Annotated in this window: 45 protein-coding genes and 1 other RNA gene (1 of these 46 running past the window's edge); 21 read left to right on the plus strand and 25 right to left on the minus strand. The window is 48.9% G+C overall.

Annotated features, from left to right (window positions below; all coding sequences use genetic code 11):
* Positions 1–459: 459 nt before the first annotated feature.
* The gene (gene nadC, locus AS151_RS10485; protein WP_071517007.1) at positions 460–1,368 is read left to right on the plus strand and encodes a carboxylating nicotinate-nucleotide diphosphorylase; all 909 of its coding nucleotides are present in this window, start codon (positions 460–462) and stop codon (positions 1,366–1,368) included.
* A 62-nt stretch (positions 1,369–1,430) separates the two neighbouring features.
* Here nadC and AS151_RS10490 read toward each other — a convergent pair whose 3' ends face one another.
* The 3 genes from AS151_RS10490 to AS151_RS10500 form a co-directional block, all read right to left on the minus strand.
* Positions 1,431–2,462: a C39 family peptidase gene (locus AS151_RS10490; protein WP_071517069.1), complete on the minus strand. Its 1,032-nt coding sequence runs from the start codon at positions 2,460–2,462 to the stop codon at positions 1,431–1,433.
* Between the two features lie 157 nt (positions 2,463–2,619).
* Positions 2,620–4,794, minus strand: a complete 2,175-nt coding sequence (locus tag AS151_RS10495; RefSeq protein WP_071517008.1) for an alkaline phosphatase PhoX — start codon at positions 4,792–4,794, stop codon at positions 2,620–2,622.
* A 314-nt stretch (positions 4,795–5,108) separates the two neighbouring features.
* Positions 5,109–5,894, minus strand: a complete 786-nt coding sequence (locus AS151_RS10500) for a nuclear transport factor 2 family protein (RefSeq protein ID WP_139240610.1) — start codon at positions 5,892–5,894, stop codon at positions 5,109–5,111.
* A gap of 267 nt (positions 5,895–6,161) precedes the next feature.
* On the opposite strand from AS151_RS10500, the gene murG reads away from it, so the two are divergent.
* The gene (murG, locus tag AS151_RS10505) at positions 6,162–7,226 is read left to right on the plus strand and encodes an undecaprenyldiphospho-muramoylpentapeptide beta-N-acetylglucosaminyltransferase (RefSeq protein ID WP_084639509.1); all 1,065 of its coding nucleotides are present in this window, start codon (positions 6,162–6,164) and stop codon (positions 7,224–7,226) included.
* Positions 7,227–7,232: 6 nt separating this feature from the next.
* On the opposite strand, the gene AS151_RS10510 is transcribed toward murG, so the two are convergent.
* From AS151_RS10510 to AS151_RS10535, 6 genes are all read right to left on the minus strand, one after another.
* Positions 7,233–7,856 carry a glyoxalase-like domain protein gene (locus AS151_RS10510; protein WP_071517011.1) on the minus strand — a complete coding sequence of 208 codons (624 nt, stop codon included), beginning with the start codon at positions 7,854–7,856 and terminating at the stop codon, positions 7,233–7,235.
* A gap of 422 nt (positions 7,857–8,278) precedes the next feature.
* The gene (locus tag AS151_RS10515) at positions 8,279–10,282 is read right to left on the minus strand and encodes a 4-amino-4-deoxy-L-arabinose transferase (protein WP_139240611.1); all 2,004 of its coding nucleotides are present in this window, start codon (positions 10,280–10,282) and stop codon (positions 8,279–8,281) included.
* Positions 10,283–10,425: 143 nt separating this feature from the next.
* Positions 10,426–12,630 carry a glycosyl hydrolase gene (locus AS151_RS10520; protein ID WP_170861369.1) on the minus strand — a complete coding sequence of 735 codons (2,205 nt, stop codon included), beginning with the start codon at positions 12,628–12,630 and terminating at the stop codon, positions 10,426–10,428.
* A gap of 613 nt (positions 12,631–13,243) precedes the next feature.
* Positions 13,244–14,449 carry a response regulator gene (locus AS151_RS10525; RefSeq protein ID WP_084639510.1) on the minus strand — a complete coding sequence of 402 codons (1,206 nt, stop codon included), beginning with the start codon at positions 14,447–14,449 and terminating at the stop codon, positions 13,244–13,246.
* 342 nt (positions 14,450–14,791) lie between these two features.
* The gene (locus AS151_RS10530) at positions 14,792–15,676 is read right to left on the minus strand and encodes an EAL domain-containing protein (protein WP_170861370.1); all 885 of its coding nucleotides are present in this window, start codon (positions 15,674–15,676) and stop codon (positions 14,792–14,794) included.
* Between the two features lie 850 nt (positions 15,677–16,526).
* Entirely contained in the window at positions 16,527–17,453 is a 927-nt protein-coding gene (locus tag AS151_RS10535; RefSeq protein ID WP_071517015.1) for a pentapeptide repeat-containing protein, read from the minus strand.
* Positions 17,454–17,700: 247 nt separating this feature from the next.
* Here AS151_RS10535 and AS151_RS10545 point away from each other — a divergent pair, with 247 nt between their 5' ends.
* Together AS151_RS10545 and AS151_RS10550 are read left to right on the plus strand one after the other, a co-directional pair.
* Positions 17,701–18,381, plus strand: coding sequence for a RibD family protein (locus tag AS151_RS10545; RefSeq protein WP_071517017.1), 681 nt, complete (start codon positions 17,701–17,703; stop codon positions 18,379–18,381).
* A gap of 80 nt (positions 18,382–18,461) precedes the next feature.
* Positions 18,462–19,655, plus strand: a complete 1,194-nt coding sequence (locus tag AS151_RS10550) for a GNAT family N-acetyltransferase (protein ID WP_071517018.1) — start codon at positions 18,462–18,464, stop codon at positions 19,653–19,655.
* 43 nt (positions 19,656–19,698) lie between these two features.
* Here AS151_RS10550 and clpB read toward each other — a convergent pair whose 3' ends face one another.
* The 7 genes from clpB to AS151_RS10590 all read right to left on the minus strand — a co-directional run bounded on the left by clpB (position 19,699) and on the right by AS151_RS10590 (position 26,623).
* On the minus strand, positions 19,699–22,320 hold the full coding sequence (clpB, locus tag AS151_RS10555) for an ATP-dependent chaperone ClpB (RefSeq protein WP_071517019.1): 2,622 nt from the start codon (positions 22,318–22,320) through the stop codon (positions 19,699–19,701).
* Between the two features lie 281 nt (positions 22,321–22,601).
* Positions 22,602–23,066, minus strand: a complete 465-nt coding sequence (locus AS151_RS10560; protein WP_071517020.1) for a hypothetical protein — start codon at positions 23,064–23,066, stop codon at positions 22,602–22,604.
* Between the two features lie 22 nt (positions 23,067–23,088).
* A complete protein-coding gene (locus tag AS151_RS10565) occupies positions 23,089–23,481 on the minus strand; it encodes a hypothetical protein (RefSeq protein WP_071517021.1) in 393 nt (130 codons plus the stop codon).
* Between the two features lie 148 nt (positions 23,482–23,629).
* Positions 23,630–23,726: signal recognition particle sRNA small type (gene ffs, locus AS151_RS10570), an RNA gene on the minus strand.
* Positions 23,727–23,807: 81 nt separating this feature from the next.
* Positions 23,808–24,074 carry a YciI family protein gene (locus AS151_RS10575; RefSeq protein WP_071517022.1) on the minus strand — a complete coding sequence of 89 codons (267 nt, stop codon included), beginning with the start codon at positions 24,072–24,074 and terminating at the stop codon, positions 23,808–23,810.
* Between the two features lie 113 nt (positions 24,075–24,187).
* The gene (locus AS151_RS10580) at positions 24,188–25,684 is read right to left on the minus strand and encodes a HAMP domain-containing sensor histidine kinase (protein WP_071517023.1); all 1,497 of its coding nucleotides are present in this window, start codon (positions 25,682–25,684) and stop codon (positions 24,188–24,190) included.
* A 522-nt stretch (positions 25,685–26,206) separates the two neighbouring features.
* The gene (locus AS151_RS10590) at positions 26,207–26,623 is read right to left on the minus strand and encodes an AbrB family transcriptional regulator (protein WP_071517025.1); all 417 of its coding nucleotides are present in this window, start codon (positions 26,621–26,623) and stop codon (positions 26,207–26,209) included.
* Between the two features lie 338 nt (positions 26,624–26,961).
* On the opposite strand from AS151_RS10590, the gene AS151_RS10595 reads away from it, so the two are divergent.
* Together AS151_RS10595 and AS151_RS20760 are read left to right on the plus strand one after the other, a co-directional pair.
* On the plus strand, positions 26,962–27,405 hold the full coding sequence (locus AS151_RS10595) for an Rrf2 family transcriptional regulator (protein WP_071517071.1): 444 nt from the start codon (positions 26,962–26,964) through the stop codon (positions 27,403–27,405).
* Positions 27,406–28,034: 629 nt separating this feature from the next.
* Positions 28,035–31,307, plus strand: coding sequence for an EAL domain-containing protein (locus AS151_RS20760; protein ID WP_084639512.1), 3,273 nt, complete (start codon positions 28,035–28,037; stop codon positions 31,305–31,307).
* Positions 31,308–31,344: 37 nt separating this feature from the next.
* On the opposite strand, the gene arsS is transcribed toward AS151_RS20760, so the two are convergent.
* The 4 genes from arsS to AS151_RS10625 all read right to left on the minus strand — a co-directional run bounded on the left by arsS (position 31,345) and on the right by AS151_RS10625 (position 35,796).
* Complete coding sequence (gene arsS / locus AS151_RS10610) at positions 31,345–32,340, minus strand: arsenosugar biosynthesis radical SAM (seleno)protein ArsS (protein ID WP_071517027.1); 996 nt, start codon at positions 32,338–32,340, stop codon at positions 31,345–31,347.
* Between the two features lie 213 nt (positions 32,341–32,553).
* On the minus strand, positions 32,554–33,522 hold the full coding sequence (gene arsM / locus AS151_RS10615) for an arsenosugar biosynthesis arsenite methyltransferase ArsM (RefSeq protein ID WP_071517028.1): 969 nt from the start codon (positions 33,520–33,522) through the stop codon (positions 32,554–32,556).
* Between the two features lie 142 nt (positions 33,523–33,664).
* Positions 33,665–34,339 (minus strand): response regulator transcription factor, encoded by a 675-nt coding sequence (locus AS151_RS10620; protein WP_071517029.1) that lies wholly within the window; start codon positions 34,337–34,339, stop codon positions 33,665–33,667.
* Positions 34,340–34,425: 86 nt separating this feature from the next.
* Positions 34,426–35,796, minus strand: coding sequence for a HAMP domain-containing sensor histidine kinase (locus AS151_RS10625; protein WP_071517030.1), 1,371 nt, complete (start codon positions 35,794–35,796; stop codon positions 34,426–34,428).
* 260 nt (positions 35,797–36,056) lie between these two features.
* Between AS151_RS10625 and rsmG the strand changes: the two genes are divergently transcribed.
* Entirely contained in the window at positions 36,057–36,800 is a 744-nt protein-coding gene (gene rsmG / locus AS151_RS10630; protein ID WP_071517031.1) for a 16S rRNA (guanine(527)-N(7))-methyltransferase RsmG, read from the plus strand.
* Between the two features lie 6 nt (positions 36,801–36,806).
* On the opposite strand, the gene AS151_RS10635 is transcribed toward rsmG, so the two are convergent.
* The gene (locus tag AS151_RS10635; protein WP_071517032.1) at positions 36,807–38,834 is read right to left on the minus strand and encodes a protein kinase; all 2,028 of its coding nucleotides are present in this window, start codon (positions 38,832–38,834) and stop codon (positions 36,807–36,809) included.
* A gap of 358 nt (positions 38,835–39,192) precedes the next feature.
* Between AS151_RS10635 and AS151_RS10640 the strand changes: the two genes are divergently transcribed.
* The 7 genes from AS151_RS10640 (at position 39,193) to AS151_RS10670 (ending at position 46,210) form a co-directional block, all read left to right on the plus strand.
* Positions 39,193–39,558: a hypothetical protein gene (locus tag AS151_RS10640; protein WP_071517033.1), complete on the plus strand. Its 366-nt coding sequence runs from the start codon at positions 39,193–39,195 to the stop codon at positions 39,556–39,558.
* A gap of 97 nt (positions 39,559–39,655) precedes the next feature.
* Positions 39,656–41,170 carry an AAA family ATPase gene (locus AS151_RS10645; protein WP_071517034.1) on the plus strand — a complete coding sequence of 505 codons (1,515 nt, stop codon included), beginning with the start codon at positions 39,656–39,658 and terminating at the stop codon, positions 41,168–41,170.
* Between the two features lie 159 nt (positions 41,171–41,329).
* Entirely contained in the window at positions 41,330–41,686 is a 357-nt protein-coding gene (locus tag AS151_RS10650) for a DUF1257 domain-containing protein (RefSeq protein WP_071517035.1), read from the plus strand.
* A gap of 604 nt (positions 41,687–42,290) precedes the next feature.
* Positions 42,291–44,006 carry a GTPase HflX gene (gene hflX / locus AS151_RS10655; protein WP_084639513.1) on the plus strand — a complete coding sequence of 572 codons (1,716 nt, stop codon included), beginning with the start codon at positions 42,291–42,293 and terminating at the stop codon, positions 44,004–44,006.
* Between the two features lie 87 nt (positions 44,007–44,093).
* Positions 44,094–44,360, plus strand: a complete 267-nt coding sequence (grxC, locus tag AS151_RS10660; protein WP_071517037.1) for a glutaredoxin 3 — start codon at positions 44,094–44,096, stop codon at positions 44,358–44,360.
* Positions 44,361–44,456: 96 nt separating this feature from the next.
* Entirely contained in the window at positions 44,457–45,476 is a 1,020-nt protein-coding gene (gene gshB / locus AS151_RS10665; RefSeq protein ID WP_071517038.1) for a glutathione synthase, read from the plus strand.
* Entirely contained in the window at positions 45,476–46,210 is a 735-nt protein-coding gene (locus AS151_RS10670) for a GUN4 domain-containing protein (protein WP_071517039.1), read from the plus strand. Before gshB ends, AS151_RS10670 begins: the two co-directional genes overlap by 1 nt.
* Positions 46,211–46,470: 260 nt before the next feature.
* Here AS151_RS10670 and AS151_RS21520 read toward each other — a convergent pair whose 3' ends face one another.
* Positions 46,471–47,013: a hypothetical protein gene (locus AS151_RS21520; RefSeq protein WP_139240613.1), complete on the minus strand. Its 543-nt coding sequence runs from the start codon at positions 47,011–47,013 to the stop codon at positions 46,471–46,473.
* A gap of 382 nt (positions 47,014–47,395) precedes the next feature.
* Here AS151_RS21520 and AS151_RS10675 point away from each other — a divergent pair, with 382 nt between their 5' ends.
* A complete protein-coding gene (locus tag AS151_RS10675) occupies positions 47,396–48,253 on the plus strand; it encodes a dienelactone hydrolase family protein (RefSeq protein WP_071517040.1) in 858 nt (285 codons plus the stop codon).
* Positions 48,254–48,643: 390 nt separating this feature from the next.
* Here the strand turns inward: AS151_RS10675 and AS151_RS10680 are convergent, their stop codons facing one another.
* Positions 48,644–49,627 carry an NAD(P)H-dependent glycerol-3-phosphate dehydrogenase gene (locus AS151_RS10680; protein WP_071517041.1) on the minus strand — a complete coding sequence of 328 codons (984 nt, stop codon included), beginning with the start codon at positions 49,625–49,627 and terminating at the stop codon, positions 48,644–48,646.
* Positions 49,628–49,793: 166 nt separating this feature from the next.
* The gene (locus tag AS151_RS10685; RefSeq protein WP_071517042.1) at positions 49,794–50,660 is read right to left on the minus strand and encodes a hypothetical protein; all 867 of its coding nucleotides are present in this window, start codon (positions 50,658–50,660) and stop codon (positions 49,794–49,796) included.
* Positions 50,661–51,126: 466 nt separating this feature from the next.
* Here AS151_RS10685 and AS151_RS10690 point away from each other — a divergent pair, with 466 nt between their 5' ends.
* The 5 genes from AS151_RS10690 to AS151_RS10710 all read left to right on the plus strand — a co-directional run bounded on the left by AS151_RS10690 (position 51,127) and on the right by AS151_RS10710 (position 57,066).
* Positions 51,127–52,416, plus strand: a complete 1,290-nt coding sequence (locus tag AS151_RS10690; protein ID WP_071517043.1) for a S41 family peptidase — start codon at positions 51,127–51,129, stop codon at positions 52,414–52,416.
* Between the two features lie 109 nt (positions 52,417–52,525).
* Complete coding sequence (gene deoC, locus AS151_RS10695; RefSeq protein WP_071517044.1) at positions 52,526–53,236, plus strand: deoxyribose-phosphate aldolase; 711 nt, start codon at positions 52,526–52,528, stop codon at positions 53,234–53,236.
* On the plus strand, positions 53,233–54,171 hold the full coding sequence (gene recO / locus AS151_RS10700; protein WP_071517045.1) for a DNA repair protein RecO: 939 nt from the start codon (positions 53,233–53,235) through the stop codon (positions 54,169–54,171). The genes deoC and recO overlap by 4 nt, the downstream gene beginning before the upstream one ends.
* Before the next feature lie 137 nt (positions 54,172–54,308).
* Positions 54,309–55,775 carry an MFS transporter gene (locus tag AS151_RS10705; protein ID WP_084639515.1) on the plus strand — a complete coding sequence of 489 codons (1,467 nt, stop codon included), beginning with the start codon at positions 54,309–54,311 and terminating at the stop codon, positions 55,773–55,775.
* 70 nt (positions 55,776–55,845) lie between these two features.
* Positions 55,846–57,066 (plus strand): glycosyltransferase family 4 protein, encoded by a 1,221-nt coding sequence (locus AS151_RS10710; protein ID WP_071517073.1) that lies wholly within the window; start codon positions 55,846–55,848, stop codon positions 57,064–57,066.
* Between the two features lie 53 nt (positions 57,067–57,119).
* On the opposite strand, the gene dndE is transcribed toward AS151_RS10710, so the two are convergent.
* The gene (gene dndE / locus AS151_RS10715; protein WP_071517046.1) at positions 57,120–57,521 is read right to left on the minus strand and encodes a DNA sulfur modification protein DndE; all 402 of its coding nucleotides are present in this window, start codon (positions 57,519–57,521) and stop codon (positions 57,120–57,122) included.
* Positions 57,522–57,665: 144 nt separating this feature from the next.
* Here dndE and AS151_RS22525 point away from each other — a divergent pair, with 144 nt between their 5' ends.
* Positions 57,666–57,671, plus strand: partial view of a ParB N-terminal domain-containing protein gene (locus AS151_RS22525; RefSeq protein WP_071517047.1) — the start only. Its footprint extends 291 nt past the window's final position; 6 of the gene's 297 nt are visible here — the first part of the coding sequence; the start codon lies at positions 57,666–57,668; its stop codon lies beyond the right edge, outside the window.

Consider the following 57,671-nt stretch of genomic DNA (forward strand, 5'->3'; position numbering starts at 1 on the left):
AAAATTCTATCATTGTCACGGATAAATGGGTATAGTAGGGTGGGCATTGCCCACCCTACTTGATGGTGGCTGCCAGATTGCCCTCTGTACAATGAAATGGTATGACCACTGCCACTCACCGAAACATTCTGTAGCTTGTTGTTTTGGTTTTGGGAATGAGAAGGAGAGGACTCAGCCATGGAACCCACATCACCGTCGCTTCGATTCTATAAAATTCTATCATTGTCACGGATTAATGGGTAGCAGTTCGCTGGTTTGACATTAGAAAAGAGCGATCGCTCTCTCCAGACAACAACTTGCAAAACATCTAATTTTGACCTTTAAACCTATATATTCTTATTAAAATTAGTGCGAAATGAACAAGCACGGACGCTTTCCCCTATGCTTTGACAAGCTCAGCACAAGTATTTTCTGAATTGCCCGATTGTCTTCTATACTGGAACCGGAGAAAAGAACAAAATGGGACATTCAACCGTGGCAAAATTTGTAGGTATCTTACCGCCCTGGGTGGTTCTCGACCCTTGGTTAAAACAGTGGTTGGCAGAAGATATTGGTCGCGGCGATCGCACCACGCAAGGTCTATTTGCCCACACCGCCATCCCCACCGGCAAAGCCACCTTGATAGCCAAACAAGCCGGTGTCATCGCCGGATTGCCCCTGGTGGAACGGTTGTTTTTCCTGCTCGACCCACCAACCCAAGTGCAATTTTTGGTAGAAGAGGGCAGTTGGTGCAAATCGGGAACCGCGATCGCGCAAATACAAGGAAACTTAGATACCTTACTCACCGGCGAACGAGCAGCCCTCAACACCGCCATGTATCTCAGCGGCATTGCCACCGAAACCCGTCAATATGTCGATGCCATCCAAGATTTTTCCACGCAACTGGTAGACACGCGCAAAACCACCCCTGGCTTGCGTATCTTGGATAAATATGCCACCCAAGTAGGCGGTGCCCAAAATCATCGTATGGGTCTCGACGATGCCGTCATGGTCAAAGACAATCATATAGCCGCTGCTGGCAGCATTTCCGAAGCGATCGCGCGTTTGCGAGCCACCATTCCCTATCCTCTGACCATTGAAGTGGAAACCGAAACCATCTCCCAAGTACAAGAAGCCATCCAGCACCATGCCGATATTATCATGTTAGATAATATGAGCCTCCCCGACATGCAAAAAGCGATCGCGATAATTCGTCAAACACAACCTACGGTTAGCGAAGTCAAAGCACGCCCCATCAAAATCGAAGCTTCCGGCAACATCACCCTCGACAATATCCGCGACGTAGCAGCCACCGGCGTTGACTACATTTCCACCAGTGCCTTGGTGACCAAAGCCAGTTGGTTGGATTTGAGTATGGCGATCGAATAATTGCAGGGACAGAAGAGAGGGAAAATATTAATGCTGTCCGTAGCTTACCCCATTGAGTATGCTTACTTGGAAATAAAATGTGTCCAGAGATCGCCATCTGGCATACAAGTTCGACGGATTAAATTGTAAGAATAATGCACGTATTTGCCACTTAAATCGGTGCGGTAACCACCTGGAAACCACTCCCCATACGGATCGTGAACGAAAAATCCCTTATCGTCATACCCCGCCAACACTACAATGTGACCGAATTGCGTAAAATAACCGTGAACCACCGCCGGTTTTTCATCGGCTACCCAGTCTTTTGCATCTTCAATGGTACCGCTAATGACAAAATTATCCCGCGCACCGTAGTCTCGGACAATTTGTGCCAAATCTTCGGGTTGGTGACGGCTGTAGCCGCGGTTAATCGCATATTCGTAGAGTTCGTCTTCGTACTGGCCGTAGTTGCTTTTTCGGGGGATTTGCAAGTATTCCAAGCACATGGCTAAGGAAGTGACATTACAAGCTCCCGTGGGATTGTAATAATTATCTAATTGAGATTTATAAGGAATAGATAGCTTGACACTGGCGGATTTGGGTTTGGGATGGATGCGATCGCTTCCCGCATATAACTCAACATGCCCGCCAAAAGCATACCAAACTTTACTATCTAAAAACGATTCGTTTCTGAAAGTGACGCGAAAATGCTTGCTGCGGGATTGTTCGTAAGCCACTAACTCGAACTCGTTCCCAGCAGCGACGCTTTGTTTTTCCGAATCTTCCAAAGCCGAAGAATCGATGGGTTTGGCTTTAAAAACCGTATCTTTCACCACCTTCAAAGTGAGATTGCTCGCCGAGAGTTCTTCTTTGCTGGCGTTGAGCAATTTTTTCGCCGTTTCCGACCCGAGAAAACCAGGTTCGCCGCAATCCAAAAGTCGCTGAAACCGTTCCAAAGCCGAGGTGGATACCGGACCAAAAATCCCGTCAATTGGTGGGTCCAACAATCCCAACTCGTTGAGTCTTTGTTGGATTTGACGGGTTAGTTCTTCATCCGCTGCAATCTGGTTGGTATCGTAACGGCGATCGCTATCTACAAAATCTTGCAGTTCCATGACCAACAGCCTCATTAATTGTTGGAATATAGTCCTAATTGTAGCAAATCCAGCCAAACAAAAATAAATCTTGCTATCCACCTGCAAAAAAGGCGAAGATAGCAAGATTTCGGCAACCAAACCCCGACAAAATCTTAGAAATTCAACTTCAGCATCGCTACAGAATTGGCTGGGAATTCACCCGTCGAACTGCCACCACAGAAGGCTTTGGCGGCTGGTTAACTTGCTTATCCGGCCAGTTAGAACCTATTGGTACGGTACGTTGTTGGGAAAATTCTTCGCCGGTGGTAGTACGAAGCGTAAATTGACGGGTTTCGGTGGCCCCATCTCGGCGGATGCCATTGTCGGCCCCGGGATGCTGAATTGCTAAAAATAGAGTTTGCTGGTCTGGCGAGAACATGGGACCGCAAGTTTCGCATTCCATAGGTGCGATCGCAAATAAGTAAGCATTGCCCGCTTGCGGACCGGAAGCTGCTACCATCCAAATGGAGTTGTTGCCAAAGACACCGCGGCGGTGTTCGGCATTGGGGGTATTTTGTTTGCTGGTGGAAATGTCCGTCACCATCCAAACGTTACCGGCTTTATCCAACTCTAAGTTATCGGGATTGGAAAAACCAGCACCGCCATCTGCCGGTTCGCCACCCATGGCAAGCATTTCCCACGTAAAGGTCATGGAAGCCGGATCGTTGTTGTCTTCTTTGAGTTTCATAATCCAGCCATGTTCCCAAGCTTGCTGGTCTTTGGCGGAGAAGACTTGCTTGTCAGGGCCGCCGTCACCACCGGGGGAACCGGAGGTAAAGGCAATGTACAGGGTACCGTCTTCGCTGATATCCGTATCTTCCGGACGTGCGGTACAGCTGGCACCGGCAGCATTGGCGGCAAAGTGAGCATCAATTAAGATGGCTCCTTGTTTTTCCATATCGCTACCAGCATACAAATCTCCCAAAGTCCGAAAACGACGTTGGAATGCTTTGGCTTCGGCATCGCTGGTGGCTTTAAAAATGCCGCCTTCCGGGCGTTTCGGAAAAGTAACCATACCGCCGTGGACGCTACTGGGCATTACGGGATTCACCGGTGTATCGGCTTTTAGGGGAATCCAGCGACCGCGTCCATTGGATTCAAATAAGGCAGCATACAGCATGCCATCTTCCATGAGGCGGGAATTGGCTTTGTCTTTGGGATTTTGAACTTTACCTTTGCTGACAAATTTGTAAACGTGACCGCCGCGGCGATCGCATCCGGAATAGACGGCTAAGGGTTGGCCGGACATGGCATTCACTGCCACTGCTTCGTGGCGAAAACGCCCCAGCCAGGTGTGCTTGGTTCCGTAATCTTGCGGATTGGCGGGATCTACTTCTACCATGTAGCCATATTTGTTGCCTGCCAAACCTAAGGGATTGCCGCGACCATCCACAGCTCCTTCGTTGATAATAAATGGGGAAGCACTGGGGTCGAAGGAGGAACCATCTGGCATGACGGGTTCGTGGACTTGGTCTTGGAAGTTTTCTTCCGCACTCATCACAGTTCCCCAGGGAGTGGTCCCGCCAGCACAGTTTTGGATGGTGCCGATGATGCGTTCGTTGAGACCATCGTCGTACCCCATTTTGTTGGATTTGCGGAAAACGGCTGTGGCAGCACCGGTGGCACGTAGGTATCTGCCGTCTTCCAAACCGGAGATGCCAGTAATGCGGCGATCGCTTTTTGAATAAGTACGTTCCCACTTGCCGTTGGCGTTGCGACGGATAGAAATCACGCCAATGCCTTGGTCGATGAGGGCTTCTTTACTAATTTCTAAAATTTCGGCTTTGAGAGGATCGCCAGCGGCGAGTACCCACGCATCGATGGTGCCCCCATTTTTTGCAGCAGCAGCTTTCACCGCATCAAAGGGCAGCGATTTGCCAATGACCGGGGCATAGGTTTGCATCCAGGTTTTGCCACTGATGTATTCAAAGTTAATGGTGAGAAAGCCTTCGTTAGGGCTGGTTTCGATAAAAGATAAATAATCGTTGTTATATCCAAAGCGAGAATCGGCCAGGCGATCGCCCCAGGAACCAATAATATCGTAAGTAAATCCTTCCGGTAAAACGATATCGTCGATGACTTCAAAGGTAGCAAATTGCTGGGGTTGCTCGCTGGGGGGAACGTTTTCGTATTCTAAAGGAATGGGACTGCGAACGGGGGAAAAACTCAAGCGATCGCTTGTGGCAGCGTTGGCATCGGCAAAGGGCATGGCTAGTTTGCTACCATTGCTGCCAGTCGGTAGCGAACCAATGCTCATGGTGACGGCACTCGCACCGAGAAATTGGAGAAAATGTCTGCGCTTAATTCTCATAAAAGATGGTTTGGAACCCAGAAAAGCTTTATCTTTTCTTTACACTAGAAGAGAATTTTTATAAGAAGGTTAAGTAATTATTAAAATTTTTTTATTGAGTTTTATTAAGTTAAGTCGGGCATGGGAGCTTGGGAAAAAACAATTCATACAGAATCCGATATAGATCAACCGCGAAAGCGTAGCAATTTCCTGTAGGGGTAATCCCCCATGGTTGCCCCCTACAGGAAATTGTGATTTTTGTATATCAGATTGGAATTGTTGCATTTTTCGATTTCCCACGCTCAGCAATTTTCCATGCTCCCAATCTCGGTACGCTACTGTTTGCGAAAATGAATTCGGTGGTTCACCATGGTTATACCGCCACCGCGTACGATCGCCCCAGAAACCCAGTATGTATTCTCGACTACTGTAGCGCGTCCAACTTTGTACAATCCGCCCGCTGGTAGCAATTCCAAATCGAAGCTAGTCGGCTGTAGGTATTTGTCAGAAAGCACGGATTCGTCGAAAGCAGTGCCGGCAAGCTTATCCTCTCTCAAAGGTTCTTCCACGATGACATCAAAATTGTAGGAACGCCCTACAGTAACCGTTTCGGGAACATTCACCGTTACCTGGGGAGGATTTTCTCCAGAGTACAAGTGGGTTTTTTCCGATAGAGTTTCCTGATAAGTAATTTGACCGTCTTGGTAAACTTGCCTGGAAACCACTGTTGCATCCAAACGAATGGTGCGCTCTTCCCGTTGCTGGCTGCCGGTGAGGTGGGTTCTGGTGGTGGCGACCAATCCTTCGTCGCTTTCTTCCCACGAAGTGAGTTCGGTTTCGTAGTTTAAATCGGAATATTGCTGCCACAGTTGGTTCAGCTTCTGTTGAAATTGAGCGCGGTCAAAACCGTCTTCGTGGCTAAAGTCGCTGCTGTAATATTGTATAACCGTTTCTAAATCGCCTTTGTTGGCAGCAGTTTCGATATTTTCAATTGCTTCTTTTAAGCGGTTGGGGGCTTCTTCTGGTGGTGCGGCATTCAGCGGCAAAGGCGCGATCGCACTAGCAGCCAAAGCGCCTGCTGTCAACCCCAATCGAGAGGAGCGACGGAAACGTTGGTACATTTGGAAAACGGAATTTTTTTGAAGAATCGCTGGCAAAAGGTGCATCATGGATACGTTCGTTCGATAGATTTCTTTGAAAGCGGGTTTGGCAAAGATACCATCCCGGTGCGTCATTTGGCTGCCATCTGGGAAGATTGGGGTCGCGAAAGGTTCCCAATTCCTATAAAATACCTATTATTAGGTATGTAACTATACCACCCGCGAACTATTGCCCCAAACGAACAACGGACAACCAATGACCAAGTAGGCATGGCGAGGGGACCTTCGATGAAACAAACGACTCGCTTATTAATTGCGGCTAGCGGCACGGGGGGGCATTTATTTCCCGCCCTGGCGGTAGCCAAGCAACTTCACAACTATCATATCGAATGGCTGGGCGTTCGCGATCGCTTGGAAACGAAACTGGTCGGTCCCCACTATCCGTTGCATACCATCAACGTGAGTGGATTGCAGCGTGGCTCGAAACTGGCAGCCGTGGGTACCCTGGCGCGATTGATTGCTGCCATTGCCACCTGCCGGCAACTGCTGCAAAAAGGGAATTTCCAAGGGGTTTTCACCACCGGTGGCTACATTGCCGCTCCCAGCATCCTAGCCGCCCGCTCTTTAGGATTACCCGCTATTTTACACGAATCCAACGCTTTACCCGGAAAAGTAACCCGTTGGCTCAGTCCCTGGTGCAGCGTGGTGGGATTGGGATTTGGTACGGCAGCTCAGTATTTACCCCGCGCCAAAACTGTCTTGGTGGGAACTCCCGTGCGTCCGGAATTTACCGTTTCCCAACCGTTACAATTGGATCTTCCCGCCGGTGTCCCCCTGATTGTGGTTATGGGAGGTTCCCAAGGGGCCGTGGCAGTCAACGAACTGGTGCGTCAGTGCGCGCCGGCTTGGTTTCAAGCGGGTGCTTGGGTGGTTCATTTAACCGGCAGCAACGATACCAACGCCGATAGTTTGCAGCATCCTCAATATATATCCATGCCTTTTTACGATGACATGGCTGCCTTGCTCCAGCGTGCCGATTTAGCCATTAGCCGCGCCGGTGCCGGCACCTTGGCGGAATTAGCCCTTGCAGCTACCCCCTCTGTCTTAATTCCCTATCCCTATGCCGCCGAAGACCATCAAGCCTACAATGCTGCGGTCTTTGCCGGTGTGGGGGCCGCCATTGTGCTGCGTCAGGGAGAACTAACCACCGAAACCCTACAAGACAAGGTTTTGCAACTATTGCAGGTGCCGGAGCAGTTGCAAACCATGGCAGACAACGTCACCAAACTATCGGTTGCCGATGGTGGCGAACAGATGGCCGGTTTGATTCGGGAAACCTTAGAAAAACCGTAGCAGCATCTATTTGGCTACTTCGCTAAGTTCGATAATCCGTTCGCTGGCATCTTTGACCAAGAAGTTCAAGGGGTCGTCGGTGCGAATTTTATATTTAACCCCGTTCAGCTGCACTTCCATTAAAATTTTTTCCAAACAATCCCGGTCGAAGCAAACGTGGCGGTGGCGATTCTTTTTGCCAAAGTTCGCACCGGAGATAACGTGCAGTTGAGTGTTTTTCTTCAATTGATACCAAAGACCGTCGGGGGTATCCAGATTGCGGGTACTGGCACCGCCAAAGTCCGTTGCCGACAGATACAGCGGATCGACACCAGCGGCTCCCACGGTTTGCTCGTAATTGTAATAATAGTGCAGGGGAACGTCTGCCGGCGGCAGTTGGAGCATGCCTTCGTAAAACTGGCGGGCGGTTTCCAAATCCGATACCATGACTGTATGCACTTTCGGGGCACTGGTCAAAAACATCCACATGGCACCGCCATAAGCTACCAGCAACATGACCATGATGCCCTGGGTGGAAAACAGACTATCCAGGGGCAAACCAGAGAAAAATCCCGCCAGTAGCGGTTCTATTTCCCCTACTGGCAAAGAAAAACCATCGAGCGCCGAAAATGCGTGCAATCCTAAAACCATGTACGTTATCCCAAACCGAACTTACGGCTAAAAAAAATTATAAAGAGAACGACCAGCAACCACAAGGCGATCCTACAAGCCGCTACGAATGTTATCTGGTTTTTTGCCGCGATCGCCCTGTTTGAGAAAATCAGCCAGCGATCGAAATCCCGCAATTCCAGAAAAAACCGTTCTTTGCCTTGTAGGTCAACATCAGGTTGCTTTTCTCCTATTCTATCCTTTTTAACAGTTTTTCCCAGCTTCTAGCACACCCCGCGCCAACTGTTCGGTTCGTGGCTTTTTACCAGCTGCTTGCCATTGGGGAAATTTCACCTGCGAGACCCCCAATTCCATGTCAATACGGAGAACAAATTACGACCCCCCTACCAAGGCAATTGGGAAATTCCTAACAATCGCTGTTTTTTAAAATAGCATGAGTTCGCTTATTCTGTTATGTCAGATTTTCTCACAAAGATTTGTACGGATTCTCGCTTGTTTTTTTGGACTTTTGACTGATACCAATCTTGCTTGTAACGCCTTCCGCCCCTGGTTTTTGTTGTTTCTAAAGGGGTATCGGTGCTTTGAGAAGCAAAATATACAATTGCGCAAGGTTGAAAATTTTGAAACGGAGACTTTTGTAATAAAGGAGATGATTGGTTTTGCACGTTCACATGCCTGAAAATCTGAGAACTTTGGTTGCCATTAACTAACGCCCAAAAAGGATACTCAAACGATGTATTTTTAAAATCCAAACCAACCTGTTGACAGGAAGAGGAGCGAACGATCGCGGCAGATTCCATATATAATTCTGTACGATCCGGTTGGGTACGAAAATATTGTTCGGCTCTGGATACTGCCAAAATACTATTTTCTCCCCATAGGGGTCTGACAGAATTGTGAACGATCCAAGGAGAGGAAAAAACCAGTAACAAAATAGCGGCAATATCGACAATTCTACGATTCAAGGAATGCGATAAAACCACACCCACAAACCCAGCATAGAGGATAAATATCGGCAAATGGAGCCGACATCGCGGTAAAGACCAGGTCAAAAGTGCGCAAAACAGTAAAAAACACCCAGTAACGACCAGTGCATAAGCAAACAGTAGGGGACGTTTTGGCAATCGAAAATTAATCGCCATCAATCCCAAGGCTAAAAATATTATCAGTAAATGAACGGGATTGCCAGCGGCATCTTCGTTAAAAGAAATACTGGGAACGAAGAATTTAGGATATTTAGAACTCATTAAAGCAGGGTCGTTAATATCTACCCCCAAAACATTATGAAAAATCCGAATCACTTTTTCCGCTATACCTGTCATGGGGGTAATCCACCCATCGAGGCGCAGATACCGAATGAAATCCGCATGTAAAGCCAGTTGTTTGAGAACGTTAGAAATCAAAATTCTCGGACCAAAGGCATTTATCGTTTCTTCTCCAGGAACACCTAGAGGAGAACCAAAAACCAAAACATTGCGAACATAATGTCCCAAATTTAACAGAATTGCGATCGCCGATACAGAAACAATGGGTTGCCAAACTTTCCATCGGTAGTGTTGAATTCCCCACACTGCCAACCAAAGACAAACAGGAAACGCATAAATATAGGCTGTTCCTTTGCTTAAAATAGCCAGCCCCAAACTAGTTCCCAATCTCACTATATTGAGAGTATGAACTCCCTGACGAAACGTGAGTAGTGCAAAATAAGCCAAACAGACCATCCAAAAAGCAACAACCAGGTCGTTATTTGTGCTTGACCCCTGCAAAATGCCCATGGGAATGGTGGCACAAAAAATCGCTGAGAGAATTTGCCCTTGCCGGTGGGCACCAAGTTCTTGAGCAATTAAAGAAACTCCTACAAGGGAGCCTAGCATAGCAAACCATTGGATCGAGGCAGCCAAGCGATCGCTTTGGGTTAATATCTGCAAATGCGCGATCGCAAACTCCGACCATGGATTTTGATATAGTTGAAAGATATTCTGAGTAGGATAGTGAGCTATGCTATGATTCTGAATCCAGTGAACCACCCGAGGTAAATGATACTCCATGGAATCAGAATGGTTGGGCGCAGCAACAAACGCCACCATCCCAATGCCGAGAACGGTTAAAAAAATCCCCAAAATTTCCAGGTTGCCGGTAATCGAAAGCTGGCGAATGGAATAGGAAACTTTCTGGGGAAGCTGGAAAGGATTGTATTTTCCCTGGGAACGTCCTTGCAGGTAAATGGCAATTAAGAAAGCATCTACTAGGAACCATAAAAGTGCTACCCCAGCAAACCCAAACAGGTGAAAAATACTGAGACTTTCCGTAATAATGGTTAAGAGAACTCCCCAAACCCAGCTAGCATCTAGCAAAGATTTCCGCCAACCCATCTGCACTTGTTTGATAACCAGAAAGATGAGCGCCAACGCCGCAATAGGAAGCAAACTAAATAAAAGAAATAACATGGCCATCAAAAAGGTTAAAATCGATTGACTTCAAACAGAAGCAATAGGAAAAACGCCCTATCAATCCCCCTATAAAGAGAAACGGCATCGTGCATTTCGTAGTCGATCCATTTCGGTTTTGGTATCTATTGGATGCTCAAAAATCAACCAAATATTTTTTGACGGCGCATCCAGCGGAAAATAAAGTAGGCAACTCCCATAGCTACCAACAAACCAAAGAGTTTCTTAATTTTGCCACTGTGAATATCTAGCAGCAGGCTGGTTTTCGCCACAAGACCGGGTTCGCCAATGGTTTCTAGGGTTTTTCTTTCGATAGGTAATACTTCCCAAGTTGCACCGCCATCGGTAGAGCGGTAAATGTCCGTGCGGGCAGACCCAAAACCAAAAATTGTATTATCTTCGGCGTAGTTAGGAGAAAATTGCAAAGCTTTGCCAGCCGAAGGTACGTTGTCCAAACGCGCAAAAGCGAGCTTTCCCCGATAAACGTTGGTAAAGTTGCTGCCGCCATCGGTACTTTTGAACAAACCTTTTCCGCGTATACTGATTATGAGGGTTTGGTCTTGACTGTAATTGGGAGAAATCGCGATCGCTTCTACATAAGGATTGTCTCCATAAGCAGAACGAACCACTTTTGCCCAAGTCTTGCCACCATCGGTGGTGCGATAGAGACCAGTGCGCGTACCTACCCAGAGGGTAGCATCTTGGGGAAATCCAGGAGAAATGGCCAACTGCAAGCTAGCCGCTGTTTCGAGAGGCGTCCCTGCCGTTAACAGTTCCCATGTTGCCCCTGCATCCATACTTTTGTAAACCCCTTGTTTCCCTGAAGTAAAGAGCGTCTGGTCTTCAGCAAAGGTAGGAGAAACAACGGTAGAGGGAGAATCGTTGCCTGGTTGCGGTGGACCGGATTCGGCAATCATCTCAAAGGATTTCCCGCCGTTGGTAGAACGAAAAACCACGCCTTTTTGATTCATGCTGAAAACGGTGCGATCTTGCTCGAATGCGGGGGAATACGTAAGACTAACCCCTCGTACCCCTGGTTCTAGCTGTTGGATGGACCAGCGATCGCCACCATTGCTCGATCGTAAAATTTTATTGTATAAAATCGAGAGCAGGATGTTTTCATCCCGGGCATAGGTAGAAGATAGTTCGATATCAAAAAAGCGACGGGGGTCTTGCTCGATACCATCTTGACGCTGGGCCAGGACCTTACGTGTAAAAAGGGGTAACCAAAGATTCTGGTTAATGGCTTGCCAGCGATCGCCCCCATCATGACTTATATAAGCCTCCCCCACATAGGTAGCTACGACAACGGTTTTATCTTCTGCATAGGCGGGAGACACTGCCATATCGATAACCGTTCCCAACGATAGGGTTTCCAACTGCTGCCATTGCTGACCGCCGTTCGTACTGCGAAACAATCCGGCAAAGGCACCCAGAAACACCGTTCCATCTTCGGAAAAAGTATTGGAAACTTCCAAATCTTCAAACTGCGGCACTTCCCATTCATCTGCCTGGGGTTCTGGTTCCAATCCTTCTGATAGATTGACCCAGGTTTGCTCGTCCGTTTGCCACTGCCAGTATCCTTGCTCCCAACTAGAGGCTAACAGAGTTCCATTTGCCAGCAACTGCACATCCTGCACTCGCCGATCCGACAGTCCTTCATTCATGGGAGAAAAGGATTGTCCGCCATCGGTGGTGCGATAGACGCCGGCTTCCCCGGTAGCGATGAAGAAGGTTTGGCTGTTGGCAAAGTCATTTGCGATCGCGATTTGATTGACCGAACCCACATCCGATGGGGAATTGACCTGATTCCAGCTTGTTCCGCGATCTTCAGAACGCCAGATTTGACCGTTTTCGTCTCCTAACAAGATGGGATTGGAACCGTCAGATGCGATCGCTATTGCCGTGGCTGGCAAGTCCTGGCGAACCAGTTCCCAACCTTCGCCACCATTTTCGCTTCTATAGAGTTTGCCGGTTTTGGTGTGAGCAAATACCAAATTGGCATCGGCAGGGGAGGATACCACCCAGGTAATTTCGAGATCGTCGATTCCTGTATTCACCGAACCCCAGGTGTCTCCTGCGTCATCAGAGCGGTAAATCCCATCGCCAGGTGCTGCCGTGTAGAGAACGCGAGGATTGGCGGCGGAGTTGGTTAAGCTTTGCAAACCGTTGTGGTTGTCCAGACCGTTGGATAAGCGTTGCCAAGTTTCGCCGCCATCTTGAGAGCGGAAAAGGCTACTGCGAACCAAAATATAAACGGTTTGGTCTTGGTTGTATGTGGGAGAAACCACGACCTGGGAAACCACATCATGGGGACGGTGAGCGTAGGCAGCTTCTCCTCCTGCCACCAAACTACCTAGAAGTACCGTCAGGGAAAAACTCAGTGTAAGTACCCATGAAAATATGTTTGCTATAGACGGTCGCTGCATAAAACTAATGTAAATATATTTTGCTATAAAATGTTACGCCTCAATATCAACACAGCCAGATTGAACTGTCAAGATAATGAGTATTTTGGTGCTTGAAGATTTTTAACAGCGATCGCTTTTAAGCAAATACGTAGGTATTTGCCCGCAGAACTGGCAGCCGCAAACACAGAAAAAGGGGTCTTGCCGGGGCAGCTACAAGTGTACTGTCCCTAGGTTTTCCTGGTTTCGATCGCAGAAATTTTCGATCCATTTCTAAAAAACAATGATTTTCCAAAATTTTTTCATTGCCCTAGCAGGGTGGCAACACGCGAGTACCCATACAAAAATACGCCGATTATCTATTGCAAACTTTAAAAAATGGTATTCCGGTGCACGCTCTCGGAGACAATGGAACGTCGATCTGGATATATCCAATAAAACAAAAATCCCACAAATAGAATTCGTGGGATTTTCAACTTTTGCAATTCGCTAGCAAGCACTCATAGTTATCCGCACTGCCAAAACCCAATTGTGAAGGTTGGTATCTGAAACTCTAGCTACTTGCCTGGCTGGCTTTCAAATTTTCTTTCATAGAAGCAAAGACCTTCTCAAATTCTACCGGCTTGCTCATAAAATCATTGGCACCTACCATTCGAGCGCGAACCCGGTCAACCATGCCATCTCTGCCAGTCAGAATCACCACCGGAATATCTTTGAGAGCCTCTACCCGTCGAATTTGCGAACAAACTTCGTATCCGTTGGCAACTGGCATCACCAAATCCAAAAAAATCAAGTCGGGTTTGCTTTCCAACAGAGTCGGCAAAGCCTGCACGGAGTCTTGAATTCCCACAAACCGACAGCCGGCTTTGGTCACGATTTGCTCCATCTGTTTGAGAACTTCCGGAGTATCATCGATACAAGCGATCGACGGTTTGGGTTTGGCTGTTTTTTTGGCTTTGGGTTTGACTGGTGTGGTAGCACTGGGTAAATCGGCTACCTCCTTCAGTTTAATAATCCCTTTTTGAATCAAAGGCAGCAGAGATTTCCCCAAACGCCACAACTCTTTTTGAGTAGCTGCCGCCAAATCCCGCAAGGAACGCTGACCATCAATGACTTTAACCAATACCTGATAGGTAGTGGGGGCTGTAGCTTGTTGTAGTTTATCCTTATGGAGAATAACGGGGGCACAATCGGGGGAAATTTGACTCAATCCCGCAGCATGCCAAGCTTGTTGCGTTTCTTCGCTATGGGGCAATACTTGCCGCGGTAGCACCAACCCTGACATCAGGGTGGCTACTTTATCCAATCCCCCTTCTGGGGAAGCGTTGTAGATAACCGCTTGGGAAGCTTCTTGATATAAGATGTCAAAAAGCACCTCTTGACAATTGCGGGCTACTAATGATTTAATTTGTTCTTGACTGATTTTTCCTTGGCGGGAAGCGGCGCGCAAAATTTGATAGCAGGGTAGCTCGGAGCTTTCCGCTTCTAATTGAGCAAAATCGGACAAAGCTACCTGGGGGCAAGTCTGCTGCCAAATTCTACGGAAACGGCGATTGGGATGTTTGCCACCAACTGCCCAAACCAAGCGACCCAGGCAAAAGAGAAGGGTCCAGCTTTCCTGGTTGGAAACGACATCTAATTTCCCGGTAAATCCTTCGCTGGCGCGTTTTTCCAGCTGCCAAGGAAGTTTTTGGGTAGCTTGTTCGTGGGGATTCATGGTTTGTGGCATTTGGTTGCTTGCGAAGTCGGTAGTGTGCATGGCTTCAATCGGCTCGAAAGGCAGTGGACAAAAATGAGAGAAAGGAAAAAATTTGATAGCTGGGGGGTCTAAACTTAAGGCTTCCCTATTGTTGTGTGTTGCGCTGGCAACAAAAGGATCCCCTGGTGGGAAAAATCAATGTCCTAAGATTTTGCGGAACGGTTGTCTACCCTTTACGATCGTACGCAATATTGGGTCGATTTGTCTGTGCGCTGCGTCACTCGAAGGTCTCAATACTCCCAGATATGTTACCACAAGTTGGGCGTTTGATGATAAGAGTCAATTTTGAGCAATGGTTCTTTGATAGAATGGGAGCGAATTGAAGGCGGGATGGCCGTTTTGTCAAGCTACAAAGGGGGCCGCTTGGTATCTAAATGGTGTTGCTAATTGGCTCTTTAGCAGCATTGCTTCTAGGGAAAAATACGCTACGGGGGGAGAAAACCAGTATCCCTGCCAAGATTCGCATTCGTGCTGGCAAATAAATTTTTCTTGTTCGCTTGTTTCTACCCCTTCCGCCACCACCTCTAAGTTTAAGTCATGTGCCAGTTGGATGATGGCTGCCACAATGGTGGCTGTTTTGGAACGTTCCCGGAGCTGATTGAGAAAGCCACGGTCAATTTTTAGGCGATCGAAGGGGAACTTTTGCAAGTACAGTAAGGAAGAATAACCAGTGCCAAAGTCGTCCAAGCAAAGCTGTACGCCTGCCCGTTTGAGCTTTTTCATGGCAGCGATCGCGGCACTCATATTTTTAATTACAGCGCTTTCTGTTAGTTCTATTTCCAGCTTGTGCGCAGGTAAGTCAGTTTCGGATAAAATTTGCAGCACCTTATCGCTAATTCCTTTATCGGTAAAATGAACGCCAGAAAGATTAACGGCAACCGAAATATCATATCCTTGTTTTTGCCAGGATGCTGCTTGCTCGCAAGCTGCACGCAGAACCCACTCATCGATATGTACGATCGAACCATTTGCTTCTGCAAAGGGAATAAATACGCCTGGGGAAATCAAGCCTATTTCTGGATGTTCCCAACGCACCAAGGCTTCTACGCGCTTAATTTGGTTGCTGTTGGTTTCGATTTGCGGTTGGTAGTGGAGTTGTAGTTCGTTATGGACGATCGCTTGGCGCAAATCGTTTTCCAATTCAATCGAACTAAGCTTATCGATGGAACTGGAAGAGGTGCGGCGGTCGAAATCGCTTTCCCTGCGATCGGTGCTGTTAGACATCATCTGACGGACTCCTGAAAACCTACTGGCGTATTTCATGCTATTGACTTACGGTTTTTGCCAAGTCCAATTTATCAGTTGAATTAGAAAAAAGGCAGCGATCGTAATCACTTTGATAGACGATTTGGAAACGAAACATAACTTACAAACTCCTCAAAGCGGCTAATACGCTTTTTCCGATCGCTGTCATATCTGGCAGTAGCGATCGCATTCCCCAAAAATGACGCTTGGTGCTATCCACCCCTAACAAGCATGCTCCCAAGTGCCAATTCCCCCGATAGATATAGATATAGATGTAGAGGAACGAACTGCGATTCTCATACCAGACTTTCTTAATTTTTGCATAAGTTTTGGTACCGGCAATTTCCAACCAACTGGAAGAACGAGCAAAAACTCAGCTGCACCACCAGAACCGTTCGGGAAAATGCAAGCTCTACAGGAAGCAGGAATACCTATTGGATCTGGCAAATGAAAATCCTGCAATACAGGATGCGTTCGAGAAGCTCGAACGGGAAACCTCGACGGCTTCTTAACCTATCTTAACAATTCGATCGGTTCTTGACAAGTACCTAGCAACATCATTTCCTAACTGTTCCTCGCCTCCATACTTTGAACGTAGCAAGTTTTTTGAAAAAATGCTATTGGTATATTTCCGGGTCAATCAATGACTAGGTATTTTTTTCATTAGAACCACAGAGACATTGTTTGTGAAATGCTCGCTTCCATATAGCAGGCAATCAACCATACAAATCCTAACCAAATCCGATGTGTCTAGACCACAAAAACTTCGTAGGAACAATTTGCGACTCACTGTTTAAAGACCCTACCGGTTCCATTTGTAGTGGATTTGGCATCAATCGTGGCGAGTACCATCTGGCATAATCGCACCTTGCAACCGCGCTCCTTCCCAAGACGTACTCCATAAATTCGCCTTATGGAGATTGGCTCCCTCCAAAAAAGCACCATCCAGATTGGCTTCCCGCAAATTGGCCATACTCAAATCCGCATGCTGCAAATTGGCTCGTTCAAAATTTGCCTTGCTGAGCGCTGCTTCGCGTAAATCGGCTTCCCGAATATCGGCTTGGGAGAGATTGGCCGTATAAAAATTAGCACCAATCAGATTGGCACCAATCAACTTAGCTTCCCGCAAATCGGCTCCCATGACGTTGGCCATGCACAAATTGGCCAAACTCAAATTGGCTTGGGTCAGCTTGGAAGCCGTCAGGGTAGCGCCAACCAAATTGGTCAGGGAAAAAATCGCACAGCTGAGGTTACCATTGCGCAAATCCGCGCCTTTGAGATTGGCCATGCTAAAGTCCACCTCCCGCAAATCCGTACGAATTAACTCAGCATCCACCAGGATGGCTTCCCGCAAATTGGCCGTATACAAAATTGCTTCGGTTAAATCGGCGCGGGAGAGGTTGGCGTGGCTGAGGTTGGCAAGGGAGAGATCGACCGCTTCCAGGCTGGCTTCGCTTAAATCGGCCCCCTTGAGGATAGCTTCTCGGAGGTTGGCGCGACGTAGGTCGGTGGTATACAGCAGTGCCTCGGTGAGGTCGGCTCCCATTAAATTGGCTGCTTCCAAACTAGCCAAACACAGATCTGCCTGGCGCAAATCCACCTGAGAAAGGTTGCTTTGACTCAAGTTGCATTCGCGCAGATTCCGCCTGCGTAGGGATGCACCGCTCAGGTCTGGACGGTTTTGGGGATGGTCTTCCCGCCATCGATTCCAGGCTTTGAGCTCACGCTGCAGCAGCGTAAGATGTTTCTGGTTGGCCATGGAGTTTGTATGTATCCATTATACAAGCAGGCTCGGCATCAAAAAATCCAAAAATTTCAGAACCAATTGCATTTGCAGCCAGATTGGGTAGTGTCTTGATTGCAGGCAATGGGAGAAATTCCCGGATTTGGCTACGTTGGTTGGGTAGCATGCCACTTTTCTCAAGGCACTCGTAACGAGCATACCAGTTGTTCGAGATGCTAAACATAGATACGTTGAGGATACCCAAGGAGACCATGGTGGCAAAATGACCAAAAGACCTTATACCACAGTGGTGCTTGCTATGAGTGCCGATGGCAAAATTGCTGACTACCAGCGATCGCATCCCGGTTTCGGTTCGGCTGCCGATTTGCAACATTTAGAAACCCAGGTAGCGGCGGCGGATGGGGTGTTGATGGGTGCGAGTACCCTACGCGCCGGCGGTACGGCCATGCGAGTGATGGATGCCAATTTAATCCAACAGCGACAAGCCAACGGCCAACCCGAACAACCGGTACAAATTTTGGCTTCGGCGTCGGCTGCCATTGATGCGGCGCTGCCATTTTTTCGCCAACCCATTCCCCGTTGGTTGCTAACCACAGCGGAGGGCGCTACCTTATGGGAAGGTCGCAGCGAATTTGAGCGGATTTTGATTGGTAGTACGGACGATCGCCAGGGGAATTGGCACCAGTCTCTGCGTACGATAGCGGATGCTGGCATCCAACACCTTGCGGTTTTGGGAGGGGGAGAACTGGTGGCGTCGCTGTTTGCTATCGATGGGATTGACGAACTCTGGTTGACGGTCTGTCCGGTGATTTTGGGGGGTACGCGCGCGCCAACGCCGGTGGATGGTATGGGATTTGCTGCGGATGTGGCACCGCGCCTGCAGTTGTTGGAAGCCAAACCCTACCAGCAAGAGGTATTTTTACACTATCGGGTGGTGCGTTAATCGCCGCTATTCCTATAAAGCTTTTACATTGTTAAAGAGGAAACCTCGAACCGGCCATCTGGAAATTTTTTATAGAAGCCATGCTAAGACAGCGAACCTCGAACCAGTCGAACTACGCCGTTACCTGGACCAATCGCATCGACGACGTTTCCGAAGCTGAGTGGAACGAACTGGCTTTGCCATTGGAAACGCCGTTTTTGGAATGGGAATGGCTACACGATATTGAAGCTTCTGGTAGTACTACTGCCAATACGGGTTGGTTACCCAACCATTTGTTGGTCCGTCGCCAGGGAAGGTTGGTGGCTGCAGCGCCATTGTATTTAAAGGGTCACAGCTACGGCGAATTTGTCTTCGACCACCAGTTTGCCGATTTGGCTTATCGTCTGGGGATTGAATATTATCCCAAATTGTTGGGGATGAGTCCGTTTACGCCGGCGACGGGATATCGGTTTTTAATTTCCCCTGAAGAGGATGAGGAAGAACTCACGGCGTTGATGGTTCATGAAATTGATACGTTTTGCGATCGCAATGGGATTTCTGGCTGTCATTTTCTCTATGTAGACCCTAATTGGCGACCGATTTTGGAACGCCAGGGGTTTATCAGTTGGATGCATCACAGCTATGTTTGGCAGAATCGGGGATTTCAGACGTTTGATGACTATCTGAAGGCATTTAATGCCAACCAACGCCGCAATATCAAGCGGGAACGCAAGGCGGTGGCGAAGGCGGGAATTCGGGTGGAAACTTACAATGGCGATGAGATTCCCCATGCTATGTTTGGACGCATGTACCGCTTTTACAGCGACCACTGCGATCGCTTTGGCTTTTTTGGCAGCAAATATTTAACCCGTTCCTTTTTTGAAAATCTGTACCACAACTACCGCCATCGGGTTTTGTTTGTTGCTGGTTACGATGAAAACGACCCCCGCCAACCAATTGCCATGTCGTTTTGTGTAGCCAAAGGAAATAACTTATACGGACGTTACTGGGGAAGCGATCGCGATATTGACTCTTTGCACTTTGAAGCTTGCTACTACATGCCGATTCAATGGGGAATCGAACACAATATCCAAAATTTTGACCCCGGCGCTGGCGGTCGCCATAAAAAACGACGGGGATTCCCCGCGCAAGCAAATCACAGCCTACACCGTTTTTACCACCAGCGTTTGACCAAAATTCTCCATCCCTACATCCAAGAGTACAACGAAATGGAACGTCGGGAAATCGATCTCATCAACGAAGAACTCCCGTTTAAAAAGACGGAGGAAAGCTGATTTTTATGGGGGTGGGCACCGCCCACCCTACAGTTTTTCTTGGTTATGCGGTTACCATGTCAGCAGATAGGCGCTTCAAGGTGAGGCGTTCTTCTTCCACGTTCACCACGATGGTGTCTCCCTCGCTGAATTCGTTGCGCAGGAGTGCTTTGGCGATCGCGGTTTCTAGATAGCGACCGATGGCGCGGCGCAAAGGTCTGGCACCGTAAACCGGATCGTATCCCACTTCCGCCAAGAAATCCAGGGCCTCGTCGGACATTTTCAAAGACATCTTGCGTTCTTTGAGGCGTTCTTCCAACTCTTGCAGTTGGATTTTGACCACTTCCCGCAGTTGTTCGCTGCGGAGGCTGCGGAAGATAATGGTTTCGTCAATGCGGTTGAGAAATTCCGGACGGAAGTGCGATCGCATGGCTTCCATAACGCGATCGCGCATTTGTTCGTACTGGGTATCGTCAGCGGCCAAATCCAGAATATACTGAGACCCGATGTTGCTGGTCATGATAATAATGGTATTGCGAAAATCCACCGTATGACCGTGACCGTCGGTGAGGCGACCGTCGTCCAACAACTGCAACATCACATTAAACACATCGGGATGCGCTTTTTCCACCTCATCAAATAAGATTACCGAGTAAGGACGGCGGCGCACTACTTCCGTCAGCTGACCGCCTTCATCGTAACCAACATATCCCGGTGGCGCACCCACCAAGCGGGAGACGGAGTGTTTTTCCATATACTCGGACATGTCAATGCGGACCAAAGCAGACTCGGTGTCGAACAGATTGGCTGCCAGTGCTTTCGCCAGTTCGGTTTTGCCAACCCCTGTAGGTCCGAGGAAGAAGAAACTGGCAATGGGTCGGTTGGGGTCGGAAAGACCGGCGCGCGATCGCTGAATGGCCTCGGCCACCGCTTGGACGGCTTCTTCCTGACCAACAATGCGTTCGTGCAGTTGTTCTTCCAAGTGCAGCAGTTTTTCCCGTTCGGATTCTACCAACTTGCTGAGGGGAATTCCCGTCCATTTGGCGATAATTTCAGCAATATCGGTGTCGGTTACTTCTTCGCGCAACAAGTTGCTGCCGCTTTGCTGGCTTTCCGTAATTTGATTTTCTGCTTCTTGCAGTTGCTGTTGCAGTTCGGTGAGTTTGCCGTACCGCAATTCGGCGGCACGGTTGAGGTCGTAGTTGCGTTCGGCTTCTTGAATTTGAACGTTGACCCGGTCGATTTCTTCTTTCACCGACTGCAAGCGATCGATGATTTCTTTTTCTGACTGCCACTGCGCGTTAAGTTGCGATTGCGACTCTTTTAGGTTGGCTAATTCTTTTTCCAGACTTTCCAACCGTTCCTGAGAGGCACTATCGTCTTCTTTTTGCAAGGACAGCCGTTCCATTTCTAGCTGCAAAATCTTGCGGTCGATCTCGTCGATTTCCTCGGGTTTGGAGGTGATTTCCATTTTTAGCTTGGCAGCGGCTTCGTCTACCAAGTCAATGGCTTTGTCGGGGAGGTAGCGATCGCTGAGATAGCGGTTGGATAAAGAAGCAGCCGCCACCAAAGCACTATCGGCAATTTTTACCCCGTGATGCACTTCGTAGCGTTCCTTGAGACCCCGCAAAATGGAAATGGTATCCACCAAGGTCGGTTCGCCGACATATACCGGTTGGAAACGGCGTTCCAAAGCCGCGTCTTTCTCGATGTGTTTGCGATACTCGTCCAAAGTGGTGGCACCGATGCAGCGCAATTCTCCCCGTGCTAGCATGGGTTTGAGCAAGTTGCCGGCATCCATGGACCCTTGGGTGGCACCGGCACCCACCACGGTGTGGATCTCATCAATGAACATGACGATTTGACCTTCGGAGTCGGTGACTTCCTTGAGAACGGCTTTCAGGCGTTCTTCAAATTCACCGCGATACTTGGCACCCGCCACCAACGCACCCATATCTAGGGTAATCAAGCACCGGTCTTGCAGGGATTCCGGTACGTCGCGGCTGACAATGCGTTGCGCCAATCCTTCCACAATGGCGGTTTTGCCGACGCCGGGTTCGCCAATTAAGACGGGGTTGTTTTTGGTGCGTCGCGATAGAATTTGGACGGTACGCCGAATTTCGTCGTCGCGACCGATGACTGGGTCTAGTTTGCCTTCCCTGGCGAGTTGGGTTAAATCGCGACCGTATTTTTCTAGTGCTTCGTATTTGCCTTCGGGGTTTTGGTCGGTTACTTTTTGGTTGCCACGCACTTGTTTGATAATCTCCTTTAGTTTGGCTTCGCTAAGACCAAATTCTTGGTAGAGGTTTTTGCCAAATCGATCGTCGCTGGCAAAGGCTAGGATAATATGTTCGACGGAAATATAGTCGTCGTCGTAGCCTTGGCGATGTTCTTCGGCTTTGTCTAGGAGGGTCTCCAAACTGCGTCCTAGATAAATGGAGGAAGACGCATTCCCGGAAACTTTCGGTTGTTTGGCGATAAATTCTTCGGTGCGATCGCGAATCTTTTGTACGTTGACACCAGCGCGATTGAAAATGCTGCTAGCCAATCCCTCTTGTTCTAGCAGGGATTTGATTAAATGTTCGCTTTCGATGTGTTGTTGCTGGTTTTGCCGTGCAATATCTGGGGTGGTGGATAGAGCCTCCCAGGCTTTTTCGGTAAACTGATTGGGATTGGTGGGTTGCATAAATTCTCCCTCCTTTACCTGGCACGTATATTCAATTTTTTGGCAAAAATTAGAAGTTTTTTCTTATTTTTTTGCCGCTTCCGTGCCAATAGAGCTTAACTTTGTTTTGGCGAATCTCTGGTTATCTCTACTTTTTTATTGTAAATTTTTGAAGTAGCTGGTTTCTTATGGCAACCCTCACTTTTTAGGTCTGGTTTCCCGACTTTGGTGGTTTTGGCGGTTGCTTTTCCAGGCAAGCCACTCCTTTTCCCCAACGCGATCGCTGGCTGTTGGGGGTGTGCTTATTCAGCTTCCCAATCCGGACAGTCTTCCGTATCCCAACCGTAGGGATGCATGCCGCAGACCACCATTTGGCCTTGATAGACGTAGCCGTGGTAGTGGCGGCAACCAATGCAAGCTGGATGGTGGTTGGGGGTGGGAGGCAGGTAGCGGGGGAGGGAGTCGAGGGTGGTTAGGGAACGAACGTTGCCCACAGCTTCGTATCCCTCTGCAGGGGCCGATCCATTCCCATCGTCGAAACGGTCAAAACTGTCAAAGGGGTCTTCAAACGGTTCTAAAAATTCGCCAATGGTGCGGTCAATTTCGGTGGCGATCGCTTCTTGAATTTGCAAAGATACGTCATCGCTCATTTGCGCGATCGCTTTGACCACTTCTTCTATTTGTTGGGAAGTTTCCTGAAACCAGCGGTCGGTTTCCTTGGTGGTGGTTTCGATCGATTCCCAAAACTCTCTAACCCAATCGTGCATAATCTTCTTCTAGTTCCCGATTTTATTCCTGCCTCAGGTTGCGCAGTTCTGCTTGCAAGCGTTCGACTTCCTGACGTAGGTGGTCGATATCTTCCGGTTCTTCCTGAGCGTTGCCAGAGGAAGCACTGGGGGTTGGTTCTTCATCGTCGAGAATTTCAATGCGACGGGGTTCGGAACGGGGTTCTTTTTTGGCGTCTTCTTTGGCTTGTTCCTGCTGCGCGCGATTGACAATATCTTCGACAAACTGTCTGGCTTCTTCGGTAGTCATTTCTCCCCGTTCCACCAGTTCGTCGGCCAACTTTTGCGCATTTTGCCGCAATTCTGTCATGGTGGTCGTCGCTCTTTCGCCGGCGTAGGAAGCCAATCCTACCCCCATATAAAAAGCTTTTTGCACCAAATCTGCGAAGTTATTCATAGCAGTAAACTCCTTCAACCAACGTTGCTGTTGCCTTGATACCAGGATAAATTGTCGAGGAGCGAAATGCCTACTACTTCCTGGCGAATTTTGTTTAAGGGGTGGCAAAAAGGCAAGCAGGAACTGCCGTTGGCTGTCCCTAAAAAAAAGGGACCCGGAGTCCACGCCGATCGCAAGCATCCCGTATTGCTGCTACCTTCCGGTCCTGACAAGGTTTGGGCGTTGCGACCGCGTGGGTCCAGGTCACCTTCGATCTTATCACACATCTTGCCAAACTGTGAAACCAGTTTTTGGGAAAAAAATGGTTATTTTTGGCCGCGATCGCTTCATTCCACCACCACACACCACTCGTAGAGTTCGTAGGTAACGCAACCGTGTTTCACCAGGGGGTCAGCTTGCACGATGTTTTCGGCTTCTTCCCAAGATTCGGCAGCAAAAAGCAACATACCGCCGCCACGTCGCTTCCAATAGCCGCTTTTGGCTTCGTAGCCTTTGGCAATGAGGTCTTTTACGTAGGCGATGTGTGCGGGAACGTATTGGTCGAAAATTTCCTTATCGACAATTCCGCGTTCGATTTTAACAAACCAAGGCATTGACGTTTTCCTTTCCCAACAAACAAGTGGCAGCCAAAACCAACAATCGCTGCCGTACCAAAAAATCACAATAACACGAAGCGATCGCGCTGAATTTGGTTCCGTTGTTCTAGCTAGGGGGATGGAGATGGATTGGTAGAGGGATCGGCGGTCATTTTAGAAGGCAGGAAAATGGTCAACACTTGCCCCTCCCGGGAACGATGGCGTACGATCATCTTGCCGCCAATGTTCTGAATGAGATTTTTGGTGGCGGTGAGGTTGAGGCTGAGATTGCCGGTTTCTGGTTGAAACATTAACAATTGCCCCAAAGATTTGAGGTTGGATTCTCGATAGTTGCGCGCGGGGGGTTGGCAGCTGGTATTGAGTTGCAATTTCAATTGGCTGCCAGCGAGCATGACTTGCACTTGCACGTGGCTGCCGGCGGGAAGGGTACTGGTAAAGTTTTCAATAATGCCGGTAAGTACCCGTTCCAGCATTTGCGGGTCGCTGACCACTGGCGGTGTTTTCGGCGGCGAGAGTACGTCTAGTTTCAGGTTGCGCCGTTTGAGCTGTTTTTGCCAGCGGGGAATGCAGCTTGCCAAGACGCTTTGCAGGGAAGTGGCTTGAGACGGCGGTGGCGAGGTAGATTTGGCGGCGGAACGTTCCAATTCCACGGCATGAAAAATCAAATCCATGCGATCGATTTGTTCGGTACATTCGGAGTCGATGCTTTGCAAGCGTTTGAAAATTTCTGGTGCCAGGTCTTTGCGCCTCATGAGCAACCGGGTGAGGGTGCGGATGGTGGCGAGGGGGGTTTTGACTTCGTGGGCGATCGCTTGCAACAATTCTACATCGCTGGACGTATGGCTGTTATCGGAGGAACCCTGACCGTCGTTGGTTTCTAGATGGCGGTGGCTGGGAATATCGGCGCTGGGATGGTGGCTGTGGCGGCTGGTGGCGGCAGCGACGCCGCTGAGGTGTTGCAGCAGGTGGTGGGTAAAGGCGGAAACGATTTTGTAGTCCCCAGATGGGGGAGCAAAGCGATCGCGCCAACGGTCGAACTGCTGCAAGCGTTGGGAATATCCACCCACCAACAACCGCAGGCGTAGGGTTTGCCAGGCTTGTTCGATGGCGTCGGGGTCGAAGGAAAATTGAAAAGCCAGTTCCCCATTGGCGTTTTCTCCCAAAGCCATGACCACCGAAAAAGTGGTGGTGGAGACCAGGCAAAATTGTTCGCTGGTGAGGGGGTCTTCGGGAAACAGGGAAATGGTTTGGCTGTAGGTGTCTGCGGTATCCCGGTCTTGGGGAGATACAGGCAACAAAGCCGCCTGCCAGTTGCTGTGGGAGTCGGCATTGGTAAAGGTACAGCTAGCCAGAACCGCACCCAATCTGGAATCGCTGAGGACCGGCGTCGGACCCGACAAAACCACTCCCAAGGGAAAGGGAGCATCCATCGCCACTGGAGTATTAGAAGCTTCTGGAAGCTGCTGGCGCAACAGATCCTGCCACGCCGCGATCGCTGCTATCCATTGCTGCTGTGCTTGGTTGGCGTCGAGAACAGGTGCCGATGCATTGCGGTTGGTTCCGGCAGCTATAAGTTCGCTGATTGTTGGTAAAAACCGTTGTGCCACGATAGCTTCCCCCCTAGGTTGGTTCCTCTGCTTGCCACCTCCTGCACTTAAACGCACAAGATATTTTGTATGCAATCGAAGGAGATGTTAACGATTTTTTTATTATTGGCAAATTTGAGATAGCCGCATCTTTACTAACAACATACCGGTTAGCCGTCAAATTGAACATTCGCAGCAACCGAACTTAGGGGTAGCAATATCCGTTGGCTGGGAGGAGATTTGGCAGGATTGTTAGCAATAAGCAGCAAGTTCCTTTTGGCCGGACAATTCCCACCAGTGCCAATTGCAGATATTGCCATTTTTTCTCCCTTGGCAGGACAAAGGGCCAGCATGGTTCCAGGAGAAAGCAAAGGCCATCTTTAACAAGACTTATCAATTGTTTTCCCTCAAACCATGCCGGATATACCTTTTCCCACGGCACCTGCAGGGGGGATGCAGATGCAATGCAGGCCATTCCAAGCGGGCAAAATATGGACAAGCGCAACCATGGCCGGGTCAAGCTGGGATGGGAGAAGAAAATGCTTAGTCTTCCAACGCTTCTTCGTCTTCTTCGTCTACGTCTCCCGATTGGTCGATTTTATTTAGACGAATGTGCTTGCGTCCTAAGGTAATTTCAAATTCATCCCCAGGTTTGAGATTCATCTGTTTGGTGTAGGCAGCACCAATCAACAAATTGCCGTTAGATTGCACGGTAATTCGATAGCTGGCACTGCGGCCGCCGCGACCATTTCTTCCTTGCTTGCGGTCTAGTTGAATTCCTTCTGCTTCGATTAAAGCATTGAGGAATTTCATCATGTTTACCCGTTTGACGCCGTTTTTCGTATGGGTGTAGTATCCGCAAGCGATCGCTTTGTCTTCTCTACTCAGATTCCCTAACTCTTTGACCTTTTCCAGGAGAGCTTCACCAACGAGAGGTTGTTCCGTCTTTTTCTTGCTCATGAATGCCAATCTATCTCGATAAACGCTTACCTTGTCCTTTTCATTTTAGCGGACTTTTGCCAAATTTCGATCCCTAATTTTGCACGAAGTTGTGAAACTATATTAATCTAAAAGAGTTTATTTTTTGCCGCCTTTGCCAAAGCGGTGGCCGTTGGATTTTGACATGCTTCGAACGAACTCTGGCAAGTGGGGAAGCACAGCAGGAGAAAGCAAAAATTTCTCCCCTTGGTTGCTTTTGCTTCTTTAGGGAAGCTACCTATGGGTCTGGCATTCCTATTGAGTCGGTGGGGCGCATTTTTCTCAAACTGGAAACTATTGTTGGGGGTCTATCGATCGCTATGAAACTAACTACTCGCGGACACTATAGCGTCAAGGCTATGTTAGCTTTAGCCTTGCAACCCGATAACAAACCGGCTTCGGTAAAAGCGATCGCGCAATCGCAAAATTTACCAGCTCCCTATCTCGAGAAACTGTTGCTCGAACTGCGAAGAGCGGGATTGGTACGAGCGGTTCGCGGTCGGGTGGGTGGCTACCAACTTGCCAGAGCTGCTTCGCAAATTTCTTTGGGACAAATTTTAGAAGCGGTTGGCGAAACGGTTGAACCATTACCCCAACGGCAACGAAATGCCAAGCAAGCAGAAGATTGGGTAACATTTACCCTTTGGAACCACTTGCACCAAAAACTAAAAGAGGCCCTTTACAACATTTCTCTAGAAGATTTATATTACGACGCCCGTAGTTGGCAAGCCTCCCAAGGACAGCAAACCAATTTTATCGTTTAGGGGCGCTCCCCAAGCAACTCTGCAAAAGGAAAATTCCTCAATGGCGTCTTGGTTGAATGGCAAAAGGAAAGCGGTGGAAATCGGTAGCTTCTGGTGAATGGCTGCAGGTCAGAAAACATTAACAAATGCTGGATAAATTAATGGTGGCAGCGATCGCTGTGGCACTCCCCTGACCGGCACAACAAACCCAAGCTGTAACTACTGGAGTACCGAATCCTGAGAAACCATCGCCACGATGCCCATCTAACAGTCACATGCTAACAAACCTGGTCCGCGAGATGCGGAAAGGATGAAACACGACCTCGGGAGATTTTGTCAAGTTGGCCAGGGATTTTACTCTTGCTGTGGGTGAACCTGGTAGCCGGTTTCTATCAGGTTATCTCATAGAAATGGGAAATGCTTGGCAAAATTCATTATAATTTTCGTATATTTTTAATGACTATCTGCAATGGTTCCTGTCCAACGGCTACAAATATAGCTACAATATGATTACGTTTGTGCATGCTTGTCACCCACGGACAATTTGCCACTTTTGCAATTTTCAAGGCCAACTTTAATAAATTGTTCCCAGTCAACACCGCAGAGGCAGACTGACAGCCGCCCAAATAACTACCTGTGTCTATGTTGATATGAAATCGAACGCGCTCCATATTTTGCTGATTGGTGACAACGATGCAGTGTGTTCCTATCTTCTAAGATTGTTGCAGCAAATTCAACAACCACCCATCGAACTCCAGCAGCAAAATCAATCCTGTTTCCTAAATTTGCCACCCCTAGAAACCGCTGGTCGCTGGCAACCACCTGGGGGGAATCGATCGCAGTACGATCTTTATATCATCCGAATTTTACCAGGCGATCGCCATTTTCTGTCCCAGATATCCCAGCGCCAACAACAACATCCCCATATCCCAATTCTTACCATTGTAGATAGCGAAGCCAGCGGCATCAATACCCTCCAATTTGGCGCTTCCACGTACTGGCAAACGGAACAAATCGACCTACCAACGTTACAGCAATTTTGCCAATCCATCCTACAACAAAAACGCGATCGCTACCGTCGCTACGCAGCAACAGCAGAAACATTTTTTCAACTTTTCGACAGCATCCCCGTAGGCATTTACGAAGCCGACTGGCAAACCGGTCGCCTGTTGCAAAGCAATCGCAAATACCAGCAAATTCTGGGATATTCCCCAGCGCAAACCAGCCAACTCACCTGGCAATCCCTCGTACCAGCGGCCGATTTATCCCAAAAACGCGATTGCCTCCACCGCTTGGTAACCGGAGAAAGCAACAGTTTTTGCCAAACCCAACGCTACTTGCACAACCAAGGCACTTACCTCTCTTTCTGGGAAAGCGTTTCTTTGATTCGAGATACGCAAGGATTGCCCCAATCGTTGGTATTTGCCATTCACCCCATCCCATCCGAACTAGAATCTCACCTGCAACTTTCCCAACTAGCCGCAAACATCCCTGGGGTGATTCTGCAATACCAATCCTTTGGCGATCGCCTGGAGGGTCGGTTTACTTACGTCAGTACTGGCATTCGCAATCTATACGAGATAGAACCGCAAGCCTTGTTAGAAAATCCTAACTTACTCAATCGCTGTATTCATCCCCAAGACTTACCTGGATGGCGCGCCTCTCTTCATGCCGCGATTGCCAACCAAAGTAAATGGTCGCACCAGTGGCGAATCATCGTGCCTTCCGGGCAAATTAAGTGGGTAGAAGGCATAACCATTCCCCGACCCCAGGCGAATGGCAGTTGTTTGTGGGATGGGTTGCTGTTTGATATCAGCGATCGCAAAAAAGCCGAAGCCGCCCTTACCTTAAAAGAACACAAATTTAAAAACCTCACCGAGCGATCGCCCAATATTATCGCACGTTTTGACCGCCAACGCCGCTACATCTATGTCAACCCCGCCATCGAAGCCATGACCGGGAAACCGCAAAACGAACATTTCGGCAAAACCAACTTCCAAATCGGTCTACCGGTGCAACTGGCAACTACCCTAGACCGCACCATCGAAGAAGTTTTGACAGCAGGAGAAGAAAAGTTTATCGAATTTGACCTGCAAACACCATTAGGGGAAAAACAATACCAAGCTCACTGTTTCCCAGAAACCAATAGCTACGGCTCGGTGACCTTTGCTATGGTGGTTCTGTACGATATGACTACTTTGCGCGCCTCTTTTTCTGCCTTACAAGAAAGCGAAAGCCGATTTCGAGCTATTTTCGAGCAAGCCGCCGTCGGTATCTATCAAGTCAACGCCTCCGGTCAATACATTCAAGTCAACCAAGGATTTTGTGCCATTGTCGGCTACAGCAAAGACGAACTGCGGCAGATGACCTTTTACGATCTAATTCATTCCGAAGATGCAGAACGGACTTTGACGAACTTCCAACGTTTGTGGTCTGGGCAAATTAACTCCTATCAGATGGAAAAACGCTACAGGGTCAAAAATGGTAGCATACGGTGGGTGAACGTCACTGTTTCCCTGGTACGGGATGCTAAGGGCATTCCTCTGTATGATGTAGGAGTTGTAGAAGATATAAGCGATCGCAAGCAAGCCGAAACTCGCCTCAACTATAATGCCTTCTATGATTATTTAACTGGATTGCCCAACCGTTTTTTGTTTGGAGATCGCTTGCAAGCAGCTCTCGACTGGGTTCAACGGCAGCAGGAAACCATTTTTACCTTACTTTTACTAGATTTAGACCGTTTTAAAATCATTAACGACAGTTTGGGGCACCAAGCCGGAGACGAGTTTCTGCGTCAAATTTCCATGCGGTTGCAACAATGTATCCGCGGCGAAGACACCATTGCTCGTTTGGGAGGAGATGAATTCGCTATTTTACTGTGGGATATTGACAGCGTCACCAATGCCATCGAAACTGCCAACCGCCTACAAGCTTGTTTGCATCAAGATATATCCATCCGCGGTTACGAAGTTTCCAGCAGTGCCAGCATTGGCATCACCCTCAGCCGCCATCCCCTCACGCAAACCCCCTACGCCAGAACTGAAGATATGATGCGGGATGCCGACATTGCCATGTATCGTGCCAAATACAACCGCAAAGGCAGCTACGTCGTTTTTGATGGTAACATCCACGCTTCTGCCATCTCGCAGTTGCAACTAGAAAGTGAGTTACGCCAGGCTTTAGCAAGAGAACAACTGTATTTGCACTATCAGCCTATTATATCCCTGTGCGATCGCCAGCTAATCGGATTTGAAGCCCTAGTGCGATGGCACCACCCCCAATGGGGAATTATCTCTCCCGGAAAATTCATCCCCATTGCCGAAGAAAGCGGTTTCATATTGCCCCTGGGAGAGTGGGTGATGCGAACCGCCTGCCAGCAAATGCGACAGTGGCAAACTTGTGGTTTGGTAGATAGCAACATCACCATCAGCGTGAACGTTTCCGGTCGTCAGTTCGACCGCAGCAATTTTACCCACCAAATCAGCGAAATCCTGCAAGAAACCCAATTACCCGGTCGCAACTTATGCATAGAAATCACCGAAAACGTTTTGATCGCCAACAGCGACGAAGTAGTTCTCCGATTAAATCGACTACGCCAAAATGGCATTTCCATGTCAGTTGACGATTTTGGCACCGGTTATTCTTCTTTAGGTCGCCTGCATAGCTTTCCCATCAACCATTTAAAAATCGATCGCTCCTTTGTCAAAGAAGTAGAAAACCGCCTGGAAAATCAAGCCATTATTCGTACCATTATGGGATTGGCAGCAAGTTTGCGATTAAAAGTTGTCGTGGAAGGTGTAGAAACAGAAAATCAATACCAATACCTGCAAAACTTGGGCTGTCACTACGGTCAGGGATACTGGTTTGGGCATCCCTTAGCTGGGGAAGCCTTGGAATTATGGCTGCGCGATCGCAATTGTTAAGATTTATGTAGGGCGGGGCATCGCCCACCCCAATTTCTTATTCCAATAAAGCACCCCCACAACTAGAACCACAACCAGCCGTGCAGCCATAGCAGTAGGCAGCCGTTTGAATCTCATCAATCACATCCAAACGATTTGCCTCCAACAGCATCTGTAACGTCACCGGTTCTCCCGTTTTGCTTTTCGCAGGCAACCCTTCCATCTGATGGAAATCGCAATCGTAAACATTGCCCAAATAATCCACCGAAAGTTCGTTGCGACACATCAGATATTCTACCGTCGAAGCGTTAAAATTATCCTCTAAAAACGCCAAATAAGACTGATGAAGATCCTGTCTTTTCAAATACTCCTTGGTACGCCCCACAGGCAAATTAGCAATAGTATATAAATTATTAAAAACAATCCCAAACTTTTCCTGTAAAAACTGCTTGTAATCTTGGGTTAATTTCTCCTGGGAAGGCGGCAGCGAAAAATCATCGGCAGTCTTCGGCAACTGAGGATTGTAAACCAAATCCAAAATTAACTGCGGGTCTTTCCCGTATCCCAAACGATTCAACCATTGCAAAGCATCAATCGATGCATCGTAAACCCCAGCACCGCGCATTTTATCCACATTATCTTGTAAATAACAAGGCAGAGAAGCCACAATTTGCGTTTGATGCTGCTGGCAAAATTCCGGAATATCCTCATATCCCGGTTCAAAATAAATAGTTAAATTGGAGCGTACAATAACATTTTTACCATGTCGGCGCGCTTCCCGAACAATCGCTTTAAAGCCATACAGCATTTCCGGGGCACCACCCGTCAAATCCACCGTATCAATTTGGGGAAAACGGCGGATAATTTCCAACAACTGTTCGCAGGTTTGGGGAGAAAGTTCCTCCGTGCGTTTGGGGCTAGCTTCCACATGACAGTGCGTGCAAGCCAAATTGCAGCGTTTTCCCAAATTAACCTGCAAAACGTTAATCGTATGTTTGCGAAATGGCGCATCTAATTTTCTTGCAAACGGCGTAATTCGTGTCGTCTGAACCATCATCAACTCCCAAAATTGTCTTCAATTAAAATTAAATAGAAATCAAGTAGGGTGGGCATTGCCCACCACCCACAAAATCCCATCATCTCGTACGAATTTTATTTCCCCACAATATAGAAATCAAGTAGGGTGGGCATTGCCCACCACCCACAAAATCCCATCATCTCGTACGAATTTTATTTCCCCACAATGAAGAATGTATCGATAACTTCCCTAACAGCAACCGCCACCAAAATAATGCCAGGTGGAATCGGTAACCAAAATATCTTCGGGAAAATTCGTAGCTAATTTTTTAGCCGTTTTATCGCAAACCGAAGCCGGCACGCCAGGTTGTAAAATATGACCATCGCCATCGTCAAAACTTTCTTGACAACCGCGATAAATGGCTGTTTTGCCAGTAAAAACACAGGCACCGTCGGCGGGAACTGGAACTTTAGAAGACACCGTATCCAAACTTTCTAACAGCAAATCGCTATCTAAATTATAAGTTTTTGCTTCTAACAAGCGATAGGGGCGACGGGCGCGAACTTCTACCGTACCAAAACCAGCATCTATCAAATGCTGCACGTACTCTTCATAGGGTAATGCCCCCGACAAACACATGGCACGCAAGCGTTCGTCTTTTTGTAAATGTTCGGGAATGGGGCGCGTAGCAATTGGATCGCTCATGGAAAGGCGACCCCCTGGTTTTAAAACCCGATGCGCTTCTTGTAAAGCCTTGCGCAAGTCGCTGGGTTCAAAGATATTAAAAAGGCAATTTTGGGCGATGATATCCACAGAATTATCGGCAACTGGTAAAGCAAAGGCATCCCCTTCTACGATTTTGACGTAGTTGGGGTCGAACCAATCGTTGCTTTCGGCAGCGAGAGCTAAATTGCGTTGGGCGGCTTCTCGCATTTCTGCCACGGGTTCCACGGCAATAATGGCTTCTGGCTTGCGGGAGAAATAGGCAAATTGCAAGGCTTCCAAGCCACCGCCAACGCCGATATAGAGAACTGTGGGCGAACCAACCAGTTCTGTGGGTTGCACGGTGGTGCCGCAGCCGTAGTTCATTTCTTGCATGACGGATGGGATGTTCAACCCGGGGAGTTGTTGGGGATTGTTTTGTACGCAGCACAGCCCGGTTTCTGGGGTTTCGGCAACGTCGCGGTAAAAGTTGGCAGTGGTTTCGAGGTAGCTCATAGTAAATACTGGATTATCGGGATTGTTCGATCGTAACCTGGTTTGCAATTGCTTGTTTTCTATTGGACTATATTTTCATTAATTTTTCCTGAGAAAATCTGTCAATGGCTGCTGAGAAAAGGATTGATTTTGCCAATGTTGGTTATTCGCGCAATGTATAGCCTACACCGCGTACGGTTTTGATGAGCCGTTTTTCGCTTTCGGCTTCTAGTTTGAGGCGCAGGTAGCGTACGTAAACTTCGATAATATTGGAATCGCCCATGAAATCGTATCCCCAGACTTGTTCTAAAATGCGATCGCGGGTTAAAACTTGTCGGGGATGAACCATGAGATATTCTAACAAGTCAAATTCTTTGGGGGTTAGTTCGATGGCGCGATCGCTGCGAAACACTTCCCGGGTGCGGCGGTTGAGGCTTAAATCTTCAAAATGCAAAATTTCTGGGTCTTCTGGCTGGTAGCGGCGCAAATGGGCGCGAACTCGTGCTAGCATTTCTTCAACGCTGAAAGGTTTGACGATGTAATCATCGGCACCAGCATCCAAACCAGCCACGCGATCGCTAACTTCATCTTTCGCCGTCAGCAAAATAATCGGTACTTTATCCCCAGTGGTGCGCAAGCGGCGACAAAGTTCCAACCCCGACAAATTGGGAAGCATCCAATCTAACACAATTAAATCCGGTTGCTTATCCCGCGCCGCACTCAAACCTTCCAATCCCTCGTAAGCCACGGTAACTTCGTAGCCTTCGTATTTTAATTCGGTTTCTAACAGACGAGCCAAGTTGGCTTCATCTTCCACAACCAGAATATGTCCTGTCATGGTTTTTTAGGGCTGCGCCAATACGATCCTTTTTATGGTATCGCAACCCAAGTCATTGTCGATATGAATTCGATCTATCTGCCAAACTAGGATTTTTCTGCCGTTACCGTTACCGCCGGCAACGCCACCCGCACCGTGGTGCCTTTTTGGGGTTCGCTGTCTACGTGAATATCGCCGTGGTGGTTGGCAACAATGGCAGTGCAAATGGATAATCCCAATCCCGACCCAGATTCAATACCTTGCGACCTGGTAGGATCGACACGATAGAAGCGATCGAAAATATGGGGTAACGCATCGGGATGGATGCCAATGCCATTATCGCGAACCGTCACCTGCACCCATCCTTGGTCGCTGTGGCTTTTGCTGGTAGTGGTGGCATGGCTGGCGTGGTTTTTGCCGTAGCCAATTTCCACCGTTACCTGCGCCTGGGGATGGGAAGGGGTATATTGCACGGCATTGCCAATTAAATTGGTAAACAAACGCGCCAGTTGGTTTTGATTGCCAGAGACCACAAACCAATAATCGGGGTCTAGAGATAAATGTTCTGGTTCGCGAATATCTAGAGATAGGGAAATTTGTTTTTCTGCCGCGATCGCTTTTTGTTCTTCTACAATTTCTAATAGCAACGCATCCAAAGCCACCTCTTCCGATTGGGAAATGCCAGCGCCGCTATCCTGACGCGCCAAAAACAACAAATCGTCAACCAAGCGACCCAATCGCCTGGTCAAACGTTCCACCAATTGCAGCTGTTGGTGAATGGGTAACTTTTCCGCCTCCGCCTCCGCCAGCGCCACTTGTACGTTGGTTTGAATTGTTGCCAGGGGATTGCGCATTTCGTGGGAAGCATCGGCGGTAAACTGTTTTAAACGTTGGTAAGATTCGCGCACTGGTTTCATCGCCAACCCCGACAGAAACCAACCAATGGTTCCCACCGAAACAATCGCCACCGCCGAAGCAATGCTTAAATCGACAATCAGCTTGCGGGTAGGTTTGGTCACTTCAAACCAAGGATGGCTAACCCGCAGGTATCCCAGCATTTGCTGGTGAACTACTAGAGGTTTGGTGATTTGGCGCAAAAGCTGACCATCTCCCAAATCCACCGTTTGTTTTTCGCAGTGGGGATTGAGGGGAACATCGGGAGGATCCCACCAAGTTGACCACAGGAGTTTGCCTCTGGTATTGAACCATTCAATATCCAAACGGTCGTCGTCGAGGGATTGTTCCCGTTGGTTGAGGCTGGCTTCTAAGTTCAAACGCAAACCACTGGGGTTGTCTGGGGTGGGTTCGATAACCAACGATTGCGCCACCACTTCTGTCACGTGGTTGAGGGTATCGTCTATGCGATCGATGAGCGTCGTGCGAAAATACCAATATACGCCACTGGCAAACAGCAGCAGCAATACTGCCGTGACGGTGGCGTACCAGATGGCTAGACGGCGGCGGGTGGTTTGGAACATGGTTGAGGAGGGGGAAAAGGGGCTGTTAAACAGTGATTAATTTGCTAATATATATTCACAACGATCGACAGGAGAAATCGTCAAGAACTTAGGTGGTCGTAAAAAGATTAAGTCACCTTCCACGCAAGAATGGATGGATCGTGACCTTAATGGTGAATTTTTCTCAAGGCTTTGGTAGATAGTCCCTCTCTTGAATTTGTCAAGAGTGGATTTGTTGACAAGTAGTTGTATTTGTCAACGAAAAACTATCGGTGACTTCTATGATAGAAAAACTACCATTGATGCCACAGGTGTGGTTGCAGACGACTGGGTGGCAACCGAGTGGGGAACAGCAAGAGAAATTTCAACAGCTATACGCGCAAATTTGTCAGGTGAATCGCCAGGTGAATTTAACGCGCATTACCGAATCTGAGGAGTTTTGGGAAAAGCATATTTGGGATTCGGTACGCGGCATTTTACCGTATTTTCAGATGCTGGAGAACTGGGATTGGGGTGGTGAGGAAATTCGGGTTGTTGATATTGGTACGGGGGGTGGGTTTCCGGGGTTTCCGGCGGCGATTGTGTTTCCCCGATGGCGGGTGACGTTGTTGGATTCGATTGGTAAGAAAATTGCCTGTTTGCGTACGATGGCTGGGGCTTTGGAATTGGAAAATGTGGTACCTTATTGCGATCGCGCGGAAAAATTAGGACAACAAGAGGCTTATCGGGAACAATACCACATTGCTCTGTTGCGTGCGGTTGCCCCCAGTGCGGTTTGTGCGGAATATGCTTTGCCGTTGTTGCAGGTGGGAGGCGTGGCGGTTTTGTATCGCGGCGGTTGGGAGAAGGAACAGGAGAAACAGTTACAAGTGGCGGTGGCGGAGTTGGGAGGGGAAATCGCTGCCATCGCACAACAGCCGACGCCGATGAACAAAAGCGATCGCCATTATATCTATATCCGCAAAACGGCATCCACGCCATCCCAGTTTCCGCGAAACAATGTTAAGAAAAAACGAGGCGGATAATCCTATCTAGGGTTCGATTAAATTTTGTTCGTAGCGACGGTAGGAAACAACAACCCACAAACGCCGCAGGTAAAAATAGAGGATGAGGGCAACCAGGGAAATGCTGGAGGCGGTAGCTACAACCCAAACCACCGATAGCCATAAATCTGTTATATCCAAAAGCGATCGCAATCCCCAACCCACCACCAAACTCAACGCCGAACCCACAGTCAGCACTGGCGTTGCCACGGCAATCCACTGAGGCAATTTGCGTTGTTTTAAATACTGATAAATGGCATAACCCCAAATACGAGTAGCGACGCCTAACGCCGTTCCGACGGCACCCCCCAAAATTGCCAGCAACAGACCAATAGTCAGCAAACGACCGATATCGGTAGCCGATACCGCCAGTTGGGAAAGTTTGCCGCCGATGGGAATTCCCGCCAACATGCCTGCGATACCGCCAATGATGGTGCCAAACTGTATCTGGGAGGCAGCGGGATGGCTTTGCTCTTGAAAATCCCAAAATCCCCATTTGGCGGCGAAATACCCCGATAAACTGCCGCTGATGGCACCAAATAAGATAGCGATGGGTAAATTCCCCAAACCCGTTCCCCACCAACTTGCCAAGACCACGACAATGGCGGAGATGGCGGTAGCTGGGATGGGGAGAAAGATTTTTTCGACGATACTGCTACTGTTTTGGTAGCTGGGGTTGAGAAAGCTCAAACTGCCAAAACAAGTGCCCACCACGCCACCACCAACACCGGCTAACGCGATCGCACCGACTGTACCAACGCTGGCTATAGCCAATCCCACGGTAGCAAAAACCAACAAAAATAATCCCAGCAGCCATTTATGGGGCAGTTGGGGAACGCCGGTGGGGATGGAGGCAGTGCGAACCCGCAAAGGCAGCGTGTAGGTGGGTTCGACGGCGTTGGTGTGCAGTTTGAGGGTCCGTTCGTAGGTGCTGTTTGCTTTGAGCTGGCTGGTATCGATGCTTAGCTGGCAGCGAATTTCGTTGCCCTCAAAATGGGTGGGTTGAATATGAATCCATGGGTGGTATTTTGATGATGGCGGATCGTGGGGATGTTCGACAATGGTCCAATGACCCTGCAAGGTGGTTGCGGGAACGTCGTTGGTGAGGGCAATTTGCCGTTGCAGTTGTTCTTCTAAAATGGTGGCTTGCCACAGGTCGGGAAAATTATGAATTTTTAAAATGGGGGTGCGGCGAACGGCGATGGGTTTCAAGGCGTGGAGGGCAGCCGCTGCTGAAGAAAAACGATGGCGGGGGTTGGGGGCAACCATTTTATCTAGCCAATCCAACCACTGCCGGCTGAGGTGGGAGAGCAAATGGCGAAATTGCCAGCGGTTGCTGTTGTAGTCAAATAGCTGACCGATGGCGTAGGAGGGAGTGCCGGTGAGTAAAGTGATTAATGTGGTTCCCAAACCGTACAAGTCGGTGGCGGTGCTTAGTTCGTCGTTGTAAAGCTGTTCGGGTGCCATGAACCCAAAGGTGCCGGCGGTGGTATCGGTGAGCTGCGATCGCGCCATTCCTATCTGGGCAATGCCAAAATCGACTAAATAGGCTTGTAGCGATTCTTCGTCGATGAGGATATTTTCTGGTTTGATATCTCGGTGAATGATGGGGGGTACCTGTTCTTGCAGGTATTGCAGGATTTCTAAAACTGCGATCGCGATTTGTTTGATTTGCTCTGGACTCCAAATGCACGATGTGGCTAAAGACTGAGCTGGTTTATATTCTTGCACCAAAGCAAAACCATGGGACAATTCCCACGCATCAAGATAGCGCGGAATTCCGGGATGGTCTAAGTTTTGCAAGACCTGTACTTCCTGCTCGATGGCACGAAACCCGGACCATTTCGCGGTGGCGTTATCAAATTGAAAATATTTAATGACAGCCTGTTGTGTCGCGGTACTGTCGGCAGCATCGATACGCCGCGCTAAATAGGTGCTGCGACCGCCTTGTCTCGATGTGCCGAGTTCGCGAATGACTTGATAGCCTTTTGAGGTGAAATCTGGGAAGTTGCCCATTGGGGATGTTTCCTTTTGCAGGATGGGAAGCTTGGGAGATGGGGCGTTTTCGATATTTATCAATTGACCGTGCCCACGGGGAACTGAAATTGGCTCTAGCGTTCCTATCAACACAATAACTATTTTGCCTTATCGGGCTGCCGAGACAAGCAGCTTCCAAGATGGTGTTCCTACTTCGATCTTCTATCTTCTCGAACGACCGCATGTCGGGAATTGCAACCTTCCGAGTCCCGACTCCCTACGGTGAAAATGTTAAGCAATATTACAAAATTGACGTTAAACCATTATTCGGTCTTGACACCCCCTAGAAAAGCCGCTAAAGTTGTAACCAATACCCGGGTAAGTAAACTTTAGTCCTATGCACCAGAAGCAGAAGGTAACCTTGTACATTCCGCCGGAACTTCACCGGAAGCTCAAAATTCGAGGGGCTGTGGACGCTGAACCCATGTCGGCGATCGCCCAGCGAGCCATTGAGTTCTACCTCGAACACGCTGAAGTGGTGGCGGAAGTAGAAGAAACAACCAAAGGGAAGACCCACCGCGTCTATACCTGTCCTGAATGCGAAGGGAATTTCGTTCTCCGCAGTGGAGAAGCGGTCTCCCTCAAGAACCAGCCCAAAGTTTTGGAAGATGGCGAAATCACATCGGCTCTCGAAAGCAGCCAAATTCGCCAAAACCGCGAACAAGAAGGGCAAGAAGGGGAAGAAGAACTCGTTCCCTGTTAACAACAACATCCTGAAAACCCAAGTCGTAGATGTGTCGGAGTGCCAACAGTGATTCGCAGGGGTGAGCAATGTCAGCCCTGTCTCTAGGAGGTCGATTATGCAAGAAGAGCTAAGTACCCTGGTCAAAGCTCAATATCCCTTAATTTATTTGGTGACTTCTGAAGAGGAGCGTGCCGAGAGGGCGATTGCGACAATTGCTCAACAAGAGAAACCCCAGCGAAGCGTATATTTGTGGACAGTGACACACGGGATCGTAGAGTATGGCGATCGCCCGCGTCAGTCAGTCCAACACAATACAGTTTCGCCGGAGGCAGCCATAGAGTGGGTTGTGCGACAAAAAGATCCTGGTTTGTACATCTTCAAAGATCTCCATCCTTTCATTGACTCGCCCCCGGTAACGCGCTATCTGCGGGATGCGATCGCCAGCTTCAAAGGCACCCACAAAACCATCGTTTTGATGTCGCCAATACAGCAAATTCCGACCGAACTAGAGAAGGAAGTAGCTGTCATTGACTTTCCCCTGCCGAACATGTCAGAACTCAACGAAGTTCTGTCCCAGCAGCTGGAAAAAAGTCGAAACCGACGCATATCTACCGATACGAGGGAAAAACTTCTGAAATCTGCCCTTGGTTTGACCAAAGACGAAGCGGAAAAAGTTTATCGCAAAGCTCACGTCACCAAGGGGCAGCTCACCGAGTCAGAAGTAGACATCGTCCTATCGGAGAAGAAACAGCTAATTCGGCGAAACGGGATTCTGGACTATCTAGAAGAAGATGACACCATTGATTCCATTGGTGGTGTAGAAGAGCTGAAAAAGTGGTTGCGCCAGCGCGCCGACGCCTTTACGGAAAGGGCACGGGAGTACGGCTTGCCCCAGCCCAAGGGAATGTTGATTTTGGGCGTTCCCGGATGTGGGAAAACCCTCGTGGCAAAAACCACCTCGCGTCTGTGGGGATTGCCGCTGCTGAGACTAGATATGGGGCGCGTGTACGACGGTTCCACCGTTGGCAAATCCGAAGCCAACCTGCGCAACGCCCTGAAAACCGCCGAATCCCTTTCCCCAGCTATCCTGTTCATCGACGAGTTAGACAAAGCCTTCTCCGGTAGCGGTGGTTCTGCGGACTCCGATGGGGGTACTTCTGGTCGGATTTTTGGTTCTTTTCTTACCTGGATGCAAGAGAAAACCTCCCCAGTATTTGTCATGGCAACAGCGAACCGGGTAGAACGCTTGCCAGGGGAATTTCTCCGCAAAGGTCGCTTCGATGAAATCTTCTTTGTGGATTTACCAACCACAGAAGAACGTCAAGCCATTTTCAAAATTCACCTATCCAAGCGCCGCCGAGACATTTCTCGCTTCGACCTCGAACAACTAGCCAAAGTGTCCGAAGGGTTCTCCGGCGCAGAAATCGAGCAAGCGATCGTCGCTGCCATGTACGAAGCGTTTGCTCAAGAAAGAGAATTTACCCAGCTGGACATCATCGCCGCAATCAAAGCGACGTTGCCTCTATCGAAGACCATGACCGAACAGGTAACAGCCTTGCGAGATTGGGCCAGGCAGCGTGCGCGTCCAGCTGCATCCTCCGTCGCCGAATACCAGCGGCTGGAGTTCTAACAGGCTTTCTCCTGGCACCCACCGCTCGTGTAGCGAGTCAGGAGCAAAGGCTAGACTTTCCCAGTCTAGCAGTTCCCACAAAGAGCCACAAACCCGTGGCCATTTCCCTAAAAAACCGTTGTCGTACTTTAACTTCCCAACTTAAGGAGGATTCCTCTTATGTCTCACTTCAGCACCCTGCGCACCAAAATCACCGACGCTGAAATCCTAAAATCTTCCCTGCGCGATCTAGGCATCACCGTGAAAAGCAATGCCGATGTGCGCGGTTACAACCAGCAGCGCGTTCGTGCTGATATCGTCGCCGTTCTCGAAGGCGACTATGACCTAGGTTGGTCCAAAAATAGCGACGGCACCTTCGATTTAATCGCCGACCTCTGGGGCGTTGCCAAAAAGCACAATCAAACCGAGTTGATCAACGCCATCAACCAGAAGTATGCCGTTAACAAAACGCTGTCTGAAGTACGCAACAACAGCAGCTTGCAAAACGCTAACGTTCAGGTCGTTGCCCAAAAGTAAACGACGCTAGTGCGTTCGGAAGCTAACGGGTTAATCCGCTTAAAAACGGGTTAGCCCGTTTTTTTATGGGACATGAATAGATGATTTTCGGGAAGAGAAAAAGTGGCAAACTTTTCCCTCCCCGAACGATCGATTTGCTACGAACTAGGCGGTAAAACCTAGCAAAATAAAGAGAATGGCACCAATACCAGCAAGAATGGTTAGTACCAAACCAGCGTTGGGACTTCCTTTCCAAGAATAATTTTTATCTGCCATAAAGAAACACTTGTAATTCTTCCTGTCTCTATTGTTACGTTTTTTAAAAAAATTGACAGGGGGTCTACACTGCTTTTACGATCGCTTCTAACGCTTTAAAAAAAACAGGAGTATCAAAATGGATATAGAAAACACCGCATGGTTGGATGCTGTTGCTGTTGCCCTTGCCATTGGCTTGGTTATCGGCGCTTTTGCCGTAATGTTCAACGGCGTTCTCACCAAAGTGCGCGATCGCTAGTAGAGAATCTGGGAAAAAATTCCACCCAAAAACCCATGTCCGACCTAGCTGTTTGTTGGGTCGGTCGTTTTACAATAGAAGAGAAATCGCTAGTAATGGAGGAAAACGCCCATCGAGACCATCCACGGAAATCTCAAAGGACTCAAATCCAGCGAACTCAAACAGCTACAAAAACTCTACCGTCAAAAAATCCCCGTCGATGCGATCGCAACCCCCGAATTTGCCCAACGCCTGGCAGCCATTAGCACCGACATTGGCAAACCCATCTCCACCTACATCAACCGGCGGGGGCAAGTGATTCGCGTGGGCGTGGGAACGCCGCGACAAACCCAAATTCCGCCCTTAGAATTACCCCGTTACGGGGCTAGCCGCCTGTGTGGAATTCGCTGCATTACCACCCAGGCAAAAGCCCACCCCCCCAACGTCGATACCCTGACCACCATGGCGATCCAACGGTGGGATGCCTTGGCTACCCTGATTCTGTCTGGATCGGGGTTTGAACGTCGCGGCGGTGGTCCGACGGGTTATATTCAATCCACCTATCTTGCCCATTTAGCCTCCCAATCCAGCCAAGAAGCCACCGAATCGCCAGAAAGTCCCGCCCACTGGCACGTTTCCAGCCCCTTAAGCCTCGATATCCTTACCAAACAGGACTTTTTGGATTTGGTCGAGGGGTTGGAAGAAGAATTTGAACGGGAACACGTTGCCCTAGAAGTTGAAGAAGGCAAAGAACGGGTATTGGTGGTGGGGATTGAAACCCAAGAGATGACCCGCGAACAGTTCCAACACCAACTCACCGAACTGCAGCGGTTGGTGGAAAGCGCCGGTGGTACGGTTTTGGATACCTTGCAGCAAAAGCGATCGCATCCCCACCAGCAAACCGTTGTGGGTTCGGGAAAAGTGGACGAAATTGCCCTCAGCGCCCAAACCTTGGGGGCGAGTTTGGTGGTATTCGATCGCGATTTGTCGCCTGCCCAAGTCCGCAACGTGGAAACTCGCGTGGGGGTACGGGTATGCGATCGCACGGAACTAATTTTAGATATTTTCGCACAACGCGCTCGCACCCGGGCCGGCAAACTGCAAGTGGAACTAGCCCAATTGGAATATTTATTGCCCCGCCTCACAGGTCGCGGGGAAGCCATGTCGCGGTTGGGCGGCGGTATTGGCACGCGCGGTCCTGGGGAAACCAAGCTAGAAACGGAACGACGGGCGATCCAAAAGCGCATTTCCCGGCTGCAGAAGGAAGTCAACCACTTGCAAGAACATCGGGAACGGTTGCGCCACCGCCGTCAAAGCCAAGATGTGCCTTCCATCGCCATTGTTGGCTATACCAACGCCGGCAAATCGACGCTTCTCAACGCCCTCACCAGCGCCCACATTTACACTGCCAACCAACTTTTTGCCACGCTAGACCCCACCACGCGCCGTCTGGTGGTTCCCCACGCGACCACCCACGAACCGCAAACCATCGTGCTAACGGATACTGTGGGATTTATTCACGAACTACCACCTTCTCTTATTGATGCTTTTCGCGCTACCTTAGAGGAGGTAACGGAAGCCGATGCCTTGCTGCAGGTGGTGGATCTTTCCCATCCCGCCTGGCGATCGCAAGTGGAATCCGTTTCCACCATTTTAGGAGAGATGCCCCTGGCACCGGGTCCAATGCTAATGGCTTTCAATAAAATTGATTGCGTGGATTCGGAAACCCTGGAAGCTGCCAAAGCGGATTTCCCGCAAGCGGCTTTTGTTTCCGCCCAAGACAACATTGGCTTGGAACCCTTGCGCCAAAAGCTGGGGCAATTGGTCCACTACACCACCTGCGTGTAAAGGTTTCCGAACCTGCGCGATCGCCAGCCCCGTAATATTTGTTTGCTAAAATTCAAATATAGCAATACAGTTATTGAGCGATTTACCATGGCTAACGTCGAAATCTACACCTGGAGTACCTGTCCTTTTTGCGCCCGCGCCAAAGCCCTGCTGGACGAAAAAGGCGTACAGTATAGCGAATACACCATCGACGGCGATGAAGAAGCCCGCAACCGCATGGCAGAACGTGCTAACGGCAAGCGTACCATGCCGCAAATTTTTATCAACAACCAACACGTAGGCGGTTGCGACGAACTCTACCAACTGGAAAGCCAAGGCAAACTAGACGAAGCCCTTCAATCGGCCGCTAGCTAACCGTATTAGCTAAAGCATTTGCGTCCACGCTGGTGGTACAATCGTAGCCAAAGCGCTTGTGCGTTTCGTAGAAACCATCTCCCATAGGCATACAAGGTGAAGTTCGCATTTATTATCGACCCAATCCATCACCTCAACCCAGCCCACGACACCAGCGTGGCGCTCATGGAAGCTGCTTACGAACTCGGGCACGAAGTTTGGATTACCCAAGCCAGCCAACTAAGCGTACAGGAAGGCAAAGCCGGGGCTAAACTCACCTCGGTACAGTTGCATTCGGTACAATTGCAACAGGGGCGTTGGGTAGTTCCCCAACCTTGGTACGAACTGGGGGTTACCGCTTTCCATTTTTTGGAGGAAATGGATGCGGTGTTTATGCGTACCGACCCTCCGGTGACCATTCCTTATTTGTACGCTACCCATATTTTAGATTATATAAATCCTAATAAAACTTTGGTGGTGAACGCGCCGGCGGGATTGCGCACTGCCAACGAGAAAATGTATGCATTGCGATTTCCCGAATTCATGCCGGAAACCATTGTGACTGCCAGCAAGGAAGAAATTCAGGCATTTTTGGCGGAAAAAGGGAAAGTTGTGCTCAAACCCCTAGCTGGCAAAGGCGGAGAGGGGATTTTGGTTTTGGTAGAGGGCGATCGCAATTTTAACTCTTTGGTAGAATTGAGTACCCACCAAGTAGGGGAGATTCGCGAATCGCCCTTACCGGTGATGGTTCAGGAATTCTTACCCGCCGCTTCCGAAGGTGACAAACGCATCATGCTGCTTGACGGCGAACCCCTTGGTGCCATCAACCGCGTTCCCGCTGCCAACGACTATCGCGGCAATATGGCGGTGGGGGGCAGTGTTGTCAAGACAGAAATTACTCCGGCAGAACGGGAGATGTGCCAAAAAATGACCCCTACGTTGCGTCAGGATGGTTTGTATTTTGTGGGGATTGATATTATTGGCGGTTGTCTCACGGAAGTGAACGTGACCAGTCCCACGGGATTGCGGGAAATTCAACGACTGGAAAATAGCGACCCCGCCCATCGTACCATTGAATGGACGGTACAGCGGGTACAATCCCAGTGCGATCGCAGCGAAGCCGCTCAAATTGGCTGATGGGCAAACGACGCAAATCTCGCAAGCAATTTTCTAAGAAATCTAAAAAGCGTCTTCCCAAACGCGATCGCCGAACGTCTTCCAAACGCTTGCAAGAAAAACTCGAACAAATTCAAGGAGAATTGGAACAAGCGCGTGCGGAACGGGAATATTTGCAGAACCAACTAGCGTGGGTTTTGTATTACCTAGAACGTTTGGACCCACCGACATTGTATCAGACTTTGGAGAATATCTCGCAAGGAATGGGGGCAGCCAATCCCTTACCTTCGGAAGTGGGAATTGACTACCAACCCTTGCAGGAAATGCTTGCCCACCAGGATTGGCAGCAAGCGGACGAACAAACTTGGATGTTATTGCTGCAAGCGTTTGATAAGGAGGATTCCCAGGTTTTGACGCCTGAAGATATAGCGAATTTCCCCAGTACGGATTTGCAAACAATAAATTGGTTGTGGGAGGCTTATAGCGAGGGTCGTTTTGGCTTGCGCGTACAACAGGAAGTTTGGGAAATGGTGGGCGGCGATTACGGGGCTTTTTGCGATCGCGTGGGCTGGCGTTCTGCGAGTCAGTGGTTGTACTACGAAGACCTCACGTTTAGCCTCAGCGCGGCTACCGGTCACTTGCCGGTTTTGGGATGGCGTCGGCGTTCCTGTTACGGTGTGGGCAGCAATACGGCGCGGGAAAGCATGGCTTATCTATTGGAACGTTTTCGGGAGGTGACTGGCGAGGAGGAATGAGGTTTCTAAAGATTTTTCCTGTTTTTTTTGACATTTTAAAATGAGCGATCGCGGTTTGAATGGTTTGGAAGTAGCAACTAGAGCTGTCTAACCTTTGAATCGAACGGTATCGGTATCCAAAACTTTTATACTACTTCAGAAATCAAATTCATGGAAACATTTAGAAGATTACGTGAATCGCAGTTAGCAACTCTGCCACCAGCAATTGCAATTATATCCATGCTATTCTAGTATTTGGAGTGCACCGCCTTATAGAGAATTTATAGTTTTCTACGCGATCGTCTTTTTTTACTACGTGACCTTTTCCTATTCTCTTTTCGTGATATTTCTCTTTGAGAATTTAGGGGTAATGCTGCTAAATCGCGTTGGTTATTTAATACTGAACGAATTGTAAAAAATGTAAGCAAGACACCAATTCCAACAAATGCTACGCCTACATGTTCTGTACTTATTTGCGCTCCAAAGATTTGAATTTCCGTATTGGAGTTGGAGTTTATTGCAATTGCATATATACCACCGGCAATACAAATTATGGCTAGCAGGCCGAAAGTTTTAGTTATAAGTTTGTGTAGTTCGATTGCTTCTCTTTGATGAATTGGTGCTGTTGGCGGCGTTGGTTTATGATTGCTATGGATCGCTATAGCCGGAACCACGTTTGTACTTCCACAAAAACATTTTCCTTCATAGGAGAAAGCATCATTCACCATAAATCTTCCACAATCAAGGCATTTCTTACCTCGTTCGTTTTCCTTAAATTTATGTAATGTCCAACAGCATTTTTGACCTGGCTCGAAAGTTTCCATTAACACTTAACCTCCTGCACCTCTCTAGATGTTCCCGAACATTAATAATTCTATTGTAAAGCTTAGGAACATTTACTTGATAAGGGGCAATAGTGAAGAAGGCAGCTCCCCTGTAGGGATGAAAAGGAATGTTCTGTACCCTCAGAAGCCTTCAATATTTTAAGAAAAAATTTATATTTGATCGATATCCTTCCTACCTTTCCATCAGTTTTTGTGGTATTTCATTTAGTCCAAAATGTTGGGTAAAATAATGGCTATTTCTTTCAGACTAACAATTAGAGCAATCGCTTTTCTCTCAATACCATCACCACCCGCCCTTGACGCCCCCTTCCCCTTCACATTAAACTAAAAGCCAATCTCATCTCCCACGCATCCACGCCCCATGCCCAACATCAACCGCCGTCAATTTATTATCCTCTCCAGCCTCGCCACTGGCTATGCCCTTTGTACCCATCCCATCGCCGCCAGTACCATCACCACAGACACCGAAGGCATTACCACCGAACAAGTGCAAATCCCCATTGGCGGCGTCTCCATTCCCGCTTATACCGCCATGCCCGCATCGGGAAATATGTTTCCCGTGGTTTTGGTCGTACACGAAATTTTTGGCGTTCACGAATACATCCAAGACGTTTGCCGCCGTTTGGCGAAAGAAGGATATTTTGCGATCGCGCCAGCCTTGTTTGCCCGCCAAAGCGATGTCTCCCAAATGAGCGATCCCCAAACCATCATCTCGGAAGTGGTGTCTCAAGTCCCCGACAAACAAGTTATGGATGACTTGAATGCTACCGTTACCTGGGTTGCCGGCACGGGCAAAGGCAACATCGACAAATTGGGGATTACTGGGTTTTGCTGGGGCGGTCGCATTGTGTGGCTGTATGCCGCCCACAACCCCCGCGTCAAAGCTGGAGTGGCTTGGTATGGTCGTTTGCAGGGAGAAACCACGCCGCTAACCCCGCAACATCCCATCGATATTGCCGGCAAGTTGCAAGCCCCGGTTTTGGGATTGTACGGTGGTAGCGATCGCTTGATTTCCGTAGAAAGCATCCAAACCATGCGCCAACGCCTGGTTCAAAGCAACAGCCCCTCCGAAATTGTGGTTTATCCCGACGCTTCCCACGGGTTCCACGCCGACTATCGGGATTCTTATGCAAAAGAGGCAGCGGTGGATGGCTGGCAGCGATTGCAAGTGTGGTTTCGCCGCCACGATGTGATTTATAACATTACATTAGCGGATTAGGACGTATACATGTATAATAGTAAGGACGAAACGATGTATTCAAAATCCATTGATATGCCAGCTCCCTCAAGCTATGACTTTCGTCAAAAGGCAATTTTGGCAATTTTTTGTCAATCCCCTACTTGAGAATTTTCGTAATTAAAAAACGAACTTGCGCTTTTCCAGCTAATTTGGTAGGATTTTAAAAATTTCACAATCGAGGCTTTGTATGTCAAATTTTTAAAAAATCGCCTCAAAAAACGGCGCCACCCCCCAGAATTTCATGGGCACTACTGGTAGAAACCTGGCTTGGCATCGATGGATGTTGCAGGAAATTTGGGGCGTTTTGGTAGCTCTAATTTGACGATTACATGTTTTTGTGCTATAGTAAAGGGTTTAACTACTTTACTGCTAATCGATAAAATCTTTAATAAACGAATTAATAAACGTATTCACCTGGCATTTGCCATTAATTACTTCCCACAAACCGCGCGCTAGGGGAAGGGAAATATGCAGTTTCTCTGCAATGTAGAGAGTGGTTTTCAGGGTATTGTATCCTTCTGGCAAAACACCCATTTTTTCTTGAATTTCCGGCAGAGAAAAATCGCTAGCCAGCAGTTCTCCCATACGGCGGTTGTGACTGTGTTGGCTTAAAGACGTAGCCAGCAAGTCACCCATACCAGAAATATACAAAAAGGTTTCTAGTTTGGCACCCAATCCTACTCCAATGCGCGCCATTTCTTCGAGGGCTAAGGTAATATAAGAGGCACGAAAATTAATACTGTGGATGGATTTGCCATCGAACAATCCCAAACCGATAGCGTAGATATTTTTCAACACCCCTCCCATTTCTACACCGATTTCATCGTCGGAAAAACGGGTACGGAAATGGTCGTTATCTAGGACTTGGGATACCATTAAAAGATGGCTGGAATTTTGTCCGGCAATCGTAACCAATGTGGGCATCCCTTGGGAAAATTCGTTGGCGACGGAAGGACCGGAAAGCATGATGCGGGAACAGTGGGGAAAGAGTTTTGATAAAATTTGAAAGGCGGTTAATCCGGTTTGGCGGTCGATGCCTTTGGCGAGGTTTACCAAAATGGTTTCGTGGCTGATTTGTTCGCGGAGGGGTTCTAGGGTAGGTTGAATAAATATGGAGGGGATGGCAATAAATACCATTTGGCTGCTGTCAAAAACGGTTTTGACTTCTGTGGTGGCGGATAGGTTTTTTGAGAGAGAAACGTCGGGAAGAAATTTGCTGTTGGTTTGCTTTTGGTTGATTTCGGCTACAACGTCGCTGTTGTATTCCCAGCCGAGAACTGGATAGCCGTTGTTGGCAATTAAGTTGCCCATGGCGGTGCCAAAGTTTCCCAAACCAATGATACCAATTTGCATTTTCGTTGCTCCTAGATTTTATACCAAATTCTATGCGTACAAGTTCCATTTTATATAGAGACTAAAGAGGGGAAGGAAGGGGAAGAAGTGCCCTCTCACGAAAGGGGCAACCAAACCGGGGTTGCCCCTACAGGATAATTGTGGTTTTTCCATGTCGGATTTGGTATTAGGGATTTGGCGAGGAATTGCTTTCTGGAATTGTTTGCGAGTTTTGTTTCTCGGGGAAATAAAACTCTAAGGCTCCATTATCTGTTCTAATTTTCGCTCCTAAATCGCGAATTTCTTGCAAAGCGCGTTGCTGGGTATATTTATCTTTTGTACGAACGGCTCTCGAATAAACATCTGCCCATCCCATCAACCGAATTTGTTTGCTTTTGGGATTTTTCTGTAAAAATTGGGCTCGTTGGCGGTAGCTTTGGGCATATCCGGGATATTCTTTTTGGTTGGGACTTTGTTCGACCCAGTCAGCGGCTTTTTGGTAGGAGTGAATGGCACCTTCAATATCTCCTAGTAATAATAATTGGTCCATGGCTTTGTACACCCAAAGCAAAAAGGCACGTGGGTGCATGGTGGGGGTTAGTTTTTCGATGCCGCGATTGATATAGCGAACGGAAGTTTCTGGTTGGGCTTGATAGATGGAAATGCCGTTGGAAAGAAAAGGATAAATTTCTACAAAGCGAGGGTCGAGTTGGGTGATTAAATCGAAATGGTTGTCGTTGAGTTGATATCCGGTTGCGCGGCGAGCTTCCTTGTTGCCGAAGTATTGTAAATATCGCAAAAAGACCCAATCGGCAAGCAAGTTATCAAACCCAAAGGTAGGCATTCTTTTCATAACTTGCAATTGCAGTTGGATTTGTCTTTCTTGTTGGGTGGGTGTAATTTGGGAGGCAGATAAGTTGTCTTGCGACATTTTTTCTGATTGCATAGCCACAATCGTACCAGCTGCGATCGCAGCGATCGCGGGTGCTATCCAACCACCCAATCGCGACAGCCAACGCAACCTCGAATCTTGTTTGTTGCCTATAAATTCCATATGAGGTTCTACCCTACACACCTTCCATTTCCCGAGGAAATCCCAAGAAAAAATTGCAGCAAAAACCAGCGCTCAAATCATGCTGCTCTTATTTTACTGGCAATTTGCCGATTTGTTCGGCCTATAGAATGGCACAATGGACAGCAACATAGCTATCATAGGGGCATCAGCGATATGGAAACCGCTCGTGGCGGCTCGCTTCCCAAACTCCTACCAATCTAGGCATCGCCATAGCGATCGCAGCCACTTCCACACCACCAAAACAACTCAATACCGATGGTAATGGGTACCACCGCCCGTCGAACCAAAATGGCATTCAACCATGCTGGTACGCCAGTATTGCAGATGTACCCAGATATATGGGGAAACAGCCATTAGTCGAGGCTACGGCACTTGTTTCCGCTCTTGTACCGATGCCCAGCAATTCCAACTGGGCTGAGACTGTTGTATTTTTCCTGACCTACGTATGAACCGATCTTCTGGTAACACCCCATACCGTTCTTCCTGGCTGTTTAACAGCACCTTGGCAGCCACCACCCTCTCCTTGCTGGTTCCCTATGCAGCCCCAGTAGCGGCAGATAGCTTAGAAGATAGCCCCAAAGTAGTCATTGACGAAGCGTGGCAAATCGTTTATCGCGAATTTGTTGATGGCGACTTCAACCAAGTCAACTGGCAGCAAGTACGCCAAGACCTGCTAGAGCAAGATTATAGCTCGCGCGAGCAAGCCTACGAAGCCCTGCGGGATGCTCTTTCCCAGCTGAACGATCCCTACACTCGTTTTCTCGATCCCCGACAGTTTCAACGGCTAGCCAGCCAAACTTCTGGCGAACTTTCCGGCGTAGGTGTACGTTTGGAAAGCGATGAAACCGGCGATCGCGTGCGCGTGGCGGAAGTGTTAAAAGAATCGCCTGCCTTAGAAGCGGGATTGCAAACCGGCGATCGCATTTTACAAATTAACGGTCGTTCCACCAAAGGCATGAGCCCCGAAGACGCAGCCAGACTCCTGCGTGGCGAAGTTGGTAGCTACGTCAAAGTCAAAATCCAGCGTTTGAGCGACCAAACCCAAGAGCTCACCTTACGCCGGGAACGCATTACCATTCCTTCTGTAGCTACCCGTCTCAAGCGAGAAGACGACAACCGCATCGGCTACATTCGCATTAAAGAATTTAGCGCCCACGCTCCCGAGGAAACCCGCCAAGCCATTCAAAAACTGGAACAAGAGGGTGCCCAAGCGTTTGTATTGGATTTGCGCGGCAACCCCGGCGGTTTGTTGAATGCTAGCATTGAAATTGCTCGCATGTGGCTGCAATCGGGCACCATCGTCCGCACAGTCGATCGCAGCGGCGAAAGCAAAATCAGCAACGCCAACCAACAAGCTATTACCAAATTGCCATTAGTCGTTTTGGTAGATAACAACTCCGCCAGCGCCAGCGAAATTTTAGCCGGTGCCATCCAAGACAACGAACGTGGTGTTGTGGTTGGGGAGGAAACCTTTGGCAAAGCCTTCGTGCAGTCAGTGCATTCCCTTTCCGACGGTTCGGGGATTGCGGTTACCATTGCCCATTACTACACCCCCGACGGTACGGATATAAGCAAAAAAGGCATCGTACCCGATATTGCTGTAGATATTTCCGCCGCGGAAAAACGCCAGTTAGATGACAATCCCAGTTCCCTAGCCACCAGCGAAGATCCCTACTACCAGCGCGCCGTTTCGCTGCTGCAAAAGGGGCAACCTTCCATTGCCAATCGCCAGTAGCTGTGGAGGAACTTTCCGGTTTTGGTGCGTTGGTCGATCTAGCGCACCCAACCGGTCGCCTTCGTGGCATGATATTGGGGTAGCATGTTTTTAATCAAGACAAACTCCTATGGCGATCGCGCAACCCGATATCGATCTGGCTCCCCTTATCGACCATTCCATCCTGATTCCCATCGCTACGCCGGAGCAGGTGAAGCAATATTGCCAACAAGCAGAACAATATCAATTTGCCAGCGTCTGCGTTTGCCCCACCCATGTGAGTCAAGCGGTAGAATGGCTCCATGGGAAGAAACCCCAAGTGTGTACGGTCATTGGCTTTCCTACCGGGGCAACCACATCGGCAACCAAACTTTACGAGGCGCAGGAAGCGGTAGAACGCGGCGCTAGCGAGTTGGATGTGGTGTTAAATTTGGGATGGATTAAAACCGGCGATAGCAAATCCCTGTATCGCGAAATTGCCCAAATTTGTGAGGAAACCGGGCAAACTGTGAAAGCAATTTTGGAAACCAATTTGCTGACCAACGATGAAAAACGCCTGGCAGCAGAGGTGTGTTTGGATGCTGGCGTGCAGTTTCTGAAAACTTGTACCGGTTGGAACGGTGGCGCTACCGTGGAGGATGTGAAGCTGCTGCACGATATTGCTCGCGGGAATATTGGGGTTAAAGCTTCCGGGGGAATTCGTACTTACGAACAGGCAGTGCGGTTGGTGATGGCGGGGGCAACCCGTTTGGGAACCTCTCGCGGTGTGGAATTGTTGCGCCAGCGCGATCGCGCTAACGAAATCAGCGAGGAAGAAGCATCTTCCCATGCCCAGTCATGAACAAAAGTTACAAGGCAGTGGGGATTAATTTAAAATCCTCCCCGCTGGGAGAGTCAGACCGACTGCTGACAATTTTAACGGCAGAATACGGGATTGTGCGTGCGATCGCGCCGGGGGCACGCAAACATAAATCTACCCTGCGCGGTCGCAGCGAGGTGTTTGTGGAAAACGAACTGTTGCTCTACCGCGGGCGATCGCTCCATCGCATCCAACAGGCGCAAACCCTGGCTTCCTACCCTAGTTTGAGCCAAAATTTGGGGAAACTAACTGTAGCCCAGTATTGGGCAGAGTTGGTGTTGGCACAGGCAGTGAGCGAACAACCCCAAACCGAATTGTACGAAATTCTCACCGAACACCTGCGCCGCTTGCACCAAATGAGTGCCCCCTCTGCTCAGACAGAAGTGCAGGCGTTGCTAGCTCGTTTGTGCCACGGCATCTATCACTTGCTGGCGGTGGGTGGGATTGCCCCCCAGTGTTTTCGCTGTACTTTCTCGCAACAAGCGATCGCGCCCCCAGAAACCACGGAGGAAACTTGGCAAGTGGGATTTAGCGCTGCCAGTGGTGGTATCGTCAGCTTGGCAGCGTTCGAGAAAACCCGAAATCGCCAGCAAAAGACCAGTTCCGCAACCAGTGGTACTTGCCGCGAAGCACCTTCTTCCTACCGCACCGATCGCATCCCAGATAACCGTACGGGATGGCCACCGCTAACTGGTAAGCTGAATGCAGGAGAACTAGCCATGTTGCAGCAACTGCCCTCACCGCAACTGCCTGCAGAATGGCTCGTGCCTCCCGCAGCAACTTCCCCTTCCCACTGCCAAGGGCTTTCCGATTCTTGGCAAACCATAGAACACCTGTTGCGTCAGTATGCCCAATATCATTTGGGAACGTCCATCCGCTCAGCCACCTTACTCAACGCTTGTATTACAATGTTTTAATCAAACACCATCGGGCAAAAGTTTAGAAACGCTAGACGCGGCCCGAGGCTCGTGACGAACCCTTTTTTTCGTTCTTATACTTTACATTTAGATTCCTTTTTGTCTGTTGTAAACATTTTCTATCTTTTTTCCCAAGCATGCCACGTTCTCCATTCGATCGCGAAACCCTAGAGTCCGACCACCCTTCCCACAATCGTCAAGGATCTGCTTCTACCACCCTATCCAGTCGCCAGTATTCCCAATCTCCAACAGGCGATCGCGCCTCGGAAACAACGGAAACAGCAAAAACCTCTGCTGGCAGTAGCGAGGTAGAAAGCGAACAAGGATTTGCGCCGGTTTTGAAAAATCGCAACTTCCTTTTATTGTGGATCGGTCAAGTGTTTTCCCAATTGGCAGATAAAGTGTACTTGGTTCTGGCGATCGCGTTAATTGCCAGCCATTTCCAAGCTCCCGACCAAACCATCAGCGGTTGGGTCTCTGCCATTATGGTTGCCTTTACCATTCCCGCTGTTTTGCTGGGTTCCATTGCCGGCGTTTACGTCGATCGATGGTCGAAAAAAGGCGTTTTAGTGGTCACCAACCTGCTGCGCGGTGGATTGGTGTTGGTAATTCCCGCCTTGCTTTGGATTGCCGGTCAAGCAACGTGGGGTGGATTGCCCGTGGGATTTGAATTTCTCCTGGGCATTACCCTACTGGTTTCCGCCTTTACCCAATTTTTCGCCCCCGCCGAACAAGCCGCCATTCCCCTGTTGGTGAAACGGGAACGCTTGCTAGCTGCCAATTCCCTGTATACCACCACCATGATGGCTTCGGTGATTATCGGTTTTGCCATCGGCGAACCCGCCCTGGCTGCCGCTGGTTCCTTACTCGGAGGTGGCGAACTCGGCAAAGAAATGCTGGTTGGTGGCGGTTACGCGATCGCGGGGATGATTCTCATTGCCGTCAAAACCCAAGAAAACCCCGATGCCAAATCCAGCGAATCCTCCCATGTCTGGCAAGACATTAAAGAAGGCGTCGCCTATCTCGGTAAAAACCGTCGGGTTCGCAGCGCCCTCATCCAGCTGATTATCCTCTTTTCCATTTTCGCCGCCCTCGCCGTTTTGGCCGTGCGGTTGGCAGAAATCATTCCCAACATTACTTCCTCGCAATTTGGATTCCTCCTCGCCGCCGGTGGTGTAGGCATGGCAGTTGGTGCCGGCTTTTTGGGCAACTTCGGGCAGCGACTTTCCCACCGTGCCCTCAGCTTGTATGGTTCCATCGGTATGGCAGTCTCGCTGGCGATGATTCCCCTGTTTACCGACCAACTTTTTGCCGTGGTGGGCATTATCGTCTTGTTGGGCATTGGTGCTTCTGTGGTGGGCATTCCCATGCAAACCACCATTCAGTCGGAAACCCCCGAAGAAATGCGCGGGAAAGTCTTCGGCTTGCAAAACAATGCCGTAAACATTGCCCTCAGTTTGCCCCTTGCCTTGGCAGGCGTTGCCGAAACAATTTTTGGATTGGATGCAGTTTTCTTAGGTTTGGCTGCTATTGTAATAGCAGGTGGGATGTTGAGTTGGTATATTTCCGATACCAGAACAAATACGCGGGAAAAAGCGGGATAATAATTCTGCAGGCTCTTTTCCTGCTTTTTGTTCCTACTTGCTGAAATTTGCATCCGAACTGCGTACTGGCATGCACGTCGCCTGGCTTGGAAAAAAATCTCCCTTTTGTGGCAATGTTACCTATAGCCGCGAAATCACCAATGCCCTATTAGACCGGGGCTACGAGGTGAGTTTCTTACATTTTGCTCAAGATCCGCCCGATCTTGAACCCCTGGCATCGGAAGTAGGTGCCAAAAATTTCGGGGAGCGAGACGCAGCCCCCCAGAGCAAGGCTCAAGACTCCAAATGGCCGGATTGCCCGGAGTTTACGCTGCCCTGTCTTTACAAATCCACCATTTATACCATCCCCACCCTACGGTCTAGTAAAGTCTTAACTAAGCTCCTGCAACAGTTGCAACCAGACTTGGTTCATGCTTCGCTGACCTTGTCACCGTTGGACTTTGTTTTACCGGAAATTTGTGAAGAACTCAACCTACCTCTGGTAGCCACTTTTCATCCCCCCTTTGACAGCAAGCGTCGCAATCTCACCTCGGGCACCCAGCATTTAATGTACCAACTGTATGCCCCGTGGCTGGCTCGCTATGACCGCGCCATTGTCTTTTCTGCCGTGCAGCGAGATGTTTTGGTGCGGTTGGGCGTGCCCCAAGAACGGGTGGCGATCGTGCCCAATGGCGTCGATCCGTTAAAATATTCCCCAGGACCAAGCAATCTCAAGGAAGAATTCCAGGCAGAACGTATTTTTGTTTATCAAGGGCGGATTGCCGTCGAGAAAAACGTAGAAGCCCTGCTCAAAGCCTGGAAACAAAGCGAAATGGGAGAAAACAGCAAACTGCTGCTGGTGGGAAATGGTCCTTTAAAAGATTCCCTCATGGCGACCTACGGTAAAGAACAGGGAGTTGTGTGGTTGGGCTATATTTCCGACGAACAAGAACGCATTCGCATTTTACGAGGTGCCGATGTTTTTATTCTACCGTCGCTGGTAGAAGGGTTATCTCTATCGCTACTGGAAGCCATGTCTTGCAGCGTTGCCTGTATGGCAACCGACACGGGAGCTGATGGCGAGGTTTTGCAAGATGGTGCTGGCGTGGTTCTAGATACCCAACAGGTGACCACCCAGTTACGCACGCTACTCCCCTTATTCCGCGATCACCCAGAACTTACCAATTTGCTGGGTTACAAAGCCCGGCAGCGGGTTCTAGACCGCTATACGTTAAGTAAAAATATTACCCAATTGGAAACATTGTACCAAGAAGTCTTGGAACAACGGCAGGTGCGAGCGCCGGCTTCTTGAATGTGACAGATGGGGAGATTGGGAAATTAGGAAATACGATTTCCTTTTGTCTTTCATCCCCCCATGCTTGATTTCTCCGCCAACTTCACCAAATCATCAATCCGCTTCAACCGAGGATTGCCGGCGAGGTAGCCAATGCCGCGATGTAGGTGTAGTAGAAACTGACGAGACAGGATTTCAGGATTGGTGATATCCAAGCCGTCGTTGCGGCAGCGTTGTTTTAACGCCACAATCAAGATATCCCCCATGTTGCCGCTGAAAACCGGCCAGCTCATTTCTAAATTGCTGTCAAGTTTGAGGGGAATGGGAGAAGGTGGGGAAGTTTCTGCTAGGGAATAGCAAAATGCCCAGCGACATAAAATATTCCACTGGTCGATTTTGGTGTATCGCTTTAACTTCACCAATTGGTCTTTTGCCATTTGTGACAAACGTATGCGTTCTACGGGTGGTTCCATAGGAGGGAAAGGATAGCGATGCAGCGATCGCTTATTGTAGCAAAATCTATTCCATTTCCCTATTTTCCTCCCCCATTCTGCTAATTAAAACTATAATATCCCGTGAAGCGAAATGTGCAGAACTGTCATAGCAGGAGGAGCCACTTGTCT

Origin of the sequence: Geitlerinema sp. PCC 9228, from assembly GCF_001870905.1 — a bacterium.
Classification (GTDB): Bacteria; Cyanobacteriota; Cyanobacteriia; order Cyanobacteriales; family PCC-9228; genus PCC-9228.

Coding starts and splice junctions, on each gene's coding strand:
- AS151_RS10495 (WP_071517008.1), bottom strand. CDS start 4,794: ATGAGAATTAAGCGCAGACATTTTCTCCAATTTCTCGGTGCGAGTGCC.
- murG (WP_084639509.1), top strand. CDS start 6,162: ATGAAACAAACGACTCGCTTATTAATTGCGGCTAGCGGCACGGGGGGG.
- AS151_RS10550 (WP_071517018.1), top strand. CDS start 18,462: ATGCTAAGACAGCGAACCTCGAACCAGTCGAACTACGCCGTTACCTGG.
- AS151_RS10680 (WP_071517041.1), bottom strand. CDS start 49,627: ATGCAAATTGGTATCATTGGTTTGGGAAACTTTGGCACCGCCATGGGC.
- AS151_RS20760 (WP_084639512.1), top strand. CDS start 28,035: ATGAAATCGAACGCGCTCCATATTTTGCTGATTGGTGACAACGATGCA.
- recO (WP_071517045.1), top strand. CDS start 53,233: ATGAACAAAAGTTACAAGGCAGTGGGGATTAATTTAAAATCCTCCCCG.
- AS151_RS10560 (WP_071517020.1), bottom strand. CDS start 23,066: ATGCACGATTGGGTTAGAGAGTTTTGGGAATCGATCGAAACCACCACC.
- AS151_RS10510 (WP_071517011.1), bottom strand. CDS start 7,856: ATGGTTTTAGGATTGCACGCATTTTCGGCGCTCGATGGTTTTTCTTTG.
- rsmG (WP_071517031.1), top strand. CDS start 36,057: ATGATAGAAAAACTACCATTGATGCCACAGGTGTGGTTGCAGACGACT.
- AS151_RS21520 (WP_139240613.1), bottom strand. CDS start 47,013: ATGGAAACTTTCGAGCCAGGTCAAAAATGCTGTTGGACATTACATAAA.
- AS151_RS10565 (WP_071517021.1), bottom strand. CDS start 23,481: ATGAATAACTTCGCAGATTTGGTGCAAAAAGCTTTTTATATGGGGGTA.
- AS151_RS10500 (WP_139240610.1), bottom strand. CDS start 5,894: ATGTACCAACGTTTCCGTCGCTCCTCTCGATTGGGGTTGACAGCAGGC.
- AS151_RS10650 (WP_071517035.1), top strand. CDS start 41,330: ATGTCTCACTTCAGCACCCTGCGCACCAAAATCACCGACGCTGAAATC.
- AS151_RS10690 (WP_071517043.1), top strand. CDS start 51,127: ATGAACCGATCTTCTGGTAACACCCCATACCGTTCTTCCTGGCTGTTT.
- dndE (WP_071517046.1), bottom strand. CDS start 57,521: ATGGAACCACCCGTAGAACGCATACGTTTGTCACAAATGGCAAAAGAC.
- AS151_RS10525 (WP_084639510.1), bottom strand. CDS start 14,449: ATGCACACTACCGACTTCGCAAGCAACCAAATGCCACAAACCATGAAT.
- AS151_RS10685 (WP_071517042.1), bottom strand. CDS start 50,660: ATGGAATTTATAGGCAACAAACAAGATTCGAGGTTGCGTTGGCTGTCG.
- AS151_RS10530 (WP_170861370.1), bottom strand. CDS start 15,676: ATGATGTCTAACAGCACCGATCGCAGGGAAAGCGATTTCGACCGCCGC.
- AS151_RS10590 (WP_071517025.1), bottom strand. CDS start 26,623: ATGAGCAAGAAAAAGACGGAACAACCTCTCGTTGGTGAAGCTCTCCTG.
- AS151_RS10640 (WP_071517033.1), top strand. CDS start 39,193: ATGCACCAGAAGCAGAAGGTAACCTTGTACATTCCGCCGGAACTTCAC.
- AS151_RS10675 (WP_071517040.1), top strand. CDS start 47,396: ATGCCCAACATCAACCGCCGTCAATTTATTATCCTCTCCAGCCTCGCC.
- AS151_RS10490 (WP_071517069.1), bottom strand. CDS start 2,462: ATGGAACTGCAAGATTTTGTAGATAGCGATCGCCGTTACGATACCAAC.
- AS151_RS10545 (WP_071517017.1), top strand. CDS start 17,701: ATGACCAAAAGACCTTATACCACAGTGGTGCTTGCTATGAGTGCCGAT.
- nadC (WP_071517007.1), top strand. CDS start 460: ATGGGACATTCAACCGTGGCAAAATTTGTAGGTATCTTACCGCCCTGG.
- arsM (WP_071517028.1), bottom strand. CDS start 33,522: ATGAGCTACCTCGAAACCACTGCCAACTTTTACCGCGACGTTGCCGAA.
- AS151_RS10635 (WP_071517032.1), bottom strand. CDS start 38,834: ATGGGCAACTTCCCAGATTTCACCTCAAAAGGCTATCAAGTCATTCGC.
- AS151_RS10620 (WP_071517029.1), bottom strand. CDS start 34,339: ATGACAGGACATATTCTGGTTGTGGAAGATGAAGCCAACTTGGCTCGT.
- AS151_RS10515 (WP_139240611.1), bottom strand. CDS start 10,282: ATGTTATTTCTTTTATTTAGTTTGCTTCCTATTGCGGCGTTGGCGCTC.
- arsS (WP_071517027.1), bottom strand. CDS start 32,340: ATGGTTCAGACGACACGAATTACGCCGTTTGCAAGAAAATTAGATGCG.
- AS151_RS10670 (WP_071517039.1), top strand. CDS start 45,476: ATGGGCAAACGACGCAAATCTCGCAAGCAATTTTCTAAGAAATCTAAA.
- deoC (WP_071517044.1), top strand. CDS start 52,526: ATGGCGATCGCGCAACCCGATATCGATCTGGCTCCCCTTATCGACCAT.
- AS151_RS10625 (WP_071517030.1), bottom strand. CDS start 35,796: ATGTTCCAAACCACCCGCCGCCGTCTAGCCATCTGGTACGCCACCGTC.
- grxC (WP_071517037.1), top strand. CDS start 44,094: ATGGCTAACGTCGAAATCTACACCTGGAGTACCTGTCCTTTTTGCGCC.
- AS151_RS10710 (WP_071517073.1), top strand. CDS start 55,846: ATGCACGTCGCCTGGCTTGGAAAAAAATCTCCCTTTTGTGGCAATGTT.
- AS151_RS10535 (WP_071517015.1), bottom strand. CDS start 17,453: ATGGCCAACCAGAAACATCTTACGCTGCTGCAGCGTGAGCTCAAAGCC.
- AS151_RS10645 (WP_071517034.1), top strand. CDS start 39,656: ATGCAAGAAGAGCTAAGTACCCTGGTCAAAGCTCAATATCCCTTAATT.
- clpB (WP_071517019.1), bottom strand. CDS start 22,320: ATGCAACCCACCAATCCCAATCAGTTTACCGAAAAAGCCTGGGAGGCT.
- AS151_RS10595 (WP_071517071.1), top strand. CDS start 26,962: ATGAAACTAACTACTCGCGGACACTATAGCGTCAAGGCTATGTTAGCT.
- AS151_RS10705 (WP_084639515.1), top strand. CDS start 54,309: ATGCCACGTTCTCCATTCGATCGCGAAACCCTAGAGTCCGACCACCCT.
- AS151_RS10575 (WP_071517022.1), bottom strand. CDS start 24,074: ATGCCTTGGTTTGTTAAAATCGAACGCGGAATTGTCGATAAGGAAATT.